Origin of the sequence: Parabacteroides sp. AF27-14 (assembly GCF_003635425.1) — a bacterium.
Classification (GTDB): Bacteria; Bacteroidota; Bacteroidia; order Bacteroidales; family Tannerellaceae; genus Parabacteroides; species Parabacteroides distasonis.
In genome coordinates this window covers 1-57,671 of the sequence record NZ_QTLZ01000011.1, presented here as the reverse complement: position 1 = coordinate 57,671, position 57,671 = coordinate 1, and the positions used below count along the sequence as shown (strand labels likewise).

The 57,671-nt window shown below is 46.2% G+C and carries 43 protein-coding genes and 1 pseudogene (1 of these 44 running past the window's edge); 26 read left to right on the top strand and 18 right to left on the bottom strand.

Features of this window, described 5'->3' with window-relative positions; all coding sequences use genetic code 11:
• The 12 genes and pseudogenes from DWY79_RS12765 to DWY79_RS12710 all read left to right on the top strand — a co-directional run.
• A protein-coding gene (locus DWY79_RS12765; RefSeq protein ID WP_122369445.1) for a DEAD/DEAH box helicase crosses the window boundary here: on the top strand, nt 1-855 show its 3' portion. It extends 411 nt beyond the left edge of the window; the window shows 855 of its 1,266 coding nt (coding positions 412-1,266); the start codon falls outside the window, past its left edge; its stop codon occupies nt 853-855.
• Between the two features lie 273 nt (nt 856-1,128).
• Nucleotides 1,129-1,731: an RNA polymerase sigma-70 factor gene (locus tag DWY79_RS12760; RefSeq protein ID WP_122369444.1), complete on the top strand. Its 603-nt coding sequence runs from the start codon at nt 1,129-1,131 to the stop codon at nt 1,729-1,731.
• Nucleotides 1,732-1,812: 81 nt separating this feature from the next.
• Entirely contained in the window at nt 1,813-2,835 is a 1,023-nt protein-coding gene (locus DWY79_RS12755; protein WP_122369478.1) for a FecR family protein, read from the top strand.
• A gap of 77 nt (nt 2,836-2,912) precedes the next feature.
• Nucleotides 2,913-3,194: pseudogene (locus DWY79_RS12750) on the top strand (hypothetical protein); the annotation flags it as partial.
• 94 nt (nt 3,195-3,288) lie between these two features.
• Nucleotides 3,289-4,920 carry an IS1182 family transposase gene (locus DWY79_RS12745; RefSeq protein WP_094582479.1) on the top strand — a complete coding sequence of 544 codons (1,632 nt, stop codon included), beginning with the start codon at nt 3,289-3,291 and terminating at the stop codon, nt 4,918-4,920.
• Between the two features lie 108 nt (nt 4,921-5,028).
• A complete protein-coding gene (locus DWY79_RS12740) occupies nt 5,029-7,959 on the top strand; it encodes a TonB-dependent receptor (protein WP_122369442.1) in 2,931 nt (976 codons plus the stop codon).
• Between the two features lie 14 nt (nt 7,960-7,973).
• Nucleotides 7,974-9,665 carry a RagB/SusD family nutrient uptake outer membrane protein gene (locus DWY79_RS12735; RefSeq protein WP_044545791.1) on the top strand — a complete coding sequence of 564 codons (1,692 nt, stop codon included), beginning with the start codon at nt 7,974-7,976 and terminating at the stop codon, nt 9,663-9,665.
• Between the two features lie 6 nt (nt 9,666-9,671).
• Nucleotides 9,672-11,198, top strand: a complete 1,527-nt coding sequence (locus tag DWY79_RS12730) for an arylsulfatase (RefSeq protein WP_122369441.1) — start codon at nt 9,672-9,674, stop codon at nt 11,196-11,198.
• Nucleotides 11,199-11,298: 100 nt separating this feature from the next.
• On the top strand, nt 11,299-12,699 hold the full coding sequence (locus DWY79_RS12725; RefSeq protein ID WP_122369440.1) for a Gfo/Idh/MocA family protein: 1,401 nt from the start codon (nt 11,299-11,301) through the stop codon (nt 12,697-12,699).
• A gap of 145 nt (nt 12,700-12,844) precedes the next feature.
• A complete protein-coding gene (locus DWY79_RS12720; RefSeq protein ID WP_005856828.1) occupies nt 12,845-14,101 on the top strand; it encodes a Gfo/Idh/MocA family oxidoreductase in 1,257 nt (418 codons plus the stop codon).
• 12 nt (nt 14,102-14,113) lie between these two features.
• A complete protein-coding gene (locus DWY79_RS12715) occupies nt 14,114-17,581 on the top strand; it encodes a DUF1080 domain-containing protein (protein ID WP_122369439.1) in 3,468 nt (1,155 codons plus the stop codon).
• A gap of 138 nt (nt 17,582-17,719) precedes the next feature.
• Nucleotides 17,720-19,618, top strand: a complete 1,899-nt coding sequence (locus DWY79_RS12710) for a PAS domain-containing sensor histidine kinase (protein ID WP_008772126.1) — start codon at nt 17,720-17,722, stop codon at nt 19,616-19,618.
• Here the strand turns inward: DWY79_RS12710 and upp are convergent.
• From upp to DWY79_RS12695, 3 genes are all read right to left on the bottom strand, one after another.
• Nucleotides 19,561-20,214 (bottom strand): uracil phosphoribosyltransferase, encoded by a 654-nt coding sequence (upp, locus tag DWY79_RS12705; protein WP_005862213.1) that lies wholly within the window; start codon nt 20,212-20,214, stop codon nt 19,561-19,563. The genes DWY79_RS12710 and upp overlap by 58 nt on opposite strands.
• Before the next feature lie 151 nt (nt 20,215-20,365).
• Nucleotides 20,366-20,650: an HU family DNA-binding protein gene (locus tag DWY79_RS12700; RefSeq protein WP_005856836.1), complete on the bottom strand. Its 285-nt coding sequence runs from the start codon at nt 20,648-20,650 to the stop codon at nt 20,366-20,368.
• A 182-nt stretch (nt 20,651-20,832) separates the two neighbouring features.
• Nucleotides 20,833-21,669, bottom strand: a complete 837-nt coding sequence (locus DWY79_RS12695) for a hypothetical protein (protein WP_022192159.1) — start codon at nt 21,667-21,669, stop codon at nt 20,833-20,835.
• 100 nt (nt 21,670-21,769) lie between these two features.
• On the opposite strand from DWY79_RS12695, the gene murB reads away from it, so the two are divergent.
• From murB to DWY79_RS12675, 4 genes are all read left to right on the top strand, one after another.
• The gene (gene murB / locus DWY79_RS12690; RefSeq protein WP_087342749.1) at nt 21,770-22,783 is read left to right on the top strand and encodes a UDP-N-acetylmuramate dehydrogenase; all 1,014 of its coding nucleotides are present in this window, start codon (nt 21,770-21,772) and stop codon (nt 22,781-22,783) included.
• Entirely contained in the window at nt 22,783-23,538 is a 756-nt protein-coding gene (locus DWY79_RS12685; RefSeq protein ID WP_087342746.1) for an MBL fold metallo-hydrolase, read from the top strand. The genes murB and DWY79_RS12685 overlap by 1 nt, the downstream gene beginning before the upstream one ends.
• 117 nt (nt 23,539-23,655) lie before the next feature.
• Nucleotides 23,656-26,034: an SLBB domain-containing protein gene (locus tag DWY79_RS12680; protein ID WP_122369438.1), complete on the top strand. Its 2,379-nt coding sequence runs from the start codon at nt 23,656-23,658 to the stop codon at nt 26,032-26,034.
• Nucleotides 26,035-26,040: 6 nt separating this feature from the next.
• The gene (locus tag DWY79_RS12675; protein ID WP_122369437.1) at nt 26,041-27,147 is read left to right on the top strand and encodes a Wzz/FepE/Etk N-terminal domain-containing protein; all 1,107 of its coding nucleotides are present in this window, start codon (nt 26,041-26,043) and stop codon (nt 27,145-27,147) included.
• Here DWY79_RS12675 and DWY79_RS12670 read toward each other — a convergent pair.
• The 13 genes from DWY79_RS12670 to DWY79_RS12610 form a co-directional block, all read right to left on the bottom strand.
• Nucleotides 27,144-28,001, bottom strand: a complete 858-nt coding sequence (locus tag DWY79_RS12670) for a hypothetical protein (protein ID WP_232428600.1) — start codon at nt 27,999-28,001, stop codon at nt 27,144-27,146. The two genes, DWY79_RS12675 and DWY79_RS12670, sit on opposite strands and share 4 nt — an antisense overlap.
• Nucleotides 28,002-28,021: 20 nt before the next feature.
• Nucleotides 28,022-28,660, bottom strand: coding sequence for an endonuclease III (gene nth / locus DWY79_RS12665; RefSeq protein ID WP_036611104.1), 639 nt, complete (start codon nt 28,658-28,660; stop codon nt 28,022-28,024).
• Nucleotides 28,661-28,828: 168 nt separating this feature from the next.
• Nucleotides 28,829-31,342 (bottom strand): beta-N-acetylglucosaminidase domain-containing protein, encoded by a 2,514-nt coding sequence (locus DWY79_RS12660; protein ID WP_122369436.1) that lies wholly within the window; start codon nt 31,340-31,342, stop codon nt 28,829-28,831.
• A gap of 101 nt (nt 31,343-31,443) precedes the next feature.
• Nucleotides 31,444-33,027, bottom strand: coding sequence for a DUF3857 domain-containing protein (locus DWY79_RS12655; protein ID WP_122369435.1), 1,584 nt, complete (start codon nt 33,025-33,027; stop codon nt 31,444-31,446).
• A 13-nt stretch (nt 33,028-33,040) separates the two neighbouring features.
• Nucleotides 33,041-35,002, bottom strand: a complete 1,962-nt coding sequence (locus DWY79_RS12650; protein ID WP_122369434.1) for a DUF3857 and transglutaminase domain-containing protein — start codon at nt 35,000-35,002, stop codon at nt 33,041-33,043.
• A gap of 2 nt (nt 35,003-35,004) precedes the next feature.
• Nucleotides 35,005-36,003: an AMP-binding protein gene (locus tag DWY79_RS12645; protein ID WP_005862237.1), complete on the bottom strand. Its 999-nt coding sequence runs from the start codon at nt 36,001-36,003 to the stop codon at nt 35,005-35,007.
• A 3-nt stretch (nt 36,004-36,006) separates the two neighbouring features.
• Nucleotides 36,007-37,059: an o-succinylbenzoate synthase gene (locus tag DWY79_RS12640; RefSeq protein WP_122369433.1), complete on the bottom strand. Its 1,053-nt coding sequence runs from the start codon at nt 37,057-37,059 to the stop codon at nt 36,007-36,009.
• A 27-nt stretch (nt 37,060-37,086) separates the two neighbouring features.
• A complete protein-coding gene (gene menB / locus DWY79_RS12635; RefSeq protein WP_005856861.1) occupies nt 37,087-37,911 on the bottom strand; it encodes a 1,4-dihydroxy-2-naphthoyl-CoA synthase in 825 nt (274 codons plus the stop codon).
• Between the two features lie 3 nt (nt 37,912-37,914).
• Nucleotides 37,915-39,603 carry a 2-succinyl-5-enolpyruvyl-6-hydroxy-3-cyclohexene-1-carboxylic-acid synthase gene (gene menD, locus DWY79_RS12630; protein ID WP_122369432.1) on the bottom strand — a complete coding sequence of 563 codons (1,689 nt, stop codon included), beginning with the start codon at nt 39,601-39,603 and terminating at the stop codon, nt 37,915-37,917.
• Nucleotides 39,604-39,617: 14 nt separating this feature from the next.
• Nucleotides 39,618-40,715 (bottom strand): isochorismate synthase, encoded by a 1,098-nt coding sequence (locus DWY79_RS12625; RefSeq protein ID WP_122369431.1) that lies wholly within the window; start codon nt 40,713-40,715, stop codon nt 39,618-39,620.
• Nucleotides 40,712-41,944: a Cof-type HAD-IIB family hydrolase gene (locus tag DWY79_RS12620; protein WP_005862246.1), complete on the bottom strand. Its 1,233-nt coding sequence runs from the start codon at nt 41,942-41,944 to the stop codon at nt 40,712-40,714. Before DWY79_RS12620 ends, DWY79_RS12625 begins: the two co-directional genes overlap by 4 nt.
• Before the next feature lie 260 nt (nt 41,945-42,204).
• Nucleotides 42,205-43,011, bottom strand: a complete 807-nt coding sequence (locus tag DWY79_RS12615; protein WP_005862248.1) for a Cof-type HAD-IIB family hydrolase — start codon at nt 43,009-43,011, stop codon at nt 42,205-42,207.
• Nucleotides 43,001-44,923 carry an AAA domain-containing protein gene (locus DWY79_RS12610; RefSeq protein ID WP_122369430.1) on the bottom strand — a complete coding sequence of 641 codons (1,923 nt, stop codon included), beginning with the start codon at nt 44,921-44,923 and terminating at the stop codon, nt 43,001-43,003. The genes DWY79_RS12615 and DWY79_RS12610 overlap by 11 nt, the downstream gene beginning before the upstream one ends.
• Nucleotides 44,924-45,108: 185 nt before the next feature.
• Between DWY79_RS12610 and DWY79_RS12605 the strand changes: the two genes are divergently transcribed.
• Genes DWY79_RS12605 through guaD form a run of 4 tightly spaced genes read left to right on the top strand, consistent with a single transcriptional unit; the run spans nt 45,109 to nt 49,082 of the window.
• Nucleotides 45,109-45,480 (top strand): Hpt domain-containing protein, encoded by a 372-nt coding sequence (locus tag DWY79_RS12605; protein WP_122369429.1) that lies wholly within the window; start codon nt 45,109-45,111, stop codon nt 45,478-45,480.
• A 44-nt stretch (nt 45,481-45,524) separates the two neighbouring features.
• Nucleotides 45,525-46,817: a serine dehydratase subunit alpha family protein gene (locus tag DWY79_RS12600; protein WP_036630444.1), complete on the top strand. Its 1,293-nt coding sequence runs from the start codon at nt 45,525-45,527 to the stop codon at nt 46,815-46,817.
• A 9-nt stretch (nt 46,818-46,826) separates the two neighbouring features.
• Nucleotides 46,827-47,729 carry a cation diffusion facilitator family transporter gene (locus DWY79_RS12595; protein ID WP_009017469.1) on the top strand — a complete coding sequence of 301 codons (903 nt, stop codon included), beginning with the start codon at nt 46,827-46,829 and terminating at the stop codon, nt 47,727-47,729.
• A 12-nt stretch (nt 47,730-47,741) separates the two neighbouring features.
• On the top strand, nt 47,742-49,082 hold the full coding sequence (gene guaD / locus DWY79_RS12590) for a guanine deaminase (RefSeq protein WP_122369428.1): 1,341 nt from the start codon (nt 47,742-47,744) through the stop codon (nt 49,080-49,082).
• Here the strand turns inward: guaD and DWY79_RS12585 are convergent.
• The gene (locus DWY79_RS12585) at nt 49,047-50,015 is read right to left on the bottom strand and encodes a 4Fe-4S binding protein (protein WP_122369427.1); all 969 of its coding nucleotides are present in this window, start codon (nt 50,013-50,015) and stop codon (nt 49,047-49,049) included. The two genes, guaD and DWY79_RS12585, sit on opposite strands and share 36 nt — an antisense overlap.
• A 44-nt stretch (nt 50,016-50,059) precedes the next feature.
• Nucleotides 50,060-51,328: a DUF5103 domain-containing protein gene (locus DWY79_RS12580; protein WP_122369426.1), complete on the bottom strand. Its 1,269-nt coding sequence runs from the start codon at nt 51,326-51,328 to the stop codon at nt 50,060-50,062.
• 132 nt (nt 51,329-51,460) lie between these two features.
• Here DWY79_RS12580 and DWY79_RS12575 point away from each other — a divergent pair, with 132 nt between their 5' ends.
• From DWY79_RS12575 to nqrF, 6 genes are read left to right on the top strand one after another with little or no spacing between them, the layout of a single operon-like run.
• Entirely contained in the window at nt 51,461-52,807 is a 1,347-nt protein-coding gene (locus DWY79_RS12575; RefSeq protein ID WP_008772142.1) for a Na(+)-translocating NADH-quinone reductase subunit A, read from the top strand.
• 23 nt (nt 52,808-52,830) lie between these two features.
• A complete protein-coding gene (locus DWY79_RS12570; RefSeq protein ID WP_005862260.1) occupies nt 52,831-54,033 on the top strand; it encodes an NADH:ubiquinone reductase (Na(+)-transporting) subunit B in 1,203 nt (400 codons plus the stop codon).
• Between the two features lie 13 nt (nt 54,034-54,046).
• Entirely contained in the window at nt 54,047-54,859 is an 813-nt protein-coding gene (nqrC, locus tag DWY79_RS12565) for an NADH:ubiquinone reductase (Na(+)-transporting) subunit C (protein ID WP_005856889.1), read from the top strand.
• A gap of 7 nt (nt 54,860-54,866) precedes the next feature.
• Nucleotides 54,867-55,496, top strand: a complete 630-nt coding sequence (locus DWY79_RS12560) for an NADH:ubiquinone reductase (Na(+)-transporting) subunit D (RefSeq protein ID WP_005856891.1) — start codon at nt 54,867-54,869, stop codon at nt 55,494-55,496.
• Between the two features lie 25 nt (nt 55,497-55,521).
• Nucleotides 55,522-56,139: an NADH:ubiquinone reductase (Na(+)-transporting) subunit E gene (nqrE, locus tag DWY79_RS12555; protein WP_005856893.1), complete on the top strand. Its 618-nt coding sequence runs from the start codon at nt 55,522-55,524 to the stop codon at nt 56,137-56,139.
• A 40-nt stretch (nt 56,140-56,179) separates the two neighbouring features.
• On the top strand, nt 56,180-57,454 hold the full coding sequence (nqrF, locus tag DWY79_RS12550) for an NADH:ubiquinone reductase (Na(+)-transporting) subunit F (RefSeq protein WP_010182986.1): 1,275 nt from the start codon (nt 56,180-56,182) through the stop codon (nt 57,452-57,454).
• Nucleotides 57,455-57,671 lie beyond the last annotated feature (217 nt).

Below are 57,671 nucleotides of genomic sequence, written 5' to 3'. Positions count from 1 at the left end.
TTGATCGGACAAGGATTCATCCACTTGGATACCTTGGAGTATTTCGTCTTAGACGAGGCGGACCGTATGTTGGACATGGGCTTTATCCATGACATCAAGCGTATTTTACCGTTATTGCCCAAGAAACGCCAGTCCTTGTTCTTCTCCGCTACCATGCCCCCTGAGATCGAGCGCTTGGCAGGTACGATCTTGAGCGAGCCGCAAAAGGTGGAAGTAACCCCGGCCTCATCGACCGTGGACGCGATCGACCAATCCGTTTATTTCGTCGAGAAGGCCGAGAAGATCAACTTGCTGAAAAGCTTGTTGGAGAACCCGGAACTGGAATCCGTATTGATCTTTACCCGTACGAAACACGGGGCGGACAAGGTGGCCCGTGTCTTGTCGAAAGCGGAGATAGGGGCGGAGGCGATCCATGGCAACAAGAGCCAGACCGCCCGCCAGCGTGCCTTGACGAATTTCAAGGATCATACGACCCGTGTGCTGATCGCTACGGATATCGCCGCCCGTGGAATCGACGTGGATCATCTGACGCACGTCATTAACTATGAGCTTCCTAACGTACCCGAGACTTATGTACATCGGATCGGGCGTACGGGTCGTGCGGGCCGTGAAGGTGTGGCTTTCTCTTTCTGCGACGCCGAGGAGGTACCTTTGTTAAAAGATATCCAGAAACTGATCGGCAAGGAAGTCCCCGTAGCCGGTGGCCATATGTATGAGACCAAGGAGGTGAAAGCCGCCATAGCCGAGAAGAAAGAAGCGATCAAGCAAGAGTCGAAACGCCGTAATATGTTCGGAAGCAAACGTGACGGCAGTTATTGGCGTAACAAGAAGCGTGCCGCCAATTCCTCTAAGTGATCTAAGTTATTGTATTGCAACGATGTATAGTGCCAGTCATTTCCATAGCATTGGCACAGTCGTGCCACGCCGGTGGCATAGCCGTGCCACAACGATGGCAAGGGCGTGCCATAAGGATGGCACAGCTATGCCACCCGGTTCGTCACCTAAGTATCCAAACAGTCCGCTTTAGCGAGCTGTTTGGCGCTATTACCCTATACTTTCTTTTAAAATGAGGTAATCTCTGGAATATTTCATTATTTTTGTGATTCAATTGTGAGTGAAACTTAAGGGTTGACGTTTGTGCTGATTGTAAAGGAGGACATAATATCTCGGATCAATAATGGCGATGCCAAAGCATTTGAACAATTATATACGACCTTCTACGTGTACTTGTGCGCCGTAGCGACTAAATATGTCTATAATTCGGAGGCGGCACGTGAGATCGTTAATGATGTTTTTATGAATGTATGGAATCACCATTCGGCGTTAATACATCCGGTAAACGCTTATTTAATTCGCTCGGTACGTAATTATTGCCTGAATTATTTAAGAGATAAACGCCAGCAAGAAGTCCCTTTATCAGATGTACAAGAAAACTTATTGTCGATACAAGAGTTGCAGATAGACGCCGATCCCTATCCGTTGGCTTATCTGGAGAATAAGGAATTCGAGGAGAAAATCTATCGTGCCGTGGATTCCTTGCCCGCTAAATGCCGGGATATCTTCGTGCAATATCTTTACCATAACAAGACCTATGAGGAAATAGCGATAACAAATCATATCAGTTCCAGTACGGTACGAGTACAGATCAAGATCGGTTTGGCGAAATTGCGTGAACTTTTAGGCGATCTTTACCCTCTTTTCTTACTTATATTTAATTTTTTCGAAAAATAATTGGAATCTCCTTAAACGGAATCTCTAAAACATGTGTATATAATAGAAACCGGGTTGAAAACCGGCTCCTTTGTTAATATCATGGAAATAGAGAATAAACACATAGAAGATTTAATTTATAGCTACCTCATGGGAGATATATCCGAGGAGGGGCGAAATGAATTACTACAATGGTTGGAAACGGATGACGCTCATAAACAGTGCCTTTCCGAGATGGCGGATTGTTGGGCGACGGTGCATGTACCTTTGTTTGCCTCTGATATGAAAGCCGATTTCCAAAAACATTTCGGGGCACTTATCGATCCCGCTATTCCTTCTGAAAAGAATCATTGGCTAAATTTTCGGTTTTTAGGAAAAGTTGCCGCCTCGGTCTTGATCGTGGTATCGGTGGGGACTGCCTCTTATTATATAGGTACGAGACATAATCAGCCGAAATCTGCCGCCTTGGCTTATTTTGAGACGACAACTCCTATGGGAGCCCAAACGAAAGTCGTTTTGCCGGATCAATCCGTGGTTTGGGTCAACGCAGGTTCCACGTTGAGATATGGCAGTGATTTCAATACGAACGGACGTAGCGTACAATTGGATGGTGAGGCTTACTTCGAGATTACCCGGGATTCCCTTAAGCCTTTTATCGTAAAATCAAAGAGATTGGATATCAAGGTTCTAGGAACTAGCTTTAACGTAAAGGCTTACGGAATGGATGAAACGACCGATGTCACTCTGGTGTCGGGAAAAGTAAACGTGAGCTTGCGGGATGAGGTTGCCCATGCGGGCGATGTGACCTTGACTCCAAACCGGAAACTAAGCTTTAATAAGCAGACCAATAAGGTAAGAGTCAGTGAGGTGGATGCCAAGGATGCTCTCTCTTGGATGGACGGTAGCCTGAAATTCTCCGAACAACCTTTCATGAGTATCGCCAAGGATTTGGAACGTAAGTTCAACGTGCGTATCCGCGTTGAGAGCGATCCTTTGAGAAAGGAAATCTTCTCCGGTAGCTTTACGAAAGATTATTCGTTGGATAAGATCCTTCGTGAGGTGGACGTGGATCACAAATATGTGTGGACTCGTTCGGGAGATGAGATTATTATAAAAGATAAATAAAAATACAAACCTTAATCCTAAGGTGTAAGTGTGGAAAATAGTATAAACGAGAAAATTATTTATTAAATCTAACTTTAATGGAAATGAACTATTTCAAGAAGACCGGTAAGATGATGGTAGCCGCATGTATGCTTGCGGGACTGCCGTTTATTCCCGGTACGGTTTCAGCGTCCGAACTTCAGACACAAATGATGTCTGTTCAAATGGAAAGTACGACATTAAAAGAACTTTTCGATTTGATCGAGGAAAAATTTAATTACACGTTCCTTATCCGTAACAATGACATCAATCTGAATGAGCGTATCTCAATCGACATGTCGAACCGTTCGGTCGAGGAGATTTTGACGACGGCGCTGAAAAGGGGCTGTCCAAAAAGTCGGATAGTCCCTTTTGCTATTGTTTATTTCGGTAAAAAGTATTATCTTACCGTTGCAAAAACCAAACATTATAGCAATGGCTAAGATAGTATTTAAAGAGTTAACATCCAACCAAAATGTACTTTTTCCGGTCAGCTTATCGGAAAAGATAGCTCCCAATCATCCCGTTCGTGTTGTAAACAGTGTTGTAGACGCCTTGGATATTAGTTGTCTGCTCTGGGCATATAAAGGAGGAGGTACCAGCAGCTACCATCCCCGTATGATGCTCAAAGTTCTGTTTTATGCATACCTGAACAATATCTATTCTTGTCGCAAAATAGAAAAGGCCTTGCAGGAGAATATTCACTTCATGTGGTTGTCTGGTAATAGTACTCCCGATTTCCGCACGATCAATGATTTCCGTGGCAAACGTTTAAAAGAACACATAAAATCGTTGTTTTCAGCCATTGTTCTGCTGTTACAGGAATCCGGCTATGTCAGTTTGGATGTACAGTATATCGATGGTACCAAAGTGGAATCAGCATCCAATCGCTACACCTTTGTCTGGCGTGGTAGCGTGGAAAAGAACAAGGTAAAACTGGAGTCGAAAATACAGTCAATCCTTAGTGAAGTTGACAAACATATCGAGCAGGATAAACAGGAAAGGACACCAGATTGCTTACCGGATATGGATTCCTGTGGTTTGCGGGAAAAAGTGAGCGCTTTAAACAAACGGCTCTCCGGGATGAACAATGCTGAGCAGAAACAAATCAAAAAGTTACAGGAAGAATATCTGCCCCGCCTTGCCAAATACGAATCGCAATTAGAGAAATTAGGGGATCGTAATTCTTTCAGTAAGACTGATGAGGATGCGACCTTCATGCGTATGAAAGAGGATCATATGAAAAACGGGCAATTGAAACCCGCCTATAACATACAGATTGCCACAGAGAATCAATTTATTACCAATCTGGGAATTTACAGGCGAGCCGGAGATACGGGAACTTTAATTTCTTTTTTGAAAGATTTTCGAGAGACTTATCATAGGCAATCCTCTATAGTAGTGGCCGATGCCGGTTATGGAAGTGAACAAAACTACGAGTTTATGGAGAATGCGGGTATAGAGGCTTTTGTCAAGTACAATTATTTCCACAAAGAGCAAAAGCGTGCCTGGAAGAAGGATGCTTTTGCCATACAGAACCTTTACTACAACCGGGAAAGGGATTATTACGTATGCCCGATGGGACAACATATGGAGTATAAAGGTCAAAAGAAAAGTAAATCCGATTTGGGATATGTATCCATACTGAAGCGTTATCAGGCACAAAATTGTGAGGGGTGCCCGCTGAAATCTCAATGCCATAAATCAAAGGCCAACCGGATCATAGAAGTTAACTATAACCTTAACAGGTATAAACAAAAAGCACGGGAAAGACTCATGAGTGAGGAAGGTATTTATCATCGGGGCAGACGATGTATAGAACCGGAAGCTGTCTTTGCACAGATAAAGCATAACTCGGCGTGGAACCGGTTTAGATTAAGAGGGTTGGAGAAGGTAAAAACAGAATTTACCCTGGTTGCTATTGCACATAATCTCAGGAAACTGGCTAAAAAAGTCAGTTTCCTTTTGTTTTTTACTTATTTCTGTAGGATGACTTCTCGAAAAGTAATAATTGAGAAGACCAAAGATATTTTAAATATAAAAATGGATAATAAACGGGCTGCATAACAAAAAAAGAAGGCTGCCTTTTCAGATACCTTCTTTGTTGTAAACAACAATAGAATTGTTGTTTACAAGTCATCTTCTAATGCAAATGAATTGAGAAACACGGAGAGAATGGTGGCGCAGCAGACGATTACGATTTCAGGTACCATTGTTGACGCGGTGACGGGTGAGCCGGTAATCGGCGCGAACGTGCTTGTGAAAGGCACTACGAACGGTACCAGTACCGATTTCGATGGAAAGTTTAGTTTAGAAGCTCCGGCCGGAGCTACTTTAGTCGTTTCTTACATCGGTTATGTGAACCACGAGGTTAAGGCGACTAGCGCTCCGATGACTATCCGTATCAAGGAAGACACTCAGAACCTTGAGGAGGTGGTTGTTGTTGGTTACGGCGTGCAAAAAAAGGAAAGCTTGACGGGTGCCATGCAGGTGGTGAGCAACGAGAAATTGTTGGATGCCACTAGCCCTACGGTCGAGAACTTATTGTCTGGTAAGGCTCCGGGCGTACAGGTTACTTCGGGTGGTGGTCAGCCGGGCGCTGCCGGTAAGGTGGTGATCCGTGGTAAGTCTACGGTAAACGGTAGCACGGACCCTCTTTGGATCGTGGATGGCGTAATCGTCGGTACGGATGCGGGTAGCTTGAACCCGGCTGATATCGAGTCTATGTCTATCTTGAAGGATGCCGCTTCAACCGCTATCTATGGTTCTCAAGGAGCGAACGGTGTTATCGTGGTGACTACGAAGAAAGGTAAGATCGGAAAAGCTACGATCAACGCTTCCGTAAAGATGGGTGTGAACCAGTTGCACCGTGGAAACATGAATATGATGAACGGCGAGGAATTATATGATTATTATAAATCTTTCGCTAATCAAGACGCCCTTCCGAGTTATTTTACGGAGGATTTGCGCAACCGTAACTTCGACTGGTGGAAAGAGGGTACGCATCTGGGCTTCGCTCAAGATTACAATGTTTCTGTTTCCGGAGGTTCCGAGAAGATCAAGACTTATACTTCCGTTGGCTACTACGATGAGGATGGTGCCGTGAAAGGATATGACTACAAGCGTTATAACTTACGTTTCAATGTGGATTACCAAGCGACGGATTGGTTGACTATCAAACCTAAAGTATGGGCTACCCGTAGCGACGTGATGGACCAGCAACAAGATCTAGGCGCTATCATGTACGTTAACTTTCCTTGGGACTCTCCTTATGACGAGAATGGTGATCTGATCCAGCAATACAGACCTACTACTTGGATCAATAGCGACGCTACCAACTACTTGTATGATCTACAATGGAATTATGAGAAGAAGACTTCCTACGAGTTTATGGGTAACTTTGACTTTGATATCAAGTTTACCGATTGGTTGACTTTCGCATCCGTAAATAACTATAAATATAATAGTATCCTTTTTAAGAGCTATCAGGATCCCCGTTCTAAAAAGGGAGAGGCTGATAATGGATTATTGCAAGATAAGACCACCGCTTCTTATAGGGTATATAGCAACCAGTTGCTTCGTTTTAATAAGGTATTCGACAAGCACTCTATCAATGCGATCCTAGCTTACGAGTGGAATACTTTCACGCAGGAGATTAAAGACCAGACAGCGGCTAGTTTCGCTCCGGGCTTCTCTGTGGCCGATGTCGCTACTACTCCTAAGACGATAAAGGGAGAGCAAAAGGAATGGGCTGTACAATCTTATTTGTTCAATGCCAACTATGCGTATGATAATCGTTATTTGTTGTCTTTCTCATTCCGTCGGGATGGTGCCTCTAACTTTGGTACGGACGCTAAATATGGTAATTTCTTCTCCGTCAGCGGTGGTTGGAATATCCATCAGGAGGAATTCTTCAAGGCTAAGGATTGGGTACAACAGTTGAAGTTACGTGCAAGTTATGGTTCCGTAGGTAACCGTCCGACCGAATTATATTCTCAATATACGGTGTACGCCATGTCTACGGGATATAATGGTGATCCGGGTGCGGTGATCGAACAGAAGGAAAACAAGAACCTGACTTGGGAGAAGACTTATACGGCAGGTGTAGGTATTGACGCTATCTTGTTTGATCGTTTGACTATCAACTTGGATTATTATAATAAGAAAACAACTGATTTGCTTTACAAAGTGCCTCTGCCTGGTGTAACGGGTATTGTTGGTATCTATCGTAATGTGGGTGCCGTCAAGAATAATGGTTTCGAGGTCTCGATGAACGTGGACATCTTGAAAGGGGGCGATTGGAGTTGGAGCGTCGCAGCTAACTTAGGCCTGAACCGTAATAAGATCACTGAGTTATATGGTGGCAAGAGCGAGATCATCACTTCTAACGCCGGTTCAAGTTATGCCATTTCGATGGATAAGATATTGACTCCGGGACAAGACGTGGATACTTGGTATGGTACCGAATGGGCAGGCGTAGATCCGGAGACAGGTTCTCCGTTATGGTATACCACGAATGAGAATGGGGAACGTGTAACGACCTCGAATTATAGCGATGCCTCTAAGCACCAGACTATAATAGGTAAGTTAAGCCCCGATTTCTACGGAGGTTTCTCAACCGACGTATCTTGGAAAAATATTGATCTCTCCGCTGTCTTCGGTTATTCCGTAGGAGGTGATATTTACAACTATGACCGATCGATGTATGATAGTGACGGCGCTTACGTAAATTATAACCAGATGAATCTGAAAGAGGGTTGGAATCGTTGGGAAAAACCGGGCGATATCGCTACCCATCCCAAGGCGGAATATGGCAATAAGAGTCAATCCAGCAAGGGATCTTCCCGTTATCTGGAGGACGCTAGCTACTTACGCTTACGCAGCTTGACGTTAGGCTATACATTACCTTGGAAGATTCAGTATGTAGATAATATCCGTCTTTCTTTCTCGGGTGAGAACTTGTTTGTCCTTTCCGGTTTCTCCGGAGTTGACCCGGAACTTCCGGCTGAGGTTGGCAATAAATACAAGGCAGGCTCGGTTGGTGTGGCGATCTCTCCGTACCCACAAGCTCGTAAATTCATGTTTGGTCTAAATGTTACATTTTAATTAAAGGAATCATAATGAAAAAAATCGCTATAGTGGCTCTTGCGGCAGCGGCCACGTTCATAACAAGCTGTGATATCGAACGTCTACCTTACGATAAGTACACGGAAGACAAGATCATGGAGGACAAAGATGCCGCGGTGGATGTTTTGCTAAACGGTTGTTACGCAAAACTGAAAAAGGCATCCGAACACTTGCATTATTGTGGTGAGTTCCCGGGGGATAACGTTTGTAAGGATAAACCGACAACCAATCCGTTCGGTACTTATTTTACCTATCAGCATACGGTAAATAATGGTGGTCTTACTACGGTTTGGAACAGTGCCTATAATATCATCTCACAGACTAGTTCTTTGATGAAGATGATTAATGAGGGCGAGTCTGCTGAGTTGGATCAGAAGTTGGGCGAGGCTTATTATATGCGCGGCATGATGTACTTCTATCTTTGCCGTGTGTTTGGCCGTCCTTATTATCAGGAACCGGAGAAGAATCTGGGCTTGCCGATCGTAAACGGTATGCCTGAGGATATGGATAATCTGGATCTTCCGGATCGTTCGTCCGTGAAGGATACGTATGATCAAGCTCTGTCTGACTTGAAAAAGGCGGAAGAGCTGATGACAACGTTTAAATCTACCGCTTATGCCTCAAAATATGCGGCTCAAGCTTTATTGGCGAAGGTCTATATGTATATGAGTGGCACGTTTGAGAATCCGAATAAGGAATATGCCCAATTATCTTATGATTATGCGAATACGGTAATCGAGAGTGGCCAGTTCTCTATGTTGGACCGTGCTAACTTTATGCGTTATAATGAGTTCGCTCCGGATGCCGCTTCACAGACAGAGACTATTTTCGCCGTGAAGTTTATAGCCTCAGACTGGGAAGATTGGGGTGATCCGCTAGGAAGTATGTACGCTGAGATCGATGGTCAAGGCTGGGGTGAGGTTTACGCCAGCGCTAAGTATATGGATTTGTTGCATGAGACAGGAAAAGGAACCGATGCACGTGAGGCGTTTATCCATCCGCAATATAAGGAAGACGCCAATGGAAATCAGATCCCCGCTTTCCGTTTTGTAGCTAACTTATATACGGACGGCAAGATTTCCGGTTACGTATATCGTCAAGGTGAGACCAAGGAAGTAGGAGGTAAGTTAATCGCTACGGTAGATGGTGAAGAATATACATTAACTCCGGTAGATGTGGACAATAAGCGTTATTCTATTAGCTATAAGGGAGAAACGTATGAGGGAGATTATGACTACTTTATGTTGGAAAGTCAAGGTAACCCGAAATTCTATAGCTATAAGTGCTCTAAGCAAGATGGCTATCCTCACCTTTATTCTCCGGTTATCTCTCGCTTAGGTGAGTTATACCTGATTCGCGCCGAGGCTAGCGCTAAATTAGGAAACTATACAAAAGCATTAGCCGATTTGAATACCGTTCGTACCCGTTCCTTACCTAACGCCGGATATAAATCTTTGGATGCGACAAACGCTCATGAGCTTATCATGAAAGAACGTCAGTTGGAATTAGCTTATGAGGCTGACCGTGGTTTTGATGTATATCGTGTAGGCGATACGATGAAACGTCATTACCCGGGATTCCATGACGGCGTGCCTGAATATCCTGCTACCAGCCCGTTGGCTATCCAGTATATTCCGCAGTCTGAGATTAACGCTTATCCGGGTACATTAACTCAGAATCCGTAATAAGCGATGAATAAGTATTGTATAATGAGTGTGTTGGCAGGGTTTTCCTTGCCAACAACTTTAATAGCTCAATCAGCTCCCCGGCAACCTAACGTGGTGATCATCGTAGCTGATGATCTCGGGTATGGTGATCTAAGCTGTTACGGGGCTCATCGCATACAGACTCCGGGAATGGATCGTATCGCAAATGAAGGCATACGCTTTACGCAAGGTTATTGTACGGCGGCTACTTCTACCCCCAGCCGGTATTCCTTGCTTACCGGATTATATCCTTGGACAAATAGGGAAGCCAAAATACTTCCCGGCAATGCGGCTCTGATTATCAATACTCAACAGGTTACCTTGCCAAAGGTGATGAAGCAAGCGGGCTATGTCACCGGCTCGGTCGGCAAATGGCATCTGGGATTAGGTGACGGGGCGGTAGACTGGAACAAGCTGGTTTATCCCGGAGCGAAAGAGATCGGTTACGACTATTCTTTTATCCAAGCCGCTACCAATGACCGGGTTCCCTGTATCTTTATCGAGAATGGGAGAGGTGTAAACCTCGATCCGAACGATCCTCTCTATGTCAGTTATAAGGAGAATTTCCCCGGGGAACCGACTGGGAAGGATAATCCTGAATTACTGAGAATGCTCCCGAGTGTCGGGCATGCCGGCGCTATCGTAAACGGTGTACCTCGAATTGGTTTCCAGAAAGGAGGCAAAACCGCCCAATGGAAAGATGAGGATATGGCAGAGTTGTTCCTTGAGAAGGCGAAAGGTTTTATGAAAGAGAATAAGGATAAACCTTTCTTCCTGTACTATGGCTTGCATCAACCGCATGTACCTCGTGTACCGAACGAGAGATTCGCGGGTAAGTCGGGGATGGGACCTCGTGGGGATGTTATCTTGGAAGCGGATTGGTGCGTGACCGAATTCTTGAAGGAAATGGATAAGTTGGGGCTAACGGAAAATACATTAGTTATTTTCACTAGCGATAATGGACCGGTTCTGGATGACGGTTATCAAGATCAAGCCGTGGAATTGGTTGGGGATCATAAGATGGCCGGACCGCTTCGTGGAGGAAAGACGAGCTTGTATGATGGTGGGACCTGTATCCCGTTCATGCTTCGTTGGCCTGCGGAAGTTAAGCCGGGCGTTGTGTCGGATGCCTTGGTTTGCCAGATGGATTTGTTAGCCTCGCTGTCGGCGTTGATCGGACAGACCTATTCTGATAAGGTAGATAGCCAAAACACCTTGCCTGTCTTTCTAGGAAAAGGTGGTAATGGGCGAAAGGAACTTGTCTTGGAAGGTTATTTCAATTATGCGCTACGTGATGGTGATTGGGTCATGATCCCACCGTATCCGGATACCTATGGCGACGCGGAGGAGGCTGCCTTTGCCGGAAATAGTAACTGTTATCAATTATATAATGTAAAGGAAGACATCGGTCAGCAAGTTAATTTGGCGGAAAAAGAACCTAAAAGACTTCGACAGATGATGATGACCTTCGAGAGGCTAAAAAGGGAAACCGGAAAGATAACGAACTTTTAGTCTTGGACTCTTTATTTTTCAAAATACTCAATAACGTTTTGATTGAAAAAATATTTTTTTAATTTTGTATCCTCAAAACACAAACTAATTTATAAAATATATGGAAAACACTCGTCGTTCATTCCTTAAGAAAGTATCTGCCGCTGGTATTGGTGCCGCAGGCTTGGCAATGGCCGGAAACGCCGGAGCTACAACAACTGCCGCTGAACCCCAAAAGAAAAAAACAGCTGGTAAAGATGATGGTAAATTACGTTTCGGTTTCATCGGAACGGGTTCTAGATGCCATGAGCATATTAATAATGTATTGGCGATCCCCGGTAATAAGATCGTAGCGATTTGCGATATCCAACAGGGGCCGATCGATAGAACCTTGAAACATATCGCTAAATTTAATGTGCCCGCTCCGAAGGTTTATAAGGGAGGTGAGCGTGAATTTGAGAAAATGTTGAACAACGAGGAATTTGATTGCGTGATTATCGCTAGTCCTTGGGAATGGCACGTTCCGATGTCTGTCGCCGCTATGAAGGCTGGTGTTCCTTATGTAGGCGTGGAGGTTTCCGCCGCTAATACGATCGAGGAATGTTGGGATTTGGTAAACGTTTCGGAAGCTACCGGAAGCCATTTGAATATCATGGAGAACGTATGTTATCGTCGTGACTGTATGGCTGCGTTGAATATGGTTCGCCAAGGTTTGTTCGGCGAGATATTGCATGGTACTTGTGGTTATGAGCATGACTTGCGTGAGGTGAAATTCAATGATGGAACTCATTACAACTATGTACCGGGCAGTGGTGATCTTCGTATGGGCCCGACGGCTTTCGCCGAGGCTCAATGGCGTACGAACCATTCCGTACATCGTAATGGCGATATCTATCCGACTCACGGTATCGGACCGATAGCAAATTGCATGGATATCAACCGTGGTAACCGCTTCCTTTCTTTATCCGCTATGGCTACTCAATCTCGTGGATTGCATAAGTTTATCGTGGATAATGGAGGTGAGAATCATCCGTTGGCGAAGGTCAACTTCAATTTGGGAGATATCGTGACTTCTATGATTAAGTGTTCTAATGGACAAACGATCATCGTAACCCATGATACGAATTCTCCTCGTCCTTATTCATTAGGTTTCCGTGTTCAAGGAACTGAGGGTTTATGGATGAATGATGGCGATCATGTATATGTACAAGGAAAGTCTAAGCCTCATCGTTGGGATGATTCCGATGAATGGTTCAAGAAATATGATCATAAATTGTGGGCTTCTTTAGAGTCTCAAGCTGCTGAGGCCGGACACGGTGGTATGGACTTTATCATGATGTACGACTTGATCGACGCTATCCGTAATAAAAAACCGGCTCCAATGGATTGCTATGACGCTGCCGCTTGGAGCGCTATCTCCGGCTTGTCAGAGATGTCAATCGCTCGTGGCGGTGCTTTGGTAGACTTCCCGGATTTCACCCGTGGGCAATGGATTCACCGTCAACCGCAATTCGCTTTGTAATAAATTTTCATAAAATACTAGGGAAGGATGTCTTTGTTAAAGGCATCCTTTTCTTTTTTATATACATTTTTCTTGTCTCTTCGAGTATTATGATTATTTTTGTCACTCAAGTTAATCTATTCTATCTAAATTTTAAATTCGTACTATGAAGACAAACAGAAGAGACTTCCTGAAGACTCTTGGAGGAATCGCGGCATTTACGATTGTACCGCGCCACGTGTTGGGTAATGGATTCATCGCTCCAAGTGATCAATTGACAAAAGGAATTATCGGTACAGGTGGTATGGGCCGTGGACATGTGGACTATGCCGGGACTCGTCTTGTCGCCGTGTGTGACGTCGATAAGAATCATCTGGAGCTAGGTAAACAGTTGGTAAAGGATAAGATTGCCGCATACCATGATTTTCGTGATTTGATTTTGGATCCTAATGTAGATATCGTTCATATAGCTACGCCTCCTCACTGGCATGGTATCATGTCTGTCGAGGCCGCTAAAGCAGGAAAAGATATTTGGTGTGAGAAGCCTATGACCCGTACGATCGGGGAGGGTAAACGGGTAATGGAAGCGATGAAGCAATACGGACGTATGTTCCGCTTGAACACTTGGTTCCGTTTCGCAGACCCGTTCTATGGATTGGGTACTCCCGTGAAACCTTTGAAGAAACTGGTTCAAAGTGGTATGTTGGGCTGGCCGCTAAAGGTAACGATCAGCAAGCATACCGGTTTCGACTGGAAGTTCTATTGGGTTGGTAAAGAATATCTGGAACCGCAATCGGTGCCTAGTGAGCTGGATTATGATTTCTGGTTGGGGCCGGCTCCTTACAAACCTTATAACCCGCATCGTGTGCATCAGACATTCCGTGGATACTGGGATTATGACGGAGGTGGTTTAGGGGATATGGGACAGCATTATATTGACCCTGTACAATATTTTTTAGGAAAAGATAATACCAGCCCGGTTAAGGTAGAGGTGGATGCTCCGCAACAACATCCGGACGCCGTGGGTACTTGGCGCTCGATTACGTATACCTATGAGGATGGTTGCCAGATCGTACTTTGGGGAGGTGATTACGGGGATCCGAACACACCTTATATTTCCGGACCGAACGGGAATGTTTATAAGAATTTCGTATGTGATATCCCGGATTGGGAGAAAAAGTTATCCGATTATCCCGAACCTGAGCCACAGGTTACCGACTTTATCGAGTGCGTAAAGACTCGTCAGCCTTTTGCCTTGAATGAGCGTAATGGCTTCCGTTCCGCTACGATCGTGAACATGGGTGCCGTAGCCCTTCGTTTGAATCGTACGCTTCACTTTGATCCCGTAAAACTGGAATTTATTAATGATGAGGCCGCTAATCGTTTGTTGGATCAGCCGATGAGAGCGCCTTGGAATATTTAAACACATACACATATGAAAAAAGTATATATATCAATTGCCAGCTTATTGTTGTGCGGTAGCATGTTAATGGCTCAAAGCCCGGCTAATCGTACATCGAAGACGATCGTTGCCGATGTACTGGCACAGATGCCGGCGGAGCAACAAGCTGAATATAACAAATTAATTAATGACCTAAGCTCCACTGGCGAGGAAGGGGTCTTGATGTTGATTAACAAGATTAACGCTCCGGGAAAAGGCAGTAACTCGAACGTGGATTATGCGTTGAGCGGATTGACTCACTACGTGATGGCGAAAGGTGAGGAAAATGCCCGTCTAGCAACAGCCAACGCATATTTGAAAGCCTTGGATAAGGTGAGCGACCGGGAGACAAAGGCTTTTATTATCCGGCAGCTTCAATTACTGGGAAAAGATGAGTGTGTGGATACGTTGGCTAGCTATTTGAACGATGAGAGCTTAAGCGGTCCTGCTGCCCGTGCGTTATCCGCAATCCGTACCGATAACGCTAAGAAGGTTTTGGTGGCTTCCTTGATGCGTCGTTCCGGTACTCCGAAGACGCAAAAGGATATTATCCGTGCGATCGCTGACGTGCAAATCGCTGATGCGGAAAATGTATTGAAAGTGATGCTTGGTTCCAGCGATGAGAATATGCAGAAAGAGGTTCTTTATGCGTTGAGTCGTGTAGGTTCTAAAGCTTCTCTAGGCGATTTAGCCGCCGCTGCAGAGAAAGCCGGTTATAAAATGGAAAAGACCGGGGCGAATGAGGCGTATATCGCTTTGATAAAACGTGTCCTTGAGCAAGGCGATACCAAAGATGCGGAGAAAGCAGCGAATGATTTATTGAAGAAGTCTACGAAAGCAGGTATGACACAGACCCGTGAGGCCGCTCTTCAGATTCTATTGGCCGCTAAGCCGGAAGCTGCTACGAAGAATTTATTATCGGCTTTGAAAGATACGGATAAGGGATACCGTAATGCGGCTTTGAACTTCGCTTCGGGTTTCGCTGATCAAAATGTTTATATCGAGGTCATGAAACACATGTTAAAGGCGAAGCCGGAAGTCAAGGTGGATATCTTGAACTGGATAGGCCGTGAAAGCAAATGCCCGTCTAAACATGACATGATCAAGAATCTGGAACTTCGTTTTGATCTACCAGCGAGACAAGTTCTTTTGGACCAATTGAAAGATAAGGATTTCTATGTGCAACAGGCCGCTGTTTGGGCTTTGGTTAAAATCGGTGATAAGAGTGTCATTCCTGTGCTGGCGGATTTGTTGAAGAGCAATGACAAGCAAGTGATTTTATTGGGGCAAGATGCTTTGATGGCATTTAACGGCGATATTGATCAAGCGGTCGCTAAAGTGATCCCGTCCGTTTCCGATGCGGGAAAGGTAGCCGGTTTGGAGCTGTTGGCGATACGTATGGCCGACGCGAATCTGAATACGGTACTGGAGCAGATTAAATCCGGCTCTCCGGAGGTGAAGAAAGCCGCTTATACCGCATTGAAAGATGTAGTGTCTGAGAAAGATTTCACTTTATTGTGCGGAATGTTGGAGACGGCGGAGGCTTCCGCTATCGCCCCGCTTCAGGATGCGATCATTGCCGCTATCTCTAAACAACCGACGGCAACTCAAGTATCTAACGTGAATCGTCGTATGGTACAAGCGGGAGAGAGCAAGAGGTATCTTTATTATAAGGTCTTATCAGCGACTGGTGAGAAAGATGCTCTAGCTACGATCGTGGAAGGATTGAATAAAGGGAATGGAGCGGCCAAGGATGCGGCTCTTGACGCTTTGTTGGCTTGGAAGGGTATTGAGGCTGCCGATGAACTATTTAAGGTTTGCCAATCAGCCTCTTCCGATCAAGTATTCGACAGGGCGTTAAAGCGTTATGTGCAGTTGGTATCTAATCCGGCATTTACGAGAGAGAATCGTTTGTTGAGCTTGCGGAAAGTCATGGAGATTGCCCGGACGAGTGAGCAAAAGGCTCTTATTTTACGTCAGATCCAACGGGCGGATACCTTCTTGGCATTGATGTATGCGTCGGAATTCTTGGATTCAAGCGATGCGGCTGTTCGTTCTGCGGCTGTTTATGCGGTTTGGAATATCGCTCGTAACCATCCGGAATATAAGGGTGACAATGTGAAGGCTATCTTGAAACGTGTTTTGACCATGTTTGACGGGGAAGACGCTCGTTATGATATCGATGCCTTGAAGCAACATTTAGATGCGATGCCGGACGAGGTTGGATTTGTCTCTATCTTTAATGGTAAGGATTTAACGGGTTGGAAAGGTTTGGTTGAGAATCCGATCGCCCGTGCGAAAATGAAACCGGCTCAATTGGCGAAAGCGCAGGAGAAGGCGGATGAGAATATGCGTCGTGACTGGAAAGTGGAGAATGGCCTGTTAGTATTTGACGGTACTGGGTACGATAACCTATGTACTGAAAAGCAATATGGTGATTTCGAGATGTATGTTGATTGGATGTTGGATCCTAAAGGACCTGAGGCTGATGCCGGTATTTATCTGCGTGGTACTCCTCAAGTCCAGATCTGGGATACTTCTCGGGTAAATGTTGGTGCGCAAGTAGGTTCCGGAGGCTTGTATAACAATCAGGTAAATGAGAGCAAGCCTTCGAAAGTGGCCGATAATAAACTAGGTGAATGGAATTCCTTCTATATTAAGATGGTTGGCGACCGTGTGACGGTTGTCTTGAACGGAGAAAAAGTGGTAGATAACGTGATTCTGGAAAACTATTGGGATCGCAAGCTTCCGATTTTCCCGGTAGAGCAAATCGAGATGCAAGCTCATGGCAGCAAGGTCTATTACCGTAATATCTACGTAAAGGAATTGGAAAAACAAGAACCGTTCAAATTATCGCCGGAAGAGGAAAAAGAAGGCTTCAAGGTTTTGTTTGACGGAACGAATATGCATGAATGGACTGGAAACACGGTTGATTATATCTTGGAAGATGGCTGTATCTCTATGGTTCCAAGCAGTAGTTTCGGAGGTAATCTGTACACCAAGAAGGAATACGGAAACTTTATCTATCGTTTTGATTTCCAGTTAACCCCGGGAGCTAATAACGGTGTCGGTATCCGTACGCCGATGGAAGGAGACGCAGCATATGTAGGTATGGAAGTGCAGGTCTTGGATTGTGAACATCCTATTTACCAAGGAAACATCACTCCGCTGCAACATCATGGTTCCGTATACGGTATCATTCCCGCCCGTGAGGATCATCCGAAAGCGTTCAAGCCGGTTGGAGAATGGAATACGGAAGAGATCATGGCGGATGGCGATCATATCCGTGTGACGGTGAATGGAGTCGTAATCTTGGATGGAAATATTCGGGATGCCGTGAAGAATGGTACGCCGGATGGAAAGGAGCATCCGGGTTTGTTTAACAAAAAAGGTCATATAGGTTTCTTAGGACATGGTTCCCCTGTCAAATTCCGCAATATTCGTATCAAGGAATTGAAATAATTTATATCAGGCTTTGAATATATAAAGAGATTGTCTTGAGTGATTCGAGACAATCTCTTTTTTATTATAGGGGATTTATACTATTTAAATTATATCTTTGTGAAATCATAGTGTAATTTTATCGGAAGGGATATTTTTATGGAGGATATACAGACTCAATTGGATCAATGTAAATTGTTATTAGATAGAGCGGAAGTTGGCTTGTGGGAAGCCGATTTTGTTCAAAGAGGTTATATCTGTTCCGATTATTTAATGAGTATATTTGGGAAGAAGGGGAATAATCTCTCTTTTTTTGAATTTTACTATATAATCCGGGAAGACTTTAGGGATCTGATTACTACGGATTTTTTATCGATCCAATCTGTCGATACGTATGAGCAGATATTTCCGATAATAACACCGACTGGGGAAAAATGGGTACGCTCCAGATTATGTGAGCGTAAGTTGAATAATGGAGTGTGCGTAAAAGCGTTGGGCATATTACAGATTTTACCTAATTTCAAACTGAAAGAGGAAAAGATTAGTAAGATGATCGATCATAATGAGATGATCTTCCGAAAGCTATATGTAAATTTACCTGTGGGGGTCGAGCTTTATGACAGGGACGGTTACTTGATTGACCTGAACGCAAAGGATATGGAGATATTCGGTATCCGGTCAAAGAAGGACGTTTTAGGAGTCAATATTTTTAGCAACCCGATTATGCCTAAAGATGTGATCAAGAAACTCAAGGAGAATAAATCCGTGAATTTCCGGCTGAATTATTCGTTTAAGAAGGTCGATGATTATTATAACACCTCGAAAGTAGGCGAGATGGATATCGTTACCAAGGCCAGTATTTTATATGACCAAAGAGGTGAACCTTCCAGCTATTTACTTATTAATTTGGATAATACGGAAAAGATGATCGCCTATAACCGTATTTCTGAGTTTGAGAATGTATTTACCTTGGTCAGCGTATACGCTAAAGTCGGTTATGCCCTTTATGACTTATATACCTTTGAGGGCTATGCCATTAAGCAATGGTATGAGAATATGGGAGAGAAGGATGGAACCCCCTTGTCCCAAATTATTGGGATTTATTCTTATATTCATCCGAACGACGCTGGATATATAAACTCATTCTTTGAGGAGGTGAAACAGGGTAAAGCGCATCATTTCCGTAGGGAAGTGCGTGTGAAGTCTGGTGACGGATGGAAATGGATTTGCGCCAATATCACCCGTAACCCTCAAAGCGTAGACCCGAATAAACCGGAGATGATCTGTATTAATTACGATATCACGGAGTTAAAGGACTCTCAATTGAAAAGGGAAAGGGCGGAAGAACTGGATCGTTTGAAGTCTGCCTTCCTAGCGAATATGAGTCATGAGATTCGTACGCCATTAAATGCCATTGTCGGTTTTTCTCAATTATTGGCGGAAACGGATGATCCCGAGGAGAGGCATGAGTTTGTGGAAATCATCGATAGCAATAATCGGATGTTGCTTCAATTGATCAGTGATATTCTAGACTTGGCAAAAATTGAATCCGGTACGATGGATTTCAAGTTCGCCGATATGAACGTAAAAGAGGTGATCAATGAGATCGTGACCTCATTCCGTATCAAGATGCCCGATAACGTAGCTCTGATCGCTCCCCAAGATTCACCGGAATGCCAAATCTATAGCGATCGTATGCGGCTGACGCAGGTAATATCCAATTTCCTTAACAACGCGATCAAGTATACGAGCGAAGGTTGTATCACCTTAGCTTACGAGATCATAGGTGATGAGATAAAATTCTCCGTGACTGATACGGGGGATGGCATGAGCCAAGAGATACAAGCCCATATCTTTGATCGTTTCTATAAAGGAAATACGTTTAAACAAGGTACGGGCTTGGGGCTATCTATTTGCGAGACCATCGTAAATAGGCTAGGTGGTCGGATCGGTGTAAATTCCGAGTTGGGCAAAGGCAGTACGTTTTGGTTTACACATCCCTATTCCTTCTCGCCGAACGCTAAATCTCCTGCATCGCCTAATCCGGGAACGATATAAGAATGATCGTCGAGGTCATTATCTAATGCGGCGATCCAGATTGTAGTCTTGTCATCCGGCATTTTCTTCTGCAAGTATTCCAAGGCTTGTTTGCTTGAGATGATGGAGGCTACGTGTACATGGTCGGGTACTCCTTTGGTTAGCAGTGCCTCATACGCCAATTCCATAGAACTTCCGGTGGCCAACATCGGGTCGGATATGATCAAGGTTTTACCTGTTAAGCGAGGAGAGGCGATATATTCGATATGAATATCAAAATTCAAACGGTCTTTATATTTGCGGTAAGCGGATACGAAAGCGTTCTCCGCATTATCCAGATACCGAAGGAAACCTTGGTGGAATGGAAGTCCGGCACGCAAGATCGTACTAATCACGATTTGATCGTCCGGCGTATTCATCGGGGCTATACCTAGCGGGGACTGGATGTCTTTCGTACTGTAATGAAATTCCTTACTGATCTCGTAAGCCATGATTTCTCCGATACGCTCGACATTGCGACGGAAGCGAAGGCTGTCTTTTTGTATATCTACATCTCTAAGTTCGGCTACGAACTTGTTTAATATGGAATTTGTGTCTCCAAGATTAACGATTCTCATGAGTCTTTTTTGAGCCCAAAAGTAATCATTTCCGGACACTAAAAATCATAAGTATGAAATTTTTCATTCATACTTATAAATGAAAGATTTCATACTTATGATTTTTTATCCCCTTACCGGGGATATTTTTACTACGTTTTCGGTTACTTTATTATTTCAGGTGGGCATTCATCGCCTCAAGGAGGAATTTACCCGGTTTGAATTTTACGGTCGTACGAGCGGGGATCATTACCGGAGTACCTGTTTTAGGATTTCTGGCAAGACGCTGTGTTTGCGGTCTTGGGATCAGTGTTCCAAATCCGACAAGTACGATTTCCTCATTTTCGGACATACGCTCAGTTACGATCTCGATGTAAGCATCCAATACTTTCTTTGCTTCTTGCTTTTGTAACCCGGTCTTGTCTGCTAAAGCCTCTATAAGTTCTGCTTTGTTCATAAATGCAAATTTTTTAAATTGTTAAACACTACAAATGTACACTTTGAAGCTGGTTTTATAGTTACGTTTTGCAAAGATACATTTGCATTTGAGTTTCTTATTAAACAAGGCCTACAGATGTTTGTTACATTTTTAAGAACAAAAAATGTTAATAATGTGTCAGTTTGCGAATTTCGAAACATTTATTGAATCTTGATATACCCGATTCGTGTGTACTTGATAGTACGGGATTCTATATGTTTTAAGACCTTAGCGGAAGTCAAAGTCAATTTTTCCCCTACTTGGAAAGCATGAGCGCCCGGTGGCAACGTTTGCGTGGTAAGACTACGATCTTTCGCTTTTATCCTCAATAAAAAGTAATTCCCGGCGATGTCCACGGCCGTGAGCAATTGATCTACATAGAAATATTCGGTACCACGGATAATCTGTGTCTTGTAAGAATCGTCTTCAATGCGGACTTTTGTGATTGTTAACTTTAAATCGCTCAATTTTTCTCCCGGTGTTCCTACAAAGCGGCTTACAGGCATTTTATATTTCTTACGGGTCTGTAGGTCGAGATAGATTTTACTGTAGGTCACCGCTAACTCTTTAAAACGCATCTCGCTTTTTACGTGAGGTTCATATTTATCGGCTATCCAAACGACGTATCGGGGATCGATCGTATAGATGTCATGCAAATGGTATCCTCTGTATTTACCGAAAGAAATAATATCGTCTCCATTATCGGGAGAGTCTTTGATATCTGTCGTTATAAATAAAGGTAGAAAGGAGTTGCTTACCATCTTAATCGCCTTATTCACCGAGCTGATGGCATTCAAGTCGAGATTCGCCAAATAGACCGTCGGATGATAAGTGGCCGAAGGCGTAAAGAACCAAAGCGTATAATATAAGGTCTTTGAGGTAGGCAAAAGAATGTAGTACCGCCCTTTGTCTGACGTTTTTCCTCGATTGAACGTGTTTAACTTGTCGAGGATCATCTTCTGTATTTCACCGGATAGGCCGGACGTGTTCTCATCCATACGATCAACTCTATATACAAATCTACTGAAAAAATCCGGAACTACATAATTTGCGGATGAGTTATTTATGACTACTTTTGCCCTAAAAATAAAATAGACGATGAGAATAGAGCAGAATTATTCGTTGGAGAAACACAATACGTTCCATCTTCCGGTAAAGACACGTTGGTTCATGGAGTATGAGACGGAGGAGGAGTTGCAACGAATCTTACATGATGAATACTTTCAGGAATGTTTATCCTTGCATATAGGAGGCGGGAGCAATCTATTGTTCATCAACGATTATAATGGCATTATCATCCATTCCCGAATCAAGGGGATTTCTATCTCGGCGGAAACGGACGAGTATGTATCGCTTCGTGTCGGGGCTGCGGAGATCTGGGATGATGTCGTGGCATACGCCGTATCGAAAGGTTGGGGAGGTATAGAGAATCTTTCTTTAATACCCGGTGAGGCGGGCGCTGCCGCTATCCAGAACATCGGGGCTTATGGCATGGAGATCAAGGATGTGATCGAGAGCGTGGAGGCTTATAACCAGTTGACATTCGAGAAACGGACTTTTACGAATACGGATTGTGAATATGGATATCGTAATAGTTATTTCAAGAATGAGCATCATGACCCCCACATCATAACTTATATTACGCTTCGACTATCCAAGAACCCTTGCTTTTCGGTTAATTATGGGAACTTAAAGGAGGAGTTGACGAAATATCCGGAAGTTACTTTGGAAACGATCCGTGAGGCTGTCATAACAATTCGCAGGCAGAAGCTTCCCGATCCGGAAGTATTAGGCAACGCAGGCAGTTTCTTTATGAACCCGATAATTACGGCAGAGCATTTTGAGAAATTGAAAAAGCAATTCCCGGAAATCCCGTCTTATCCCGCTTCGGAAGGAAAGATCAAGGTTCCGGCCGGTTGGTTGATCGAGCAATGTGGGTTTAAGGGTAAAAACCATGGGCCGGTAGGTGTTTACGAGAAACAAGCGTTGGTATTAGTGAATTTAGGAGATGCCCGGGGGCATGAGATCGCGTTGGTCGCGGAGAGCATCCGTACCGCCGTAAAAGATCGTTTCGGTATAGAGCTTATGCCTGAGGTTAAATATGTCGGATAATGAAAATCGTTTTTTTAGGAACAGGAACGTCTACGGGCAATCCTGAGATAGGTTGCCAATGTGAGGTATGTACTAGTAAAGACCCCCGTGATTGGCGTCTACGGGCCTCGATCTTGGTAGAGACGGAAGGGAAACGGATATTGATCGATTGTGGTCCGGACTTCCGTTGGCAAATGATAACCAATAAGATTTACCATTTTGACGCAGTTTTAGTAACTCATGAGCACTACGATCATGTAGGTGGCTTAGATGATCTACGTCCTTTTGGTCGGTATAAAGATGTGGATATTTATGCGGAAGACAATGTCGTGGAGGCGATAAAAACTCGCATTCCTTATGTGTTCCGGGAGCATAAATATCCGGGAGTACCTAATTTGGTATTGCATACGATCGGGACGAAACCGTTTGAGGCCGCCGGTGTCATGATCACTCCCATTCGTGTAATGCACGCTAAGCTGCCGATCTTAGGTTTCCGTATCGGCAATATGGCTTACTTGACCGACCTTAAATATCTTCCGGAAGAAGAGTACGCTAAGTTGGAAAACCTTGATGTATTGGTTATTGATGCCCTTCGGAAAGGAGAGCATCAATCGCATGAGAGTCTGGAGGAAGCCTTAGCGAATATATCCTATATCCAGCCCAAGGAGGCCTATTTAATCCATATGAGTCATCGCATAGGGTTGCATGCGGTCATTGAAAAAGAGTTGCCTCCGCATGTACATTACTCATATGATGGATTAACGGTGACTTTTTAAGTCATATATTGAAAAGATTCTTTATCTTTGCCAGCTGAAAATCTAGAGAATAGCTGCTTTTTTAAGTTAGTCGCTTATAGCAGGAGTGGTATATAATAAAAAACAATAATAGACTGTATGAATTTATCGTTTAAGAACGTACTATGCGTATGTTGCTTATTGCTGTCGGGATCTGTGTATGCACAGCTTCCGCAAGACTTGATTGACAAGGCGAAAGCCGCTGGAATGTCGGATACGCAGATCCAGCAGGAATTAGCCAAGCGTATGAAACAAGAAGGGGGATCAGTCGGATCTCAAGCTACCGCTACCGATGCGAAGGTTAGCGACCGGGTAATGCCGGTAATCGATGAAGGACAATCCTTAGAAGCTCAACGTAGAAATAATCTTCCTGCTTCAGCCATGGAGAATACCGTATTCGGGCATGAAATCTTCTCAAACAAGAACTTATCTTTTGCCCCAGATTTAAATATCCCTACACCTAAGGATTATGTGCTTTCCGCTGGTGATGAGTTATTGATTAATGTATGGGGAGATTCCGAGCTAAACTTGAAATTAAAGATCTCTCCGGACGGTACGATCCTTGTACCAAATTTAGGTCCGGTGTCGGTCAGTGGATTGACGATCGCTGGCGCTGAGACTCGTCTGCGTCAGGAGTTGAGCCAGATTATGTCTACGCTGTCTGGTTCGGGAGAGGGGAATACCTTTGTTTCCGTCAGTTTGAGCCAGATTCGTAGCATGAAGGTGAATATTGTCGGCGAGGTAGTCGCTCCCGGTACGTATACATTACCTTCATTCGCCACATTATTTAATGCGTTGTATGCCGCCGGTGGTGTGAATAAGATCGGTTCTTTGCGTAGCATCAAGGTATATCGTAATAGCAAGGAAATCGCTAATCTCGACGTATATGATTATTTATTGAACGGAAAGTACACAACGAATGTTCGTTTGGAAGAGAACGATATGATTATGGTAGGCCCGTACGACCAGTTAGCGGTGGTTCGAGGTAAGGTGAAACGTAATCGTATTTTCGAGTTGCGCAAGGGTGAGACCTTGAAGCAATTGCTGGATATGGCCGGCGGATTTACCGGCGACGCTTATACGAAGGACGTACAAGTGAAGCGTAAATCAGATAGTCGTTACCAGATCTCTACGGTTTCGGAAGATAAGTTCGCTTCTTTCGTGATGCAGGATGGCGATTCTTTGCAGGTAGATTCCGTTATTCCTTTTTATGAGAATCGTTTGGTCGTGACGGGAGCTGTATGGCGTCCGGGAGAATATGAGTTAAGTCCGTCGGTTCGTACGGTAAAGCAATTGGTAAAACAGGCCGCGGGTCTTAAGGGAGACGAGTTCGCCGGCCGTGCCTTGATTACCCGTTTGAATCCGGATTTCACGACTACGATGATCGCCGTGGATATTCGTGGTATCTTGAACGGTACCGCTCCAGATGTGGAGTTGCAAGCGGAAGACCAATTAAGCATTCCTTCCCTATTCGATTTGCGCGAACCTTATACGATCAAGGTTGGCGGAGCCGTGAATTATCCGGATACGGTGCTTCCGTATCGTCATAATTTGACAATAGAAGACGCTATCATGATGGCCGGTGGCTTAAGAGAGTCCGCTTCTTCTATTAATGTAGAGGTAGCCCGTCGTGTGAAGGATCCTAGTTCCAATCAGAATGTCAACCGGATCGCTGATGTATATAACTTCTCGTTGAGTGAGGACTTCAAGTTGAATGCGGGAGATACGATCTTTACGCTGGAGCCGTTCGATGAGGTTTATGTTCGTTTCTCCCCGGGGTATCACGAGCAACAGGTCGTGAAGGTGAACGGTGAGATCACTTTTGCCGGTAGCTATGTATTGGCTACGAAGAACGCTCGTTTGAGTGACATTGTCGCAAAAGCGGGAGGCGTTACCCCAGAGTCTTATGTAAAAGGTGCCAGCTTGAAACGTCAGTTGACAGAGGATGAATTGAAGCGCATGGAAACCCTTCTGGCTTTAAGTGGGGCGAATAAGCAAAGCCGGGATTCTATCGGTGTAGCGTTGATGAATGTGAAGGACTATTCCGTAGGTATTGATTTAGAGAAAGCGTTGGCTAATCCGGGCAGTATCGATGATGTCGTGCTTCGTGATGGTGATGAACTTTATATTCCGCAGTTGCAAAGTACGGTGAAGATGAGTGGAGCCGTGACTTATCCGAACAGCGTGACTTATACGAAAGGTATGTCGGTTACGGATTGCTTGTCTCAAGCCGGTGGTTATAATGATATCGCACGTAAGTATCCGATCGTAATATATATGAGTGGTAAGGTCGCTACGACGAAGCGCACCGCTATATTCTTCAAGCGTTATCCGAAAGTGGAGCCGGGCTGCGAGATCGTGGTTCCGACGAAGACACAACGTGAGCGCCGAAGCTTGGCTGAGATAATGACTATTGGTAGCTCCGCTACTTCTATGGCCGCGATGATTACTTCTATTGTTAATATGGTTAAAAAATAATCAGGCATGGATACGATAAACGAGATAAAGGCACAAGAGTTACCCGAGGAGCAGGAGATCGATTTAATCGAACTGGCGCAAAAGCTGTGGAAAGAGCGTAAGTTCTTATTGAAAGGCTGTGGCATTGCGGTGGTAGTAGGTTTGATTGTAGCTTTCAGTATTCCCAAGGAATATACGACTACGGTGAAATTGGCGCCTGAGACACAGGATGCGGCAAAAAAATCTAGCCTTGGCGGTTTGGCCGCTATGGCTGGGATTAATCTGAATACCGCTGCCGGCGCGGACGCTATCTCTCCGGATTTGTATCCGGATGTAGTGCAGAGTACTCCGTTCCTGTTGGATTTGTTTCCGGTAGAGGTTACCGATAAGAAAAAGGAGTTAAGCACTACATTATATGATTATATGAGTGAACACCAACGCAAGGCTTGGTGGGGATATATCGTCTCCGCTCCATTCAAGGCCTTGGGTGCGGTAATGAGTTTATTCTCCGGTGATGAGGAAGAATCTGAGGGCTTGAATCCTTATCACTTGACAAAGGAGCAGGAAGAGGTGGTAAAGGCATTGCAGGAGCGGGTTTCTGTTTCCGTGGACAAGAAGACCTTAGTTATCACGGCTTCCGTACAGATGCAGGACCCGGTTATTTCCGCTGAGATGACAAAGGTTGTTTTGGAAAACCTCCAGAATTATATTACGAATTATCGTACGCAGAAAGTAAAGCAAGATTTGGAATTTACCCAGAAGGTATTTGGCGAGTCACGTGACGCTTATTATAAAGCGCAACGTGCGTACGCCGCTTTCGAGGATGCCAACCGTAATATTATCTCTTCCAGCTACCGTACGGAGCAGGAGCGTTTGAAGAATGAGATGACCCTTACGTTTAATGTTTACAATACGTTGGCGCAGAAGTTGGAGCAAGATAAATTGCGTGTGCAGGAAGAAACTCCGGTGTATACCGTAATCGAGCCGGCTACCGTACCTTTGAAAGCATCTTCTCCTAAGAAGGCACTTATCTTGGTCGGTTTTGTCTTCCTCGCTTTATTCGGATGTATCGGATATTTATTCGTAAAAGATATGTTTGTGTCAGCATTCAAGAAAGAAGGGACTGAAGCTTAATTCCCGCAAACCGTAAAATAGACCACGGCCTCGTCATGACTGACTTGTGCCGTGGTTTTTATTTGTGGGAATAGCCGATTGATCCGAGTAGTTATCGTATCGCATAAGTTGGGGTAAAAGTTCTCCAAGGTTTCCTCATAGGGTTGCTCATTGAAGCAGCAAAGGCTTCCTTCATTATAGAATAAATCCATTGCCAACCATTGATTTTTCATTTTCCACTCCGTCGAGTCATTCATTTGAACCTGTAAATCTAAAGAGGCGCTTTGGATGAAGAGATTCATCGCGCCACTCTTGCCTTTTTTACTAATTAGATCAGCTAATTCCGGAATGATCTGTGCGGGGTACGTCTGTTGCTTTTTCGCTGTCTCTACCAATAATTTTCGATTGTAGGACACCACGAATATACCCTCGTGGTAGTAACAACCTAGAAAATGCTTATCAACATCCGGATAGTATCTAACAGGAACGGAAGCTTCCTCTCGTTGCTGGGCAGGAAAAGTGAAAGAAGCGTCCAGTTGCTTGAAAATACGCTCTGCCGTATGACTATCCATAGGGGCGTACAAGATATCCCCTTGTGGATAATAAGCGATCAAGAAAGACGATAAATCCGGATTTTGCTGTATTAAAGAGAGGAAAATAGCGGGCGTATGATCCGAGAACGCCTTGCGTATATTCTCCATGGGTAATATCATCTTCTCGAATACAGGAGGACGATTGATAGCAAAAATTGCTGTGGGGGTCGGGATGACCAAGCTATAGGGATCTACCGTGGCGACAAATTGCTCGTCGCTCATATTCTTGTAAAAGTACCTCACGCAAACGATCGTAGCCAAAAACAAGACAATGAATGCCATTATGTCTTTCTTGCCGATCCTCATGTTTGCTTTAGGAAGTATTTACACCAAGGCTTTAATCCGCATTCCTCACATTTCGGTTTCCGGGCGAGGCAAACATATCTTCCATGCAATATCAACCAGTGATGGGCGATGGGGATCAATTCTTCCGGAATGTTCTTCACCAACTCCTTTTCCGTTTCCAAAGGTGTCTTGCTATTATTGGTCAAGCCGATCCGGTTGGAGACACGGAATACGTGCGTATCTACCGCCATGGCTGGCTTGTCATATACAACGGATGCGATTACGTTCGCAGTTTTTCTTCCTACACCCGGAAGTTTCTGTAGCTCGTCAATATCGGAGGGAACCACGCCTTTGAAGTCCTCTATCAGCATCTTCGCCATACCTACCAGATGTTTAGCCTTATTGTTCGGGTAAGATACGCTTCGTATGTATTCAAAGACGACTTCCGGTGTGCTAGCTGCCATTACCTCGGGAGTAGGGAAAGCCTCGAACAGGGCAGGAGTGATCATATTCACTCGCTTATCCGTGCATTGTGCGGATAGGATTACCGCTATCAATAATTGATATGGATCGTCATAATGTAGTTCAGTCTCGGCTACCGGTACGTTTTCCTTAAACCAGTTTAATACGCCTTTATATCTTTCTTCTTTTCGCATTGTTTTTTCGGTTTCTATTTTTCGCATCCTAAAGGTATAACTTTTAAAAGGAATATACAAGCGGAGATGTGCCAAAAATAAGATACTCCCGAATTGTACGAATAAATAAAAAAGTACCGATCTCCTTCTTCCATCTAAGAGAGAAAGAAATCGGTACTTTTTTATTTATTATTCCCTAACGATCTGGTGGATATGTATAGATTCTTTTCCTATTGTGGTGATTTCTAAAGAAGAGAAATCCTCGAACATGGTTTTATTTAATTTGATGTAGCCTACGTTCCCTTGATAGACGATGTTTTTCTCACCATCTTGAGAGAGGCCGGTGATAGATACCAAATTCTCGTTACTTCCGGAGAGGAAGAAAGATACGGCGTTGATATCATCGCATTTTATGTGAATTATTTCTCCCGGATTCAAGTTCTTATACGTATCTAGGTTCATATCGTACATCATAAGAGCCTCATTGATTTGCGGGTCTTGTTTGGTTGTCGCCGTGAATCCTAGTACATATAGCTCCATTGGCTGATCCGAGTTATTTCGCATACGGATATAACGGGCTTTCGGATCGATGGTGCGGATCGTATCCTTAGCGTTTTCCGTGGAGACATGGGGGATTAGGCTCCAGCTCTTTCCGTCAGCAGACCACTCGAATACCCGTCCGGGTTGGTTGCTTTTCGGAAGATTGAAACAGAAGGATTCCGCTTCTTTCTGGATTTCCCAGCCGATACCCAGATATTGATTAGGCTGTACTTTGACTACCTCGAATAGGGGGACGTAACCGACCGTATTATCACCCTCGGCACAAGGCTGGCTCTTCAATTGGTCGATATTCGTGAATATGGAAGGGATGCTAACCTTCACCTCGTCCGGGGCGATACCGTCCGTAGATAGCAGGTTACGACCTGTCTGACGATATAAGTCTACGATGAAAGGGTGTAAGACTTTCGATCCGACTTTCACGCCTTTAGGCTGTGCCTTCTGGTTCAGCGTGCGGTTTATCAGTTTCATGCTATCTAGCAAGGCAGATGTTTCCAGATAGCGTTGCCATGTATAAGACCGGTCTTTCTCATACCAAGCGTGCGCCATATGCAGAGCACTTGTACCGGCTTTTCCTAAGAACTCGAATTGGATAAGCCATGGATTGATTTGTTCGATCAAGCGTTTATTGGGACTTTGGCTGTAGATCATGCTTGGGGAAGCCGTGATTTGAGCGAATAAGGTTCCCAGAAGATTTGCGCTTTGCTCCGGGAACGTGTTTTTCTTATATCCGGTAAGGAATGTCTGGATAGGAGCCACATAGTTAGCAGACTCTTCCCGGCGGTATTGATGTCCGTTCGGACCCGGATCGCAGTTATGCTCGCAGAAAATGCGGAAAGCCATGGAGGCCTCCGGCATAATAAAGTCGCAAGCGTCTTTCCATGCCTGTGTAGGATCGTAATTCTTGATATTCCAAGTGTACATTCCAACGCCGAATATAGCGACCTTGGAAGCCTCGGCATATTCCATAGGATTGGATACGAATCCGGTCATGGTGCCGGCGGCTTGCGTATCTAGGCCGTAGGCGGCTCCCATCAACAAATGATCTTGGCAATAATCGCTTACGGGGAAGTTCCACCAGATATAGGCGGGACGACGGATACGGTTGTTTACCCATTCGACGCCTTCTTTCGTGATATCGGCTACGACACGGTCTCCGGTCCACATGATTTGGATAGCGGGGTCGAGTTGGGTACCGAGGATATCCAGATAATCGGTCTTAGCCCATGAGCGGTTGTATTCGGTAGGGCACATGATCAGGGGCTGCACGTCATTTTTCTTGCTGATAAATTCCTTATGGATGTAATTCAATAAGCCGGCTTGCTTTTCCGGGCGGGCTCCCTCTCCGGATATATCATCGAAGAAAACGGCGAAAGAGCGTACGCCCAAATCGTACATTTTCTCGAATTTGGAAAGGATGTTCATGCTATCTGTCAGGTTCCATTGAATGTCTTGTCCCGGGTGGATGGCCCAAACGAAGTTTACTTTGTTATGGGAGGCCTCTTTCGCTAGTTCCTTGATATGCTCGGCTTCCTCGGCGGGATAAGGTTTGCGCCAGTTGGGGGAGCTGTGATAAGGATCATCTTTCGGACCATAGATATAGGTGTTCAGCTTGATCCTTCCGTAAAAGCGGATTTGCTCGATACGGTCGGCGTGGCTCCAAGGCTGTCCGTAGAATCCTTCCACGGTACCCCGGAATAATACGTCCGGATAGTCTTTGATCGAGCAGAGAGGCAGGATCTTTTTACCCTCGTCATATTTAGCTAATTGCTTGAGGGTTTGGGCGGCGTAAAACAAGGAATTATCGTCTACGATCCCGATCGTGATACCTTTTTTAGTGATCGTCAGCGTATAGGCACCCGAGCGTTGCATTTCCGGAGTTTTGTCTTTTAGTTTCTTGATCTCTAAAGGGAGAGATTTGCCGGATTTAGCGAAAGGTAGCGCTTCTTTAAGTAGTTTGACCGCATCTGCGTCCGGATTATTTATACCCCGTAGGGTATATCCATGGGGCGGTGTGTATGTTTGGCTGGAAATAGTCACCTCTTGGGGCTCGGGGAAGATTCCTAGGGATAGCTTTTGGCTATGCGTTAGGTTACAAACGCCTAGAAGGAGCATGGTGGCGAGTAAATACTTTAGTGTCTTCATATACGATATGATTTAATGTTAACGTTCGTAAATGTATGAAATAATTAAACACGGAGCACACGGAATACACAGATTTGTTCCGTGCCCTCCGTATTTAGATCTTATAGGGAGAATAGCAATACCCGGTTATCCGGATTTGTCCATTCATGGATCAAGCTACGCACGTCGCTATATTCGGCGGGAGTGAACTGTTGCTTGTCCAACTCGATCGTACGTACTACCTCGATCGTATTTCCTCTTGGTGTGATCGTGCGGGTTACTTTACCAAAAGGCTTGCTTATCACTTGCTCTTTTGTGGAGGTCTGCAACTTCATGCCCTCGGCGGGAGTAACCGTGTAGGTTACCTCTTCCTTGATCAGGGAGGGGAGTTCGAATAAGTTGGAACGCTTGCTGTTCAAGGCGCTCATGCCCCAGCTATCGATACCGGCGGAGATGGCTGGCAATGCGCAGATGGCGAAACCGTCTTTTGCTTGATCGGCGGAGATGGCCACGGATCTACTTTCCTTAATCTGAATAGGTGTGGTCTCAATCTCAATGGAAGTTCCGGAGAGGGAGACTACCTTATCTAGTCCGCCACGATTTGTCAGTGGGGAGGCGGATAGGTATTGGTCTTTCCCATCGACAGTGGCTTTTACGGCTAGAGTCTGGATGGCAGCTAGCCCGCAAGCGTCCGTATCGAGATGGCCGGGATAGACGGCGAGGACTTCCGACGGGATTCCGGCGGCATTCAACATCACGTTCAAGAGCTGTGCGATCTCTAGCGGCGTACCGTAGGCACTGCGGAGAACGGTGTCGATGTCACGGACGGTATAGCCGGTCATCGCCATGGGGATAGGACAGGTACTGAGATTGTTGAGTATATGGTCTCGGATGATGTTCACCTTCTCTTGTTCGTTACCGCTTTTATCGGTAAGGAATTGGGCGAAGGTTTTGCTCTCGTATCCCTGCGATTCCTTTAAGCGCTTATCCAAAGTGGCTAAGGCCGCTTTACCTGAAGGATAGGTAGAGGCTACCAAGTGGGGTGAAGCCTCACGGTTCTTTGGTTTGAAAGCCTCACGGGAGGAAGCGGGAATGTTCCGTAGTGTCCAGTGTACCTCCTTTATACCGTCATGGCTCTCCTCCACGGCTTTTACGGGGGAGCCGTACAGACCGCAAGCCAAGGGGGTCCCTTCCGGTACGGAGATAGAGACCTTGCATTCCTTCACGGGAGAAGTCTCTTGTAGTCGCTCGTTGATATCCAGAGCCGGATAGTAGCCCGGTTTTGTGATAATAGAGTAATCCAAGTAAATCGTGGCCCCAAGTTCTAGGCCAGTGTGTACCACGACCATTTCCTTGAGTTGGTTATAGGCCGGAGCGTCGGCGGCGAAACGGGGTAGGACCTCTACAAAGGCGTTATCGGGTGTCTTTACGATCGTACCGTCTTTCTGCCTCGTATAGGATGAGTGGATCTTCAGTGTTTGGAAATCGGGATTGTAGACGATAAAACTCTCGCCATACGTGCTATTCATCGCAGTGTGCGTGAAGAGCGTCAACTCTATGGAGGATCGATATTCTTGGCTACCGTCGGCATGCAAGGTCCAAGCTTTTGATACCTTCCCGTACTCAGCCTCCGATGCGGCGAATGAAGTAACCGTCATCGCTAACAAGCCTAGGAGAAGAATCAGTTTATAGGTTATCTTAATCATTGTCTTTCTGTTTTTATTTCTTGATAATCAAATAGTCACCATAACTCTTATAAGCGTTCACGGCGGAGCAGAAGCCTTTCCAGTCGGCTGCGTCGTAGACACGCTTCTTCAACGCTAGCTTCTGGCGCAAGACGATGTTCTGATTGCCTTCCTGCGAAAGGGAACCTTCGAAATCGGCCGCATTGCTTTGCAGGACGTCATTCTTCGGGGCGTTCAAGAGGGTATAGCCCTTGGGGAGGCGGATGGTCTCATCTTGTTCTACCAAACGGGAGCAAGCATCCTTGAATCCATACGCACGGTTTTCCGGTTTCGTATCGATACGCAAGAAACTCTTCACTTGATTGTAGAGGTTATTCATGACTAGCGGTTTGATAAGCATCTGGTCTCCGGCGATAATCGCGTAATCGGGGATCTCATAAGAGAACGTGATCTTGATAGGGGCCGCTTGATAGTTCTTCGGGTCCTTACCGTAATCTACACGAAGCAGTTTGGCGTTGGGGGATACGGCCAGCAATTGCTTCTCCATCGTGTTCTGCCAGTCGGATTGCCATCCGGTGGTGAAGATGCGGCGGATATTGCTGTCGGACTGTCCCTCGGCGGTGATCGTGAATTGTCCGCGGAGCGTGCCTTTCTCGTCTAGGCGGTTGTCGGCGTGGATGCGGACGTAGTGGTTCTCCGGGGCGGAGACAGGGGTTAAGCGGAGGTCGGAGCCTTCGGGCACACCCGGGAGGTAGTTCTGCTGTTGCTCGGCGCTACTCCATAATTCCCGGCAGAAAGGAACCCAAGTCGGGTCGAGAGGCATATACGTACCGCTCGCCAGTTTTACCACCGCCACGCAATGGTTGAAATGGTCGGCGGGGATACTTTCTACACGGCTTCCCGCCATTGTCATCGCCGGGTAAGCCTCGAAGCCGGCCATGCGGAGGAAGGCGATCAACGTACCGGCGATATCCTTGCAGACACCGCAACGATCGGTATAATTCATTTTCAGGTTGTGAAGCGTGAAACCCTCGCCTTTACCCATCGAGATTCCGGAGTAACGGATGTTATCGGCCACCCAGTGGGTCAGCACGGCTATCTTCTCCATTTCCGTTTTCTTGCCTTTGATCAGCTCGTCTACCTTTTTCTGGGCTTCCGGGATCGCAGTAAAGCTTCCGTAATCCTCGTTAACCTTATTGAACCAAAGGGATTTATCCTCCCAGCGGGGAGTACTGGACATCATGAGCTTCGGGGCAGCGTCGAATAGGTCTACCATGTTCGGTTCCTTGGCGAAAGGAAGGATATCGTCGGAGGCGAAGGTATATACTTTCCGTCCGTCCTCGTATCGCATCGAAGAGGTACATTCGCCTTGGTAGAACTGGAATTGCAACTCTTTCTCCATCGGCATGGATACCCGGTACACCTTGCGCACGGTAGGCTCGGTAGCCCAGAAGGGGACGATATCGTAAAACTGTCCTCGCATAGGAGGGATGAAACGCTCGTCGTCGTCACCCGCCGTCAGCAAGGCGTAGGTGAAACCTTTCTTGGCGATCTCGTACTCCACGATATCTCCCGGTTGCAAGCGGCCCACTTCCAGCATGATCTGCCGGGCGCCCCAGTAGATGGCACGTGCGGGGGCGGCGTAGTCGCAAGCTTGGGTTACGTCAAGATTGATCACGTCGCCGTTCGCACGGTAGATCGTGGCGTAACGAAACTCGGCGTGCGCCGTCAGCGGGTCGTAATCGTATTTGATGATACGGTTGGCGACGGCTCCTTTGGAAGTCTGTACCTTAAAAGCCTTGCATACGGCGAAAGCCCCCGAGCCGGTAGGTTGTACCGTAACGGCGGTGCTATCCAGCAAGGTGACGCAGTCGTATCCTGCATAGGCTTGCGATTTCTCCAAGGTAGGATCTTGCGGGTATCGGCAAGAATCCTGCCCGTACATAGGCGATAAGGCCAATAGGGAGACCGCGGTGATTGTTAGAATTCTTTTCATGTTTATAGTGTTTTTGTAATGATATTTCTCGCTAGCTCCCGGCAGGCGGCACGGTCGATCTTGCCGCTTCCGGTTTGGGGGATCTCGCTTACCTTTATGATGTGCCTCGGACGGAGGTACTTGGGCAGGCTGGCGAGAACCTCTGTTAGCATCTCACCTCGTAGGTTTGAGGCAAGCAGTAGCACGACCGCCTCTCCCAACCGAGGGTCGGGGGCGGCGGTGATGGCATAGGGGCGGTCGAGGTAGGGCCGTAGCCGCTCTTCCACCTCCTCGATCTGGATCTTGATACCTCCGCTATTGATAATATTATCTTTCCTTCCGATAATGGCGAAACTCCCGTCCGGCAGCAGGCGGGCGACATCGTTCGTCACCAGCCGCTCGTCGCAAACCAATGGGGCGTCTATCACCAAGGTATTCTCCGGTGACAAGGATAACGTCACTGAGGGGAAGGGATGGTAATAGGGCGAGGCTTCCGGCCCGTTCAGCCGGCGCAGGGCGATGTGGGACAGCGTCTCCGTCATTCCGTAGGTGGAATAAACCGTGTTTGGCATCTGCCGTATCTCCTGTTCCAAGGCCGCGTCAATCGCCCCGCCGCCGATAATCAGGATATCCGTTTGCTCCAGCCGCTTACGTTCCTCGGGTACTCGCAACGTATTGTAAACCTGCAAAGGAATCATGGCGGCAAAGCGCAGGGGCGTATCCCCCCAATCCGCCAACGGGTGTCCGGAGGGTTCGCACACCTCCAGATCCAGTCCGGCGTATAGGGAGCGGACCACCATCATCTTTCCGGCTATATAGCGTAGGGGCATACATAACAAGGCCTTGTCGCCCTTCTTAAGCCCCAGATAATCGCAGGTAAGCCGGGCGCTGTTCAGCATCCGGTCCTTGCGTACTCGCATCCGCTTGGGCGTACCGGTGGAGCCAGAGGTCTGGACTTCCAGAAAAGGGGAGGGATCGTGCCATTCAGCTAAGAATGCCTGTAAATCTTCTTGTATCGGCATAGGTCAAAGGTCGTTGGTGAACCAGATGGTGTCTCCTTTTCGTTGGATCAACTTATGTTTATCGTCCTTGAAAATCTCGCCGGTTCCCAGACCTTGCGGTAGCGGGTTACCTAGCGTGGCGCACCATTGGGCGATAGCGTTCAGTCCGATTTGCGATTCCAGAGCGGAGGTGACCCACCATTTAGGTTGTTCAGGGGTACTCCCTAAGATAGTTTCCGCTAAGTGAACCCATTCCGTGCATCCGGCGATACCTCCGTGGAGGGAAGGCTTTAATATAATGTATTGGGGGTGGATCGTTTCCAACAACCGCTGTTTCTCGTCCGGGGCGTTACAGCCAATCAGTTCCTCGTCGAGAGCGATGGGAAGGGGTGATTCTGCCGCAAGGCGTGCCATCTCTTCCAACTGCCCGGCACGGATAGGCTGCTCGATGGAATGCAAGTCCATCTCGGCGAGCCGCTTCAGTTTGTCCATCGCCTCCGAGGGGAGGAAAGCGCCGTTGGCGTCTACCCGAAGCTCTATTTCCTTGGCAGAGAAATGCGCACGGATGTGTTTCAATAAAGAGAGTTCCCGGTCGAAATTGATAGCGCCGATCTTCAGCTTGACGCAGCGAAAGCCCTCCTTCATCTTTTCCTCTACCTGTTTCAGCATGTACTTATAATCGCCCATCCAGATCAGTCCGTTAATGGGGATACCCGTCTTGCCTTGAGAGAAGGGCGTGTCATAATGCCGCCAACCGCCCTGTTCATAATGGCGCATGGCCGTCTCCAGCCCGAAAAGGATGGATGGGTAATGGCGCAAAGATTCGGTGTCAACATATCCCTTCTGTTCCAGATCGAGGCAAGCCTTGGATAACGTGATCTCGTAATCCACTCCATAATCGCAACTGAGATCCGGCAGGGGGGCACATTCTCCGATACCAATAACCGAGGGTTCGTCTTCCTTGCGGATTCGGACCTCCCACAATTTCCGGGTCGTGTAAACACCCCGTGAGGTTCCTGCCGGTCGCTTGAAAGTCAAGCACCGGGGAACCACCTCTATCTGATAATATCTTCTCATAACTGTCACTTGCCAACTGTCCACTCCCTACGGGAATTTCGGGTAATCCTCGAAGCGGGGACGGCGTTTCTCCAAGAATGCCTTACCGCCTTCCTGCGCCTCGTCCGTCATATAGTAAAGCATGGTAGCGTCTCCGGCCAACTCCTGTATACCGGCCTGTCCGTCCAACTCGGCGTTTAAGCCCGCCTTGATCATGCGCAAAGCCAACGGGCTAAGCAACATCATCTCCTCGGCCCATTGAACGTACTCGTCCTCTAATTTATCCAAGGGGACTACCTTATTTACCAGACCCATATCCAAAGCCTCCTGCGCATTGTACTTGCGGCATAGGAACCAGATCTCACGGGCCTTTTTCTGTCCGACCACACGGGCGAGGTAAGAAGAGCCGAACCCGGCGTCGAAGCTACCCACACGAGGACCAGTCTGTCCGAAGATAGCGTTCTCGGAAGCGATCGTAAGGTCGCAAACCACGTGCAATACGTGTCCGCCGCCGATAGCGAAACCATTCACGGCCGCGATGACGGGTTTCGGGAGAGAGCGGATCTGCTTTTGTACGTCCAATACGTTCAAGCGAGGTACGCCGTCTTTACCCACGTAGCCGCCACGTCCTTTCACGTTCATATCGCCTCCCGCGCAAAAGGCCGTATCTCCGGCTCCTGTCAGAACGACTACGTTAATGTCCGGGCGTTCCCGGCAGATGTAAAAGGCGTCGCTCATCTCCGTGGTCGTAGTCGGGGTAAAAGCGTTGCGATACCGTTCCCGGTTGATTGTAATGCGGGCGATGCCGTTGTAGAAATCAAATAAGATCTCCTCATATTCCTTGATGGTTGTCCATTCTCTTTTCGTTTCCATATATTATATGTTTTGTACTTGGGATGAATTTTTTAGTTGATGATAATATTCCTTGAGCAATCGTACGTCTTCTGCTTTGTCCGTGAAAACCTCCATGAATAGGGGATGTTCGCTCGGTTGCTCTGTTTGGGTAAAGGCGCTCATCGCCGCTGCCAACTCCTCGGCATTATGGACAGCGGAGTAGGAGAATCCTCTTTCCGTGGCCCATCCCTCCGCAGAGGTCTGGTGGGAGGCGGTGACGTAACGGTGCGTACGTTCGTTCATCTTGAATCCCGGCAAGGCTTGGAAGATTTCGCCACCTCCGTTGTTCAAGAGCAGGATGCGAAGGTTATTGTGCAAGTTATCGTTCCACAACGCGTTCATATCATAGAAGAAACTAAGATCGCCTATGACGATAAAGTTTAGTTTTTGCGAGGCCGAGGCATATCCGATGGCCGTAGACAAGGAGCCTTCGATCCCGCTCGTACCCCGGTTGCAACAAACCTCAACCGTCTCGGGCACGGTGTACAATTGCGCGTAACGTACGGTGGAGCTATTCCCCAGATGCAAGGCCGATTCAGCCGGAAGCGAACGTATCAAACTACCGATCGCCGCCATCTCGGAGTAAGCGAACTCCGGCTCCGGCAGGTTCCGGGATTTGTATTCCCAAGCCTTCGGATATTCAATCTGCCTATTCTCCAGCATATAAGCGATTTTCTCCAGAAACTCGAAAGCGTCCATCTCGATCACCGTGGTCAGGCTACCGAATAAATCCGCTACCTCTCCATCCAATGAGACATGCCAATGCTCCTTAGGCGGGTGTTTCCGCAAAAACTCTTTCAGCCGCTTGGAGACAATATGGCCACCGTAGGTGATTACGAGCTCGGGAACTAGCTTCTCTTTTTCCTCCTCCGGGGTAGCATACAGGATAGCGTCGAAATTCTTGATCGGTAATCCCGGTACGATACGGTTGCCGATGTGCTCGGAGAGCCAAGTGAAATGTTTGTATAGTAACTTACATATTTTCTTCTCGAAGAGATAGATCAAGCTCATTTGTCCCGCTATCATCATCCGCTTGCTATATTTGTTCAAGCGCTCGATCAGGTCATCATATTTCCGGTCGTACACGTTCAAGCCTTGATAACGGGTGATTACCCGTACCTTCGGCAATTCGGGTGTCGTGAACTGAAATAAAGGCTCGGAGATCGGAACGTTGATATGCACCGGTCCTTTGCCGTGGTGGTTCAGTTCCAACAACGCTTCGTTGATCAATCGATTACAATACCATTCATCTTGATCCGTATGTATTTCCGGTAGCTGCACCGACTTCTTTACCAGCGAGCCGAACACCCCGGGTTGCGGCAAAGTCTGTCCGTCCATTTGCCCGATCCATGCGGCGGGGCGGTCGGCGGATATCACGACAAGCGGAACTTTCTGATAGAAAGCCTCCGCTACCGCCGGATGTATATTCAGCAAGGCCGTGCCCGAGGTACAGCAAACAGCCGCCGGCTTACCTCCGTGCAACGCTAGCCCTACGGCAAAGAATCCCGCGCTTCGTTCATCCGTCACGGAATGGCAATTGAAGAACGAATGGTTTGCCAATGTGTGCACAATCGGAGAGTTCCGGCTCCCCGGACATAGCACGATATTACTTACGCCGTGCTCTATCAGCAAGGCTACCAATTGAAGGATGTTCTTTTTATCGCTATACATTATATGATATAAAATTATAAATTACCCACTATTCTCCGCATCGTATCTAATTTATCCTCTGTCTCCTGCCACTCATCCTCTAGCTGCGAGGCCGCCAACAGACCGCCTCCGGCATACAGCGTAAAGGTTTGGGGGAGGATATTCATGCAACGGAGGTTTACGTACAGATCTGTTTTGCCTTTGGGATCCAGCCAACCGATGAAACCGGAGTAATAGCTACGATCGTACCCCTCATTCTCGATGATGAAATGATAAGCCTCCTCCTTGGGAAGACCGCAGACGGCTGGAGTAGGGTGTAATAGTTGAAGGACATCACCCAGCTTCTCGGGATTCGGCAAGGAGAAGAAGAAATCACTTTTCAAATGAGAAACCTCTCCGGCCCGGGCTGAATAAGGCCCCTTCTCCTCGGGAGTAATACCCAAGGTGGACAGCTGGCGGCGTATATAGGAGGCGACTAATTGCTGTTCTCTCCAATTCTTATGGTCCCAGCTTTTCGGTAATTTCCCGTCTCGTAAGGATTGGGTTCCGGCCAAAGCTACCGTTTGCCAGTCACCTTTCTCGCCGGATAACAAGATTTCCGGTGTCCCACCCATCCAAGTTCCGGTTTCCGGGGTATGGCAAAGGTAGACATAGGAGCGGATATATCGTTCTTCCGCGGCGAAGAATGCCTTGCCGGGTGAGAAAGAGGGATCTTTCCGGATCGTTTTGCTACGGGATAGGACTAGTTTATCTTGGCTTCCTTTTAGCAAAGGGTTGGTAAACAGGGAGAAATGGTAAGCGTATCGTTCCTTCTCCTCGGATTCGGACGGGATTTCGATTTCATTCGAAGGGAATTCGTTTTTCTCTCGAGAGAAATCCCAATCGGATTCGGAGGGGATTTCAAAGCAATCCGGTTGGATTAAAACGATAGGTCGTTCCGCTGTCACCTGAAACGGAGCGATTACAAAACCGCTCCGTTCATTTAAGTCTTTTATGTCGTATAATAGGCAAGGAGAGCCGGCGCTTTGCATCCTGAAATGGAGCCTATCCTCACCGGGAATACGCCAAATAGCGAAACTCCGGCCTTGCTTGATCAACGTGTCTATTATTTCGTAAGAATCTCTTGGAATCATTTCTTCTTTAGTATACTATTGATTACCCGTACAGAGGAAACCAGTTTGTCGGTAGAGGTGAATATGTCTACGTTCCACACATGGGATGAACGGCCTTTGTGGATAATCGTCCCGACGGCACGTACCGTGTCTCCCTCGTGGGCGGACGACATATGGCTGCCGCTAACTTGCATGCCGACTACCATCTCGTCCGGTTTCGCCAGAATCATGGAACCTAGTCCGGCCACGGTCTCTGCCAGAGCCAGTGTAGCGCCTCCGTGCAAGATACCGAAAGGCTGGCGGGTCCGTTCGTCTACAGGCATGGTCGCTTCCACACGATCCTCCGACGCATAGGTATATTGAATGCCTAGATTACCCATTAAAGCATGTTTGGCCCGTGCGTTTAGTTGATCTAACGGAACCTCTGTGGGTTTGATCGTGGCAAGGATCGCTTTCTCGATCGCTACCGCCACACCTTCCATATTATTGGGTAAGGTCGTGAAATCGGCACAAGCCTTTACGGAATCGCGTGCGTTACCCATCGCCACGCCGGTACCGGCTAATTGAAGCATGGATACGTCGGCCACGCCATCACCGATAGCGACAACCTCTTCGGTCGTGATATTCAGCATCTCCATCAATACCGCCAACGTATTTCCCTTATTGATGAAATGAGGAGCTACCTCCAAGAAATAGTCCTCGGAGCGGAAAGCTTCCAATACCCCGTCCAAACGTTTCTTCCAATGATTTTCGAGACCCACTAGATTGTTCTCGTCATCGCTGGTAAGAATACACTTACAGGGTGCGAAATCCACCGCTTCCGGGAAATTCTCCACACCGATGATGCGCATCTTATTGAGTTCGGCCTCCTCTTGGACATGCTTGTTTTCCGGGCTATCGGTCAGGATATAGTCCTTGTGATACGTGAAGATAGCAAAACCATTTTCCTTCGCCTTCCGGTTTAAATAAGGAATCATGGCCGGATCGATTCGTTTCTCGAACATCAATTCTCCGGTCTGGGCATTGATGATCTGACCTCCGTTATAAGATAATATGAAACCACCGTAATGATTCAATTCAAGAGCCTCCGCCAAGGGTTGAACCCCGTTGGTGGGTCGGCCGGATGCCAATACAACATGAACTCCCATCTGCTGAGCCTTTAACAAGGCGGCATGGGTCCGGGGAGTTATCTCTTTCTTGTCGTTAAGCAACGTCCCATCTACGTCTAAGACTAATAATTTGTACTTCATGGCGTCTTATTTTTATGGTTTAGAATACAAATATACATAAAATAGTTGATAGTTAGAAGACATTTCCATGAAAGGAATTTACGTATATCGGCGCAAGCTCACGCCTATACTGGCGTAGCCCTACGGCACTACTGGTATAGGCGTATGCCGGTATAGGCATTGGCCTGTGTCGATACTGGTGTAAATGTCTCTGAAAAAACACGTACGTGTTCTCGCGAAAACATGTACATGTTTTTCGGAAAATACGTACGTGTTTTTTTTCAAAGCAATTCTTGGATGAAACGAGCCACTCCATCCTCATCGTTCGTGTATTGGGTGATGCGGTCGGCATTGGCCTTGACAGGGGGCTGGGCGTTGGCCATAGCGACTCCCAATCCGGCGAAACGGATCATGGATACGTCATTGAAACCGTCGCCGATAGCGATCACTTCCTCCTGTTTTATCCGGGTTCGCTCTAGTAAGCGGGATAACGAGGCGGCTTTGTCGATGCCTTTGGGGACAAGCTCCAGATAGAATGCCTCGGAACGATATACGTTGATACGTTTCCCTAATTCTTGGCGGAGCTTCTCTTCCAACGGTACCAACATCTCCGGTTCGCCTACCACCAAGCATTTATCGGCTGGCTGATGCAAATCCCGCAGAAAATCGTCGGTAGCCTTGATCTTCATTTTGGTTAAGAAAGATTCGTATTGTACGTATTTATTTTCCGGATGCTCGCTTAAGATATATTTACCGTTGTAGGAAAGGATAGCCAGTCCCGCTTCTTTGGAGCGGTTGTATAAAACAGGTACGATATCGGGTGGCAAAGCCTGTTCGAAAAGTACTTTGTCTGTCATCAAGTCGATCACCTTACCGCCGTTGAAGGAAAGGATAAAACCACCATATTGCTTTATGTTCAGTTCCTCGGCTAAAGGCACGATACCGTAGGTGGGCCGGCCGGAGGCTAAGACCAGATGCAATCCTTTTTCCTGCGCTTGCAGAAGGGTTTCCCTCGTAAACGGGGTGATCTCTTTTTTACTGTTTGTCAGTGTACCGTCTAAATCCAGTACCAATAATTTATAGTTCATGCTCTTGTTTCGTGTTGATCGTGATTATTTTACCTCTTTGGGAGATATAATTATAGAGTTCTTTATAAAATGCGTGCCGGGTAAGGGTGGAAGCGTCTCCCAAGATCATCAGTTTCATACGGGCACGGGTGATCGCTACGTTCATGCGCCGCAAGTCGTTCAAGAAGCCTATCTTTCCACCCTCGTTGGCCCTTACCAAACTGATCAAGATGACATCGCGTTCTTGCCCTTGGAAACCGTCAACGGTGTGTACGGTGATCAGTCTGCGTAAAGGCTTGAAGAAAGCGTCTTGTTTGATCAATTTACGGATGTATTGTACCTGCGCCTTATAAGGGGAGATCAATCCGAAGTCGATATTCTCTTCCAGCACTCTCTCCTTGGATATTTTCTGTATATAGGAGCGTAATTGTTCCACGAGCAATTCCGCCTCTTGCCTGTTGACACGGCTCATGGTCTCTTCTCTCGTATTTTCCGTGAAATCGCACTCGGACGTATCGAACCATACGATGGGAGTGTCCAGTCGCAAGATTCCCCGCCCACTTACCTCGGGAGCGGATTCGAGTTCGTTATGATAGAACCATTGGGAGGAGAAGCGCATGATATCCTCGTGCATACGATATTGGATCTTCAGGAGAGAGACCGTTTCCGGTTTCGTGTGGGCTATCTTTTGCATCAAGGTACGTCCTAAGCCTTCTCGTTCCGCTTCTATACATTTAATAGTAGGGGGCAATTGGTGATGATCGCCCGCTAGTATGACCCGGTCCGCCTTGCTGATCGCTATCCAGCAAGCGGCTTCCAAGGCTTGGGCGGCCTCATCGATAAACAAGGTCGTGAAGTGTCGGTTCATCATGATCCGGTTTGCGGAGCCAACCAAGGTGCAAGCGACAACACGAGCCTCGTCGAACAGCTCTGTATCGATCTTGACTTCCAGTTCGGTCGCCCGGAATTTCAAACGGGAGAGGCGGTTTCGGATCGTATCCCGTTCCTCCCGGCTTTTCTTTCGCATATTGGATTGTATATCCCGTATCGCTTTTCGGATGCTCCATAACTCGGGATAATCCGGATGCGATTCGAAACGGCGTTCATATGTAAAAAAGAGCATCTTGTCATTGATACGAGTGGGGTTCCCGATGCGCAGGACGTTAATGCCTCTATCTACCAGTTTCTCCGAGATGCAGTCTACGGCGGTATTACTTTGAGCGCAAACGATCACTTGATTCTCCCGGTGAAGGGTCTCGTAAATGGCTTCCACCAAGGTGGTTGTTTTCCCGGTTCCGGGAGGGCCGTGTACGATAGATACTTGTTTCGCTCCCAATACCTTATTTACGGCTTCTTCCTGCGAGCGGTTCAACCAAGGGAAGCGGATCGGGAATAATTCCCGCTGTCCCGGTTTTTCCTGCCCCAGCAATACATCCCTAAGATGAGAGAGTTGGTTGTTTTTTGCCCGCATCACGTCCGAGAGAGCGGAAAACATCGTTTTATAGCTGGTCTCGTCGAAGTAGAGTTGCACGCCGAGATCATTGCTTTTTCCTTGTATATCCATCAAGGCGGAAGGAGTGGGGAGAACTACCACCATCCGGTCCTCTTGCACGTAGCTGATCGTGGCGGAGAAATCCAGATACTTAAATTTACCACTGATATCTGCCGTAAAGAAGCAAACCGGGCGCCCGTACTCAAAATTATGCTCGATCTCCCGGTCTTCTGTCCTTTCGATCTCGATCACCAATTGGTTTAAGGAGTTGTAATAACTGCGTCCCGGAGTGACCGGATACCAACAGAGGCCCTGCGCCACTCGTTTTCGCAAACCCGTACGCTCGGATTGCTGTCGGTATGTTTCCTTCTCATATTCATATTCTTTCTGCAGGAGATCATATTGATTTTGCAAATCAACAAGCGGCGATGAAATTCCCATTCCTTTATCAATTCAATTAATCGGATAAATACAGCCCGGGCGTTCTAAGTCCCGAAGTAGGCGACAAAAGTACTAAAATTATCGTTCCGTACCCAAGTTGCGGTAAGTAAAGAAAAAGAATACCGCTAACGTTGGTAGTGTCTATAAAATTCCTAATTTTGTACGAAAACTAATATCATAAAAAAATGAATGAGAACGATGTTTTTTATAACGCATTAATAGATGTAGCTGCTTGGGATAAAGAGAATACCTTAGATCGTTTTATGAATAGTGATAGCCTCTTCAAAAAGTTTCTATATAAATTTATTACTACAGATGGTTCGTATGTGAAATTACGGAGCTCTTTAGTAGAGCGGGATTTGGAGAATGCCAAGCTATATTCGCATACCTTGAAAGGGATAGCCGCTAATTTAGGTCTGGTAAATCTATTCGATGTATCGAATAATATACTATCGCTGTTGAGAGAAGGGAATCTGGAAGAAGCGTTGCGTTATGAAGATGCATTGGGAAAACAATACGATGCCTTGCGAGATATCGTTGTTGAGTTTTGTTCTTAATCTATTGTATATTAACTATCTAATTCTAAATAAAGACTATCAGTATGGATACTATCATAAAAACTCAAATTATAGATTTGATTCACAGGGAGGTAATCCCTGCTATCGGATGTACGGAACCTATTGCCGTGGCTTTGGCGGCCGCAAAAGCGGCGGAAGTGCTGGGGCGTAAGCCAGAGAAGATAGAGGTTTATCTGAGCGCCAATATCCTGAAGAATGCCATGGGAGTAGGAATCCCGGGGACTGGCATGGTGGGGTTGCCTATCGCTATCGCCTTGGGATCGATCATCGGTAAGTCCGCTTATGGGCTAGAGGTGCTGAAAGACTTGACTCCGGAGGGATTGAAAGAAGGTAAGGAAATGGTCTGCAAGAAATGTATCGGTATAGACCTGAAAGAGAATGTAGATAAACTTTATATCGAAATTATAAGTTCAGCAGGGAACGATCGTTCAAGGGTGATCATTTGCCATGAGCATACCCATATAATATATGTAGAGAAAAACGGGGAGGTATTGACTGATTTACGTATGGCAAACGCTTCTGGCGAGGAAGTATGTGAGAATAAGGATTTACGTCTTTCCTTCTCTATGGTCTATGAGTTTGCCATGGAAATGCCATTGGATGAGATTCGTTTTATTTTAGAAACAGCTGAGTTGAATAAGAAAGCCGCCCAAGCTTCCATGAAAGGCAATTACGGACATACCGTAAGCAAGACAGTCTCGGGTGCTTTCGGCCGTAAGTTCATGGGAGATTCCGCTTATACGCATATGTTGATCATGACTTCCGCCGCTTGCGACGCTCGTATGGACGGTGCTATGATCCCGGTGATGAGTAATTCGGGAAGCGGTAATCAAGGAATCGCCGCTACGCTTCCGGTTCTTTCTTTCGCCGAGGATATCCAATGCTCGGAAGAGCAACTGATCCGTGCGTTGATGTTAAGCCATTTGATGGTGATCTATATCAAGCAAAGTCTGGGACGTTTGTCCGCCCTTTGCGGTTGTGTGGTTGCCGCTACGGGAGCGAGTTGCGCTATCACCTATTTGATGGGAGGAAATAAGGCGCGGATTTCTTATGCGATCAAGAATATGATCGGTAATATTACCGGAATGATCTGTGACGGTGCCAAGCCGAGTTGCGCGATGAAAGTATCTAGTGGCGTGTCTACGGCGATGCTTTCCGCTTTGATGGCCATGGAGGATAAGGTGGTGACTTCCGTGGAAGGTATCATCGATGAGGATGTGGATAAATCGATCGCGAACTTGACCGCTATCGGTTCTAAAGGAATGGAGGCGACGGATCGTCTGGTGCTGGACATCATGACCGGTAAATCTTGTTAATGGGATTCTATGGAGGAGGCACCAAAGGCGAGGAAAAAAGAGATTATGCGAGTGACACTTTTAGGGTCATTCGCTAATTTTGTTTTATTGGTATTCAAGTTCGTGGCGGGTATCTGGGGACATAGTAGCGCTATGATCGCCGATGCGGTGCATTCGTTATCTGATTTCGTAACGGATATAATCGTCCTTCTTTTTGTCAATATATCTTCCAAGCCAAAGGACGAGAGCCATGATTACGGGCATGGTAAATACGAGACTTTGGCGACTTCAATTGTCGGTATCGTCTTGCTTTGTGTAGGTTTTGGCCTTTTCTGGGAGGGAGCGAACAAGATTTATGACTTTTATTTCAAGGGGATTCCGTTGGAAAGTCCGGGAATGATCGCTTTAGTTGCCGCTCTTATCTCCATTGTGATCAAGGAATTACTGTATCATATTACGGTTTGGGTAGGAAGGAAGCAGAATAGTCAAGTCGTTATCGCTAACGCTTGGCATCATCGCTCGGATGCCTTTTCCTCGATCGGTACGGCTTTAGGTATTGGAGGGGCGATTTTGTTGGGGGATAATTGGCGTGTGCTGGACCCGTTGGCGGCTGTGATTGTCAGTTTGTTTATCGTAAAAGTAGCCTTGCAGCTGGTGATCCCCGCAATCAATGACTTATTGGAGAAATCTTTGCCGAAGGAGGTGGAGGATGAGATCTTGGCGATCATTAGTGAGGTTCCCGAGGTAAAGAGCCCGCATAATCTACGTACCCGCCGCATCGGTAATAATTTTGCTATCGAGGCGCATATACGGGTGGACGGACAGATAACCGTGACTCGTGCCCATGACTTGACGAAAGAGATCGAACAGAATCTGCGTGATAAGTTCGGTCAGGCTACGCACATCGCTTTGCACGTGGAACCAATTAAATAAACGAATTGTTATTTGACCATGATGAAGAACTTATATAGGGGAGAAGTGTTCTATTTGATCGCTTCCCCGCTGGATCATGTGGAGGCTTACCGCTATTTTGAGGATGGGGGACTGGCTGTTGTTGATGGAAAGATTGTAGAGGCGGGGCCGTTCGAGGCGATGCGTTCCCGTTACCCGGATTTCCCGGTGACAGACTATTCCGGTAAATTGATTACACCCGGCTTTATTGATTCCCATATCCATTTCTCCCAGTCGGAGATACAGGGAATGTATGGCAAGCAACTTCTGGATTGGCTGGACGAATATACGTTTCCCGCCGAGGAAGCTTTCTCTTCCATGGAATATGCACAAGATATCGCTCGCTTTTTCGTGAAGGAACTGGTGAAGAACGGAACTACGACTTGTGCCGCTTATGCCACGGTTCATCCTGCTTCCGTAACCGCATTATTTTCCGTGGCTACGGAGTATAATATGTGTATCTTGGCTGGAAAGGTGATGATGAACCGGAACGCTCCGGATTATCTGATGGATACCACGCATCAGGGTAAGTTGGACTGCCGTAGCTTAATCGAGGATTGGGACGGGAAAGGACGGAATCACTATGTGATCACGCCCCGTTTCGCCATAACCAGTACGCCGGATCAATTAAAGTCTGCCGGTCGTTTACATGCCGAATATCCCAGTACCTATATACAGACACATCTTTCGGAGAATCTGGGAGAGATTGAATCTGTCTTATCGCTCTGTCCCGGTCATGCGGATTATCTGGAGGTCTATGAGCGTGCCGGATTGTTGACCGATCGTTCGATATTCGGGCATTGTGTCCATCTAACCGATCGGGAATATAAGCGGTTGGGAGAAACGGGAGGCATTATCGCCCATTGCCCGACCTCGAACCTTTTCCTTGGAAGCGGATTATTCGATATGAGGGAAGCGAACCGTTACGGCGTACGTACTACCTTGGCGACAGATGTCGGTGCGGGTACATCTTTCTCTATGTGGCGTACGATGGGAGAGGCTTATAAGGTACAACAGTTGAACGGTTATCCGATGACAGCTTTGGAGGCTATCTATAAATGTACGCTAGGCTCTGCACGGGCCTTATCGTTGGACGACCGAATCGGAAGTTTCCTCCCTGGCCGTGAAGCGGATTTCATAGTCGTGGATTATGCCGCTACCTCTGTCCAGAAATTGCGTATGGAGTATCTTCGTTCGAGAGATAAATGGACGATCGAGAATAAGCTGTTTGGCCTGCAAACCCTCGGCGATGACCGGAATACGGTATGTACTTATATAATGGGCAAGCAAGTATACGGCTCAGATTCGTGCGATCATCAAGAAACAAGTATGTAATACGACCGTTACGACGATCCATAGGCGCTCGGCAGTAGTCGGGCGCAATCCCGGGAAATGATATTCTATAGCCCCGTGCTTGCAAGCGGAGAGGCAATCTCCGCAATAGGTACAGGTATAGCCGATCTTTCCCTTCTCGATCTCTTCTTTATGTAGGGCATCATAACGGCAAGCGTTTGTGCAAGCCATGCAATGGCAACAATCCGTGGTCAGTCGTACCCGGAAAGGAGAGAGGTATTTGAGGAAAGACACTAAAGTCCCGATCGGACAATAACTACTGCAATGCACCATCTTCCGTCTCTTTCTGGAAAACAATAGCATGACAAGTAGGCCGATAACTCCGACCGCTATTCCAAAAGCGGTGGCTATCCTGCCGCTCGCTCCGAATATTCGGAGTAGGATGGCCCCCAACATAACCAGAAATAATATGCTGTATCGCATTTGCTTGTGATAGGGGAACCTTTTTCGTTCCAATTTTCCCCGGGCACTCCATGCGTCGAATGCCCCGAAGTAACAAAGCTGGCTACACCAAGCGGGACCGGATAGTAATAAGGTGCTGATAAAAAGTATGGGCATGAATAATCCATCGAAGCGATAAAGCGGTCCGGCCAAGATTACCGCAGGGATCGGTAAATGCAGTTTTCCGGTCATAAGGAAAATAGGATCGGCAAAAATCCCTAGAGCAAGTTGCCCGAAAAAAACGATCGAGAATAACAACCACGCTCGTTTTCTCCATTTGGGACGTTCTTGCCGATCTTGCATCTTATAGCAGAGCCAACCACCGTATATCATGGCAAGTATCACTTGTATCCATCCTCCATACGGAAATAACCTTTCGCCTATCAACAGTGGATTTTTAGGCATGACTTGAACGATCGAGAGAAGTCCCCCGACTAATAATACGGTACTGATAACAATACGTCTCGTTTTCATGCTCAATTATTTTATGCGTAAAAGTATGCCTTTTACGCGAATAATTATAGCACGGGCATTGTATTTCTGATACTAGTTACACCGATTAAACGATCATACCGTGCTCCCATTGGACAATAGTAGACGTAAATGCTATATTCGTTCTCCGTCTGGAAGAAATTACCCTCGATAGGGCCGGTCTGTCCTACGGTCTGTCCGTTAGGGACAAAGAGGTACTGATAGTTGTAACTGCCTTGTTTCAGTAAGACGGATTTCTCGTATTGATGCGTCTCCGGATTATAGCCCATCTTACTTTTCTCGTCCAATACATTATTATATAATTGACCGTTCAAATACACGTTTCCATCGGGAATTAAGTCCATGGCGAGGGTAAAGTGAACGATGTAATAATCCGCTTCCGTATCCGGGTCGTTACAATTACTGCAACGGATGAAGAAACGGCCGTCTTGATCTTGATCGTATTGATACGATAATTGGTCACGTCGATAGTCCGTCATCAACTCTACATGGTAGTATGGATTATGGAACGAGATACTTTCTACGTGCATGCCATTGTATTTGTTGCTCAAAAATTCCATACGGCGATATTCGTTTCCTGCGGGAAAGATCAAGTTCTGATTGTTCGTATAAGAGATCTGGTTTTCTAAAATAGTCATAGGCTGAAGACCTGTTACGGCATTATCCCTGCGGTTATTCTGATAAACCCAGATTTTCAAGTCGGTCTGAGGATAGGTGATGGGGAAATTCTTGTTATTGATCGCAAAGCTGACTTGTTGGTGTGACTGATTGGTATCGATATCCGTATTTCCGCTCACCGTAGCGGCGACACTAACCATCGGCTCAAAAATAGAAAAGCATGCGGTAAATACGATCTGGGAGGGATCATCCTCGTTATATACTTGCAAGGCATAATTCCCCGAGACCTTCGGTTGAACGTCATCGTTTGGGAAAAGTAATCGGTAGTTGGTGTATTGCACCGTAGTACCCATCGCATTGGCGAAATCCTCGATCGTGCTCCCTTGGAAACCATTCATATACTCAATCGGGGAAAGATTCGATTGCGTCCAATCGGAGTTGCAATGAACCAGATTATAGGCGTATCGCCCGAAGCCCGGATTAAAAGCATCGAAATTAACTTCGATACGGTTTTCACCGCCCAGTTCAATGAATGGATCGGAGAACATCTCGCCGGCAACCTTCACTTGGAGGGTCTTTATTTGCTTATCGCTAACGTTGGTGAAGTAAGTCACTTGAGCGTTCAACGGTACTAAAACCGTGATAAGCAGCAGAAATAGGATTTTAAAAACTTTCATTTTCTTATTACTTTCTTTAACGACGCAAAATTATGGAATTATTTCTCTATTTATTTGCCTTTCCCTGCTCTAAAGCATGAAAAAATGTTTACTTTTGCAGGAAAATTACATATAAACAATTTTAGTTGTATCATGGCAAATGTGATTAAGATTAAAAAGGGTTTAGACATTAATCTGAAGGGCAAAGCTTCGGATGTACTGTTAAACGGCGGCAAGAGCGAGTCTTACGCGATCGTCCCCGATTATTATAACGGTATTCTCCCCAAAGTTGTTGCGAAAGTAGGAGAAAAAGTCAAAGCCGGTTCTGTACTGATGATTGACAAGAACCGCCCCGAGATCAAGTTTGTTTCGCCGGTCAGTGGCGAGGTAACTGCCGTAAACCGAGGAGAGAAGCGTAAGGTGCTAAGCATCGTTGTGAAGCCGGATGCGCAGATCGAGTATGAGGAGTTCGGTAAGAAGAACGTAGCATCCCTACAGGGAGCAGAGGTGAAAGAGGTACTTCTGAACGCTGGTATGTGGCCGTTTATCAAGCAACGCCCATACGATATCGTTGCCGCTCCATTGGATACTCCGCGTGATATCTTCGTTTCGGCTTTTTACTCCGCTCCGTTGGCTCCAAACTTCGATTTTATCGTAAAAGGTCAGGAGGCTGATTTCCAGACTGGATTAAACGCCCTAGCTAAATTAACGAATGGAAAAGTGTATGTGGGTGTAAGAAGTGGTTCTGTCGTGAGCGGAATGAAAGGTGTGGAGATCGTGGAAGTAGAAGGTCCGCATCCCGCAGCGAACGTTGGCGTGCAGATCAATCATATCAAGCCCGTTAACAAGGGTGAGGTAGTTTGGACGGTTAATCCGGCAGACGTGATCGTTATCGGACGCTTGTTTAACAAGGGTGTCGCCGATTTCAGCCGTATGGTTGCTATTACCGGTTCCGAGACTACCGAGAGAGGCTACGTTAAAACGATTTCAGGTTGTACGATTAAGAGCTTGGTTAACGGTAAAGTGTTAGGACAGGAACATATCCGTATTATTAGCGGTAATGTTTTGACAGGTACCAAGGTGAATATGGATGGTTACCTAGGCGCTTATGATAACCAGATCACCGTGATTCCGGAAGGTGATGAGACGCATGAGTTCTTAGGTTTCGCTATGCCTCGTTTCAACCAGTTCAGCGCTAGCCATAGTTACTTTAGCTGGTTAGGTACTAGCAAGGAATATGTGATCGACGCCCGTATCAAAGGTGGTAAACGTGCCATGATCATGTCTAATGAATACGATAAGGTGTTTCCGATGGATATCTATCCGGAGTATTTGTTGAAAGCGATCATTGCGTTCGATATCGACAAGATGGAGAACTTAGGTATCTATGAGGTGGCTCCCGAGGACTTCGCTCTTTGCGAGTTCGTGGACACTTCCAAGATCGAGTTGCAAAAGATCGTTCGCGACGGATTGAACCTGTTGTATAAGGAAATGAATTAATAACATAAAAAACTTATAATACATTGAAAGCGTTAAGGAATTATCTCGACAAGATTAAGCCTAACTTTGAGGAAGGCGGAAAGCTGGCGATGTTCCGTTCTGTTTTTGACGGTTTCGAAACATTCTTATTTGTTCCGAACGAGACCTCTAAAACGGGCGTACATATTCATGACTGTATTGATTCAAAGCGTGCCATGACCGTGGTTATCATCGCTTTGTTGCCTGCTTTGCTTTTTGGTATGTATAATGTCGGTTATCAGCACAATTTAGCTGTGGGGGCTGATCCGGGATTTTTGATGACTTTTATTTTTGGATTTTTGGCGGTATTGCCTAAGATCATTGTTTCGTATGTGGTAGGTTTGGGTATAGAGTTCGCTGTCGCCCAAGTGAAGAAGGAAGAGATTCAAGAAGGATTCTTGGTTTCCGGTATCTTGATTCCGATGATCGTTCCGGTCGATACTCCGTTATGGATGATCGCTGTAGCTACTGCTTTCGCTGTTATTTTCGCGAAAGAGGTATTTGGTGGTACGGGATATAATATATTTAATGTAGCATTGGTTACACGTGCGTTCTTATTCTTCGCTTACCCGGCAGCAATGTCTGGTGATCAAGTGTTCGTTCGTACGGCTGATACGTTTGGTATCGGGGCTGGCCAAGTAGTTGACGGTTTTTCCGGAGCTACTCCGCTAGGACAAGTCGCTATCGCTGGTAAGGAGATGATCGGTTCTTTCCAAGCTGTTGACGTATTAGGCAACCCGATCTCTACTTGGGACGCGTTTATTGGTTTGATCCCGGGCTCTATCGGTGAGACTTCCGTATTGGCTATTTTGATCGGTGCGGTTATCTTGTTGGTTACGGGTATCGCAAGTTGGAAGACAATGGTTTCCGTGTTCGTGGGTGGTGCTTTCATGTCATTGATCTTTAATATGATCGGTACTACGGTCGCTATGTGCGTATCTCCGCTGGATCACTTGTTCTTAGGTGGTTTCGCTTTTGGTGCCGTGTTCATGGCTACAGACCCTGTGACTTCCGCTCGTACGGAGACAGGTAAATATATCTATGGTTTCCTTGTAGGTGCTATGGCCATTATTATTCGTGCGTTGAACCCGGGTTATCCAGAGGGTATGATGCTCGCTATCCTGTTGATGAACGTGTTCGCTCCGCTGATCGACTATTATGTTGTGGAAGCTAATATCTCTCGCAGATTGAAACGTGTAATAAAATAAAGTAAGAAGGAATATGGCTAAATATAAATGTAAGGTATGTGGCTATGTCCACGAGGGAAATAAGGCTCCTGACACTTGCCCGGTATGTTCCGCTCCTGCTTCCGAATTTGAGGAAATCAAGGAGGAGGGCGCCGCTAAGAAAGGCATAAACCGGGATAGCAATGTTTATACGGTTGTTTATGCGGCTGTGATGGTTGTGCTAGTGGCTGTCGTATTGGCGTTTACTTCACAATCATTGAGAAGTTTTCAGAAACAGAACGAGGATAACGATAAGAGACAACAAATTCTGCGTTCTATCAACGTAAATGTTTCTTCTTCTGAGGCTGAGACCAAGTACAACGAGTTGATCAAGGAAGCTTTCTTGGTAAACGAGAATGGTGAGAAGGTTGAAGGCGACGCTTTCGCTACGGATGTAGTTAAGGCTGCCACTGAGCATCAATATCCGGTTTTCGTCGCGAATGTAGATGGTCAACCGAAATATATCATGGCTTTGCATGGAGCAGGTCTTTGGGGTCCGTTATGGGGTTATATCTCTGTAGATAGTGATAAGAATACTATTTATGGTGCTGACTTCAGCCACCAAGGTGAAACTCCGGGTCTGGGAGCTGAGATCTCTAAACCGGCGTTCAGCAATGAGTTCAAAGGTAAGAAGATCTTCATGAGTGGAGAATTCAAGTCTGTCGCTGTTGTTAAGCCGGGTAAGAGCGTAGCGGGACAGGATTATGTAGACGGTATCTCAGGTGGTACAATTACCAGTAAAGGTGTGGATGAAATGTTATTCAACAGCTTGAGCGGTTATGTTAAATTTTTGACCTCACAAAATTAAGTAGAAGATGGGATTATTATCTGAAAAGAATAAAGAAGTTCTGTTAGGCCCGTTGAGCGCTAACAACCCGGTTGTCGTTCAGATGTTGGGTATTTGCTCTGCGTTGGCTGTAACATCAAAACTTGAGCCGGCCATCGTGATGGGTATCTCGGTGACGGCTGTCGTAGCTTTCGCTAACGTGATCATTTCATTGATGCGTAATACGATTCCGAACCGTATCCGTATTATCGTGCAATTGGTGGTAGTTGCCGCTTTGGTGACAATCGTTAGTGAGGTGTTGAAAGCTTTTGCTTATGACGTAAACAAACAGCTTTCCGTATTTGTCGGTTTGATCATTACGAACTGTATCTTGATGGGACGTCTGGAAGCGTTCGCCTTGGGTAACGGCCCATGGGAATCGTTCTTGGATGGCATTGGTAACGGTCTGGGATATGCGATTATTCTTATTATCGTAGGTTTCTTCCGTGAATTGCTGGGATCTGGTACCTTATTGGGTTTCCAAGTGATTCCGCAGGCATTCTATGATCTGGGTTACGTGAACAATGGTTTGATGATCTTGCCTCCGATGGCGTTGATCGTGATCGCTGTTATTATTTGGGTTCATCGTGCTAAGAACAAGGAACTTCAAGAAAATTAATGTTAACGATTAAACGAATAATAGAATGGAACAATTATTAAGCACATTCGTCCGCTCGATCTTCGTTGACAACATGATCTTCGCATACTATTTGGGTATGTGCTCTTTCGTGGCTGTCTCAAAGAACGTGAAGACCGCTTTAGGATTAGGTATAGCAGTGACATTCGTACTTTTCTGTACGTTGCCGATTAACTATATGCTTGAGAATTATGTATTGAAAGAAGGTGCGTTAAGTTGGTTAGGCCCGGAATATGCGGAGGTGAACCTTAGCTTCTTGGCATTTATTATCTTTATCGCCGTTATCGCTTCTTTCGTGCAGTTGGTCGAGATGGTAGTCGAGAAATTCTCTCCGTCTTTGTATGCTTCCCTTGGTATCTTTTTGCCGCTGATCGCTGTAAACTGCGCTATCTTGGGTGGTTCTCTGTTTATGCAACAAAAAGCGTTCCCTAATGTAGGTGTCGCCACTGTTTATGGTTTAGGATCTGGTATCGGTTGGTTGCTGGCTATCGTAGGTATGGCGGCTATCCGTGAGAAATTGTCATATTCAAATGTCCCAAATGCTTTGAAAGGTTTGGGTATTACTTTCATCATCACGGGTTTGATGGGTATGGCATTCATGTGTTTCTCTGGTCTGAAGATTTAAGTATTAACGCATTAAACAAAATATAAAGATGACTTTATTAATGTCGGGCGGACTTACGATTGGTGTCAGCGCAATAGTATTCTTATTGATTACGCTGATCTTGGTCGGTTTGCTTTTGTTCGCCAAAGCAAAATTGGTGCCTTCAGGGAATGTAAGCTTGAAGGTTAACGGAGAGAAAGATATAGAGACCCCGATTGGTGGAACTTTGCTAGGTGCGCTACAGAGCGGTGGCATCTTCTTGTCTTCCGCTTGTGGTGGTGGTGGTAAATGCGGTCAGTGCCGTGCTCAAGTTATTGATGGCGGTGGCGAGATCCTACCTACTGAGAAAGGTTTCTTCTCTCGTAAACAAGTGAAAGATCATTGGCGTTTGGCTTGTCAATGCAAGGTGAAAGAGGATATGGTCGTTCAGGTACCAGACGAGGTATTTGGCGTTAAGGAATGGGAATGCGAGGTTATCAGTAACAAGAACGTCGCTACATTTATCAAGGAGTTTATCGTTGCGTTGCCTAAAGGTGAGCACATGGACTTTATTCCGGGTTCTTACGCTCAGATCAAGATCCCTACATACTCAATGGATTATAACAAGGATATCGATAAGAGCTTGATCGGCCCCGAGTATCTGCCGGCTTGGGAGAAATTCGGTTTATTCGGTTTGAAGTGTAAGAATGACTCACCGTCTATCCGTGCCTATTCTATGGCTAACTATCCTGCTGAGGGTGACCGTATCATGTTGACCGTGCGTATCGCTACGCCGCCGTTCAAACCGAAACCACAAGTTGGTTTCATGGATGTGATGCCGGGTATCGCTTCTTCTTATATCTTTACGTTGAAACCGGGTGATAAGGTGACTATGAGTGGTCCTTATGGTGATTTCCACCCAATTTTCGATTCTAAGAGAGAGATGATGTGGATTGGTGGTGGTGCTGGTATGGCTCCGTTGCGTGCCCAAATCATGCACATGACGAAGACGTTGAAGACTACGGATCGTAAGATGTCTTACTTCTATGGCGCGCGTGCCTTGAACGAAGTGTTCTATTTGGAAGATTTCTTGGAAATAGAGAAAGAATTCCCAAACTTTACGTTCCACTTGGCGCTTGACCGTCCTGATCCTGCCGCTGATGCTGCGGGTGTTAAATATACGGCTGGATTCGTTCATCAAGTAATCCATGATACTTACTTGAAGGATCACGAGGCTCCGGAAGATATCGAATACTACATGTGTGGTCCGGGCCCGATGTCAAAGGCCGTGGAAAATATGCTGGATAACTTGGGTGTACCTCGTGAGATGTTGCACTTCGATGATTTCGGTGGATAAAATAGGATTTCTATATCTACAGATAGAAGGCGGGGGTTAAGATCCTCGCCTTTTTTATTTTGGCCCTGAAACTCCTCTTTACGAAGATATACTTCAAATGCTATAGGATATATTCTGCATGTGTCATAGGATATATACTTCATTAACGAAATAAGTCGTACTTCTGACTATGCCTAAATTTACTTCACAGATTTTACTGTTATTTTCTAAGGTACTT

What these genes read in the sequence shown, in the direction of transcription:
- DWY79_RS12755 (WP_122369478.1), top strand. Translation starts at nt 1,813, where the DNA reads ATGGAAATAGAGAATAAACACATAGAAGATTTAATTTATAGCTACCTC.
- DWY79_RS12745 (WP_094582479.1), top strand. Translation starts at nt 3,289, where the DNA reads ATGGCTAAGATAGTATTTAAAGAGTTAACATCCAACCAAAATGTACTT.
- DWY79_RS12740 (WP_122369442.1), top strand. Translation starts at nt 5,029, where the DNA reads ATGGTGGCGCAGCAGACGATTACGATTTCAGGTACCATTGTTGACGCG.
- DWY79_RS12735 (WP_044545791.1), top strand. Translation starts at nt 7,974, where the DNA reads ATGAAAAAAATCGCTATAGTGGCTCTTGCGGCAGCGGCCACGTTCATA.
- DWY79_RS12730 (WP_122369441.1), top strand. Translation starts at nt 9,672, where the DNA reads ATGAATAAGTATTGTATAATGAGTGTGTTGGCAGGGTTTTCCTTGCCA.
- DWY79_RS12725 (WP_122369440.1), top strand. Translation starts at nt 11,299, where the DNA reads ATGGAAAACACTCGTCGTTCATTCCTTAAGAAAGTATCTGCCGCTGGT.
- DWY79_RS12720 (WP_005856828.1), top strand. Translation starts at nt 12,845, where the DNA reads ATGAAGACAAACAGAAGAGACTTCCTGAAGACTCTTGGAGGAATCGCG.
- DWY79_RS12715 (WP_122369439.1), top strand. Translation starts at nt 14,114, where the DNA reads ATGAAAAAAGTATATATATCAATTGCCAGCTTATTGTTGTGCGGTAGC.
- DWY79_RS12710 (WP_008772126.1), top strand. Translation starts at nt 17,720, where the DNA reads ATGGAGGATATACAGACTCAATTGGATCAATGTAAATTGTTATTAGAT.
- upp (WP_005862213.1), bottom strand. Translation starts at nt 20,214, where the DNA reads ATGAGAATCGTTAATCTTGGAGACACAAATTCCATATTAAACAAGTTC.
- DWY79_RS12700 (WP_005856836.1), bottom strand. Translation starts at nt 20,650, where the DNA reads ATGAACAAAGCAGAACTTATAGAGGCTTTAGCAGACAAGACCGGGTTA.
- DWY79_RS12695 (WP_022192159.1), bottom strand. Translation starts at nt 21,669, where the DNA reads ATGGATGAGAACACGTCCGGCCTATCCGGTGAAATACAGAAGATGATC.
- murB (WP_087342749.1), top strand. Translation starts at nt 21,770, where the DNA reads ATGAGAATAGAGCAGAATTATTCGTTGGAGAAACACAATACGTTCCAT.
- DWY79_RS12685 (WP_087342746.1), top strand. Translation starts at nt 22,783, where the DNA reads ATGAAAATCGTTTTTTTAGGAACAGGAACGTCTACGGGCAATCCTGAG.
- DWY79_RS12680 (WP_122369438.1), top strand. Translation starts at nt 23,656, where the DNA reads ATGAATTTATCGTTTAAGAACGTACTATGCGTATGTTGCTTATTGCTG.
- DWY79_RS12675 (WP_122369437.1), top strand. Translation starts at nt 26,041, where the DNA reads ATGGATACGATAAACGAGATAAAGGCACAAGAGTTACCCGAGGAGCAG.
- DWY79_RS12670 (WP_232428600.1), bottom strand. Translation starts at nt 28,001, where the DNA reads ATGGCATTCATTGTCTTGTTTTTGGCTACGATCGTTTGCGTGAGGTAC.
- nth (WP_036611104.1), bottom strand. Translation starts at nt 28,660, where the DNA reads ATGCGAAAAGAAGAAAGATATAAAGGCGTATTAAACTGGTTTAAGGAA.
- DWY79_RS12660 (WP_122369436.1), bottom strand. Translation starts at nt 31,342, where the DNA reads ATGAAGACACTAAAGTATTTACTCGCCACCATGCTCCTTCTAGGCGTT.
- DWY79_RS12655 (WP_122369435.1), bottom strand. Translation starts at nt 33,027, where the DNA reads ATGATTAAGATAACCTATAAACTGATTCTTCTCCTAGGCTTGTTAGCG.
- DWY79_RS12650 (WP_122369434.1), bottom strand. Translation starts at nt 35,002, where the DNA reads ATGAAAAGAATTCTAACAATCACCGCGGTCTCCCTATTGGCCTTATCG.
- DWY79_RS12645 (WP_005862237.1), bottom strand. Translation starts at nt 36,003, where the DNA reads ATGCCGATACAAGAAGATTTACAGGCATTCTTAGCTGAATGGCACGAT.
- DWY79_RS12640 (WP_122369433.1), bottom strand. Translation starts at nt 37,059, where the DNA reads ATGAGAAGATATTATCAGATAGAGGTGGTTCCCCGGTGCTTGACTTTC.
- menB (WP_005856861.1), bottom strand. Translation starts at nt 37,911, where the DNA reads ATGGAAACGAAAAGAGAATGGACAACCATCAAGGAATATGAGGAGATC.
- menD (WP_122369432.1), bottom strand. Translation starts at nt 39,603, where the DNA reads ATGTATAGCGATAAAAAGAACATCCTTCAATTGGTAGCCTTGCTGATA.
- DWY79_RS12625 (WP_122369431.1), bottom strand. Translation starts at nt 40,715, where the DNA reads ATGATTCCAAGAGATTCTTACGAAATAATAGACACGTTGATCAAGCAA.
- DWY79_RS12620 (WP_005862246.1), bottom strand. Translation starts at nt 41,944, where the DNA reads ATGAAGTACAAATTATTAGTCTTAGACGTAGATGGGACGTTGCTTAAC.
- DWY79_RS12615 (WP_005862248.1), bottom strand. Translation starts at nt 43,011, where the DNA reads ATGAACTATAAATTATTGGTACTGGATTTAGACGGTACACTGACAAAC.
- DWY79_RS12610 (WP_122369430.1), bottom strand. Translation starts at nt 44,923, where the DNA reads ATGGGAATTTCATCGCCGCTTGTTGATTTGCAAAATCAATATGATCTC.
- DWY79_RS12605 (WP_122369429.1), top strand. Translation starts at nt 45,109, where the DNA reads ATGAATGAGAACGATGTTTTTTATAACGCATTAATAGATGTAGCTGCT.
- DWY79_RS12600 (WP_036630444.1), top strand. Translation starts at nt 45,525, where the DNA reads ATGGATACTATCATAAAAACTCAAATTATAGATTTGATTCACAGGGAG.
- DWY79_RS12595 (WP_009017469.1), top strand. Translation starts at nt 46,827, where the DNA reads ATGGAGGAGGCACCAAAGGCGAGGAAAAAAGAGATTATGCGAGTGACA.
- DWY79_RS12585 (WP_122369427.1), bottom strand. Translation starts at nt 50,015, where the DNA reads ATGAAAACGAGACGTATTGTTATCAGTACCGTATTATTAGTCGGGGGA.
- DWY79_RS12580 (WP_122369426.1), bottom strand. Translation starts at nt 51,328, where the DNA reads ATGAAAGTTTTTAAAATCCTATTTCTGCTGCTTATCACGGTTTTAGTA.
- DWY79_RS12575 (WP_008772142.1), top strand. Translation starts at nt 51,461, where the DNA reads ATGGCAAATGTGATTAAGATTAAAAAGGGTTTAGACATTAATCTGAAG.
- nqrC (WP_005856889.1), top strand. Translation starts at nt 54,047, where the DNA reads ATGGCTAAATATAAATGTAAGGTATGTGGCTATGTCCACGAGGGAAAT.
- DWY79_RS12560 (WP_005856891.1), top strand. Translation starts at nt 54,867, where the DNA reads ATGGGATTATTATCTGAAAAGAATAAAGAAGTTCTGTTAGGCCCGTTG.
- nqrE (WP_005856893.1), top strand. Translation starts at nt 55,522, where the DNA reads ATGGAACAATTATTAAGCACATTCGTCCGCTCGATCTTCGTTGACAAC.
- nqrF (WP_010182986.1), top strand. Translation starts at nt 56,180, where the DNA reads ATGTCGGGCGGACTTACGATTGGTGTCAGCGCAATAGTATTCTTATTG.